General features: G+C 72.5%; 55 protein-coding genes and 1 tRNA gene (1 of these 56 cut by a window edge). 24 read left to right on the top strand and 32 right to left on the bottom strand.

What is annotated here, in order from left to right:
- The 3 genes from AMK29_RS33340 to AMK29_RS33330 form a co-directional block, all read right to left on the bottom strand.
- Positions 1-488, bottom strand: the 5' portion of a protein-coding gene (locus AMK29_RS33340; protein ID WP_073819812.1) for a DsbA family oxidoreductase. The gene continues 214 nt to the left of window position 1, outside the view; the window shows 488 of its 702 coding nt (coding positions 1-488); its start codon is at positions 486-488; its stop codon lies beyond the left edge, outside the window.
- A 34-nt stretch (positions 489-522) separates the two neighbouring features.
- Positions 523-1,323: an MBL fold metallo-hydrolase gene (locus AMK29_RS33335; RefSeq protein ID WP_073819811.1), complete on the bottom strand. Its 801-nt coding sequence runs from the start codon at positions 1,321-1,323 to the stop codon at positions 523-525.
- A 70-nt stretch (positions 1,324-1,393) separates the two neighbouring features.
- Positions 1,394-2,332 (bottom strand): DMT family transporter, encoded by a 939-nt coding sequence (locus AMK29_RS33330; protein WP_073819810.1) that lies wholly within the window; start codon positions 2,330-2,332, stop codon positions 1,394-1,396.
- A 121-nt stretch (positions 2,333-2,453) separates the two neighbouring features.
- Between AMK29_RS33330 and AMK29_RS33325 the strand changes: the two genes are divergently transcribed.
- A complete protein-coding gene (locus tag AMK29_RS33325) occupies positions 2,454-3,116 on the top strand; it encodes a TetR/AcrR family transcriptional regulator (protein WP_073819809.1) in 663 nt (220 codons plus the stop codon).
- A 316-nt stretch (positions 3,117-3,432) separates the two neighbouring features.
- On the opposite strand, the gene AMK29_RS33320 is transcribed toward AMK29_RS33325, so the two are convergent.
- The 4 genes from AMK29_RS33320 to AMK29_RS33305 form a co-directional block, all read right to left on the bottom strand.
- Complete coding sequence (locus tag AMK29_RS33320) at positions 3,433-4,110, bottom strand: TetR/AcrR family transcriptional regulator (RefSeq protein ID WP_073819808.1); 678 nt, start codon at positions 4,108-4,110, stop codon at positions 3,433-3,435.
- Positions 4,111-4,331: 221 nt separating this feature from the next.
- Positions 4,332-5,237 (bottom strand): DMT family transporter, encoded by a 906-nt coding sequence (locus tag AMK29_RS33315; RefSeq protein WP_073819807.1) that lies wholly within the window; start codon positions 5,235-5,237, stop codon positions 4,332-4,334.
- A gap of 100 nt (positions 5,238-5,337) precedes the next feature.
- Entirely contained in the window at positions 5,338-6,033 is a 696-nt protein-coding gene (locus AMK29_RS33310) for an ArsR/SmtB family transcription factor (RefSeq protein ID WP_073819806.1), read from the bottom strand.
- A gap of 18 nt (positions 6,034-6,051) precedes the next feature.
- A complete protein-coding gene (locus tag AMK29_RS33305) occupies positions 6,052-6,735 on the bottom strand; it encodes a TetR/AcrR family transcriptional regulator (RefSeq protein ID WP_073819805.1) in 684 nt (227 codons plus the stop codon).
- Positions 6,736-6,816: 81 nt separating this feature from the next.
- Here AMK29_RS33305 and AMK29_RS33300 point away from each other — a divergent pair, with 81 nt between their 5' ends.
- The 3 genes from AMK29_RS33300 to AMK29_RS33290 all read left to right on the top strand — a co-directional run bounded on the left by AMK29_RS33300 (position 6,817) and on the right by AMK29_RS33290 (position 9,075).
- A complete protein-coding gene (locus tag AMK29_RS33300) occupies positions 6,817-7,968 on the top strand; it encodes an acyl-CoA dehydrogenase family protein (RefSeq protein ID WP_073819804.1) in 1,152 nt (383 codons plus the stop codon).
- A 75-nt stretch (positions 7,969-8,043) separates the two neighbouring features.
- Positions 8,044-8,331 carry a YiaA/YiaB family inner membrane protein gene (locus AMK29_RS33295; protein ID WP_073819912.1) on the top strand — a complete coding sequence of 96 codons (288 nt, stop codon included), beginning with the start codon at positions 8,044-8,046 and terminating at the stop codon, positions 8,329-8,331.
- 111 nt (positions 8,332-8,442) lie between these two features.
- On the top strand, positions 8,443-9,075 hold the full coding sequence (locus AMK29_RS33290) for a TetR/AcrR family transcriptional regulator (protein ID WP_073819803.1): 633 nt from the start codon (positions 8,443-8,445) through the stop codon (positions 9,073-9,075).
- Here AMK29_RS33290 and AMK29_RS33285 read toward each other — a convergent pair.
- Positions 9,066-9,527, bottom strand: coding sequence for a MaoC family dehydratase (locus AMK29_RS33285; protein WP_073819911.1), 462 nt, complete (start codon positions 9,525-9,527; stop codon positions 9,066-9,068). The two genes, AMK29_RS33290 and AMK29_RS33285, sit on opposite strands and share 10 nt — an antisense overlap.
- A 126-nt stretch (positions 9,528-9,653) precedes the next feature.
- Here AMK29_RS33285 and soxR point away from each other — a divergent pair, with 126 nt between their 5' ends.
- The gene (gene soxR, locus AMK29_RS33280; RefSeq protein ID WP_073819802.1) at positions 9,654-10,139 is read left to right on the top strand and encodes a redox-sensitive transcriptional activator SoxR; all 486 of its coding nucleotides are present in this window, start codon (positions 9,654-9,656) and stop codon (positions 10,137-10,139) included.
- 26 nt (positions 10,140-10,165) lie between these two features.
- Here the strand turns inward: soxR and AMK29_RS33275 are convergent, their stop codons facing one another.
- The 3 genes from AMK29_RS33275 to AMK29_RS33265 all read right to left on the bottom strand — a co-directional run bounded on the left by AMK29_RS33275 (position 10,166) and on the right by AMK29_RS33265 (position 13,680).
- Positions 10,166-10,780: a hypothetical protein gene (locus tag AMK29_RS33275; RefSeq protein ID WP_073819801.1), complete on the bottom strand. Its 615-nt coding sequence runs from the start codon at positions 10,778-10,780 to the stop codon at positions 10,166-10,168.
- Between the two features lie 160 nt (positions 10,781-10,940).
- The gene (locus tag AMK29_RS33270) at positions 10,941-12,275 is read right to left on the bottom strand and encodes an erythromycin esterase family protein (RefSeq protein ID WP_073819800.1); all 1,335 of its coding nucleotides are present in this window, start codon (positions 12,273-12,275) and stop codon (positions 10,941-10,943) included.
- Positions 12,276-12,429: 154 nt separating this feature from the next.
- Complete coding sequence (locus AMK29_RS33265) at positions 12,430-13,680, bottom strand: exo-beta-N-acetylmuramidase NamZ family protein (protein ID WP_073819799.1); 1,251 nt, start codon at positions 13,678-13,680, stop codon at positions 12,430-12,432.
- Positions 13,681-13,894: 214 nt separating this feature from the next.
- Here AMK29_RS33265 and AMK29_RS33260 point away from each other — a divergent pair, with 214 nt between their 5' ends.
- Both AMK29_RS33260 and AMK29_RS33255 read left to right on the top strand, forming a co-directional pair.
- Positions 13,895-14,710 carry an SDR family oxidoreductase gene (locus AMK29_RS33260; protein WP_073819910.1) on the top strand — a complete coding sequence of 272 codons (816 nt, stop codon included), beginning with the start codon at positions 13,895-13,897 and terminating at the stop codon, positions 14,708-14,710.
- A gap of 85 nt (positions 14,711-14,795) precedes the next feature.
- The gene (locus tag AMK29_RS33255; RefSeq protein ID WP_073819798.1) at positions 14,796-15,389 is read left to right on the top strand and encodes a TetR/AcrR family transcriptional regulator; all 594 of its coding nucleotides are present in this window, start codon (positions 14,796-14,798) and stop codon (positions 15,387-15,389) included.
- A 57-nt stretch (positions 15,390-15,446) separates the two neighbouring features.
- On the opposite strand, the gene AMK29_RS33250 is transcribed toward AMK29_RS33255, so the two are convergent.
- Positions 15,447-16,679: an acyl-CoA dehydrogenase family protein gene (locus AMK29_RS33250; protein WP_073819797.1), complete on the bottom strand. Its 1,233-nt coding sequence runs from the start codon at positions 16,677-16,679 to the stop codon at positions 15,447-15,449.
- A 6-nt stretch (positions 16,680-16,685) separates the two neighbouring features.
- Positions 16,686-17,708 (bottom strand): phosphotransferase, encoded by a 1,023-nt coding sequence (locus tag AMK29_RS33245; RefSeq protein WP_073819796.1) that lies wholly within the window; start codon positions 17,706-17,708, stop codon positions 16,686-16,688.
- 132 nt (positions 17,709-17,840) lie between these two features.
- Here AMK29_RS33245 and AMK29_RS33240 point away from each other — a divergent pair, with 132 nt between their 5' ends.
- On the top strand, positions 17,841-19,163 hold the full coding sequence (locus tag AMK29_RS33240; protein WP_073819795.1) for an enolase C-terminal domain-like protein: 1,323 nt from the start codon (positions 17,841-17,843) through the stop codon (positions 19,161-19,163).
- A 79-nt stretch (positions 19,164-19,242) separates the two neighbouring features.
- Here AMK29_RS33240 and AMK29_RS33235 read toward each other — a convergent pair whose 3' ends face one another.
- From AMK29_RS33235 to AMK29_RS33220, 4 genes are all read right to left on the bottom strand, one after another.
- Complete coding sequence (locus AMK29_RS33235) at positions 19,243-20,163, bottom strand: MBL fold metallo-hydrolase (RefSeq protein ID WP_073819794.1); 921 nt, start codon at positions 20,161-20,163, stop codon at positions 19,243-19,245.
- 70 nt (positions 20,164-20,233) lie between these two features.
- Complete coding sequence (locus tag AMK29_RS33230; RefSeq protein ID WP_311775894.1) at positions 20,234-20,536, bottom strand: DUF202 domain-containing protein; 303 nt, start codon at positions 20,534-20,536, stop codon at positions 20,234-20,236.
- 35 nt (positions 20,537-20,571) lie between these two features.
- The gene (locus AMK29_RS33225; RefSeq protein ID WP_073819792.1) at positions 20,572-20,967 is read right to left on the bottom strand and encodes a YidH family protein; all 396 of its coding nucleotides are present in this window, start codon (positions 20,965-20,967) and stop codon (positions 20,572-20,574) included.
- 9 nt (positions 20,968-20,976) lie between these two features.
- Positions 20,977-21,525: an NUDIX hydrolase gene (locus AMK29_RS33220; RefSeq protein ID WP_073819791.1), complete on the bottom strand. Its 549-nt coding sequence runs from the start codon at positions 21,523-21,525 to the stop codon at positions 20,977-20,979.
- A gap of 143 nt (positions 21,526-21,668) precedes the next feature.
- Here AMK29_RS33220 and AMK29_RS33215 point away from each other — a divergent pair, with 143 nt between their 5' ends.
- On the top strand, positions 21,669-23,324 hold the full coding sequence (locus AMK29_RS33215) for an FAD-binding dehydrogenase (protein WP_073819790.1): 1,656 nt from the start codon (positions 21,669-21,671) through the stop codon (positions 23,322-23,324).
- A 90-nt stretch (positions 23,325-23,414) separates the two neighbouring features.
- Here AMK29_RS33215 and AMK29_RS33210 read toward each other — a convergent pair whose 3' ends face one another.
- From AMK29_RS33210 to AMK29_RS33200, 3 genes are all read right to left on the bottom strand, one after another.
- Complete coding sequence (locus AMK29_RS33210; RefSeq protein WP_073819909.1) at positions 23,415-23,849, bottom strand: ASCH domain-containing protein; 435 nt, start codon at positions 23,847-23,849, stop codon at positions 23,415-23,417.
- A gap of 238 nt (positions 23,850-24,087) precedes the next feature.
- Positions 24,088-25,485: a GntT/GntP/DsdX family permease gene (locus AMK29_RS33205; RefSeq protein ID WP_073819789.1), complete on the bottom strand. Its 1,398-nt coding sequence runs from the start codon at positions 25,483-25,485 to the stop codon at positions 24,088-24,090.
- A gap of 50 nt (positions 25,486-25,535) precedes the next feature.
- Complete coding sequence (locus AMK29_RS33200) at positions 25,536-26,051, bottom strand: gluconokinase (protein WP_073819788.1); 516 nt, start codon at positions 26,049-26,051, stop codon at positions 25,536-25,538.
- Between the two features lie 189 nt (positions 26,052-26,240).
- Between AMK29_RS33200 and AMK29_RS33195 the strand changes: the two genes are divergently transcribed.
- The 4 genes from AMK29_RS33195 to AMK29_RS33180 all read left to right on the top strand — a co-directional run bounded on the left by AMK29_RS33195 (position 26,241) and on the right by AMK29_RS33180 (position 30,418).
- The gene (locus tag AMK29_RS33195; protein ID WP_073819787.1) at positions 26,241-26,942 is read left to right on the top strand and encodes a FadR/GntR family transcriptional regulator; all 702 of its coding nucleotides are present in this window, start codon (positions 26,241-26,243) and stop codon (positions 26,940-26,942) included.
- Between the two features lie 182 nt (positions 26,943-27,124).
- A complete protein-coding gene (locus tag AMK29_RS33190; RefSeq protein WP_073819786.1) occupies positions 27,125-28,582 on the top strand; it encodes an amino acid permease in 1,458 nt (485 codons plus the stop codon).
- A 121-nt stretch (positions 28,583-28,703) separates the two neighbouring features.
- A complete protein-coding gene (locus AMK29_RS33185) occupies positions 28,704-29,789 on the top strand; it encodes an S-(hydroxymethyl)mycothiol dehydrogenase (protein WP_073819785.1) in 1,086 nt (361 codons plus the stop codon).
- On the top strand, positions 29,789-30,418 hold the full coding sequence (locus tag AMK29_RS33180; protein WP_073819784.1) for an MBL fold metallo-hydrolase: 630 nt from the start codon (positions 29,789-29,791) through the stop codon (positions 30,416-30,418). Before AMK29_RS33185 ends, AMK29_RS33180 begins: the two co-directional genes overlap by 1 nt.
- Here AMK29_RS33180 and AMK29_RS33175 read toward each other — a convergent pair.
- Both AMK29_RS33175 and AMK29_RS33170 read right to left on the bottom strand, forming a co-directional pair.
- Complete coding sequence (locus AMK29_RS33175) at positions 30,402-31,328, bottom strand: RluA family pseudouridine synthase (protein WP_073819783.1); 927 nt, start codon at positions 31,326-31,328, stop codon at positions 30,402-30,404. The two genes, AMK29_RS33180 and AMK29_RS33175, sit on opposite strands and share 17 nt — an antisense overlap.
- A 52-nt stretch (positions 31,329-31,380) precedes the next feature.
- A tRNA-Leu gene (locus AMK29_RS33170) sits at positions 31,381-31,468 on the bottom strand.
- A gap of 208 nt (positions 31,469-31,676) precedes the next feature.
- Between AMK29_RS33170 and AMK29_RS33165 the strand changes: the two genes are divergently transcribed.
- The 3 genes from AMK29_RS33165 to AMK29_RS33155 all read left to right on the top strand — a co-directional run bounded on the left by AMK29_RS33165 (position 31,677) and on the right by AMK29_RS33155 (position 34,394).
- Entirely contained in the window at positions 31,677-33,011 is a 1,335-nt protein-coding gene (locus AMK29_RS33165; protein ID WP_073819782.1) for a M20/M25/M40 family metallo-hydrolase, read from the top strand.
- A 127-nt stretch (positions 33,012-33,138) separates the two neighbouring features.
- On the top strand, positions 33,139-33,372 hold the full coding sequence (gene chpH / locus AMK29_RS33160; protein ID WP_030218232.1) for a chaplin ChpH: 234 nt from the start codon (positions 33,139-33,141) through the stop codon (positions 33,370-33,372).
- A gap of 140 nt (positions 33,373-33,512) precedes the next feature.
- Entirely contained in the window at positions 33,513-34,394 is an 882-nt protein-coding gene (locus AMK29_RS33155) for a chaplin (protein WP_073819781.1), read from the top strand.
- 64 nt (positions 34,395-34,458) lie between these two features.
- Here AMK29_RS33155 and AMK29_RS33150 read toward each other — a convergent pair whose 3' ends face one another.
- Positions 34,459-34,647 carry a DUF5703 family protein gene (locus tag AMK29_RS33150; protein ID WP_015032473.1) on the bottom strand — a complete coding sequence of 63 codons (189 nt, stop codon included), beginning with the start codon at positions 34,645-34,647 and terminating at the stop codon, positions 34,459-34,461.
- A gap of 47 nt (positions 34,648-34,694) precedes the next feature.
- Between AMK29_RS33150 and AMK29_RS33145 the strand changes: the two genes are divergently transcribed.
- Positions 34,695-35,363 (top strand): hypothetical protein, encoded by a 669-nt coding sequence (locus tag AMK29_RS33145; protein WP_073819780.1) that lies wholly within the window; start codon positions 34,695-34,697, stop codon positions 35,361-35,363.
- 67 nt (positions 35,364-35,430) lie between these two features.
- Here the strand turns inward: AMK29_RS33145 and AMK29_RS33140 are convergent, their stop codons facing one another.
- Together AMK29_RS33140 and AMK29_RS33135 are read right to left on the bottom strand one after the other, a co-directional pair.
- Positions 35,431-37,818, bottom strand: a complete 2,388-nt coding sequence (locus tag AMK29_RS33140) for a helix-hairpin-helix domain-containing protein (protein WP_079197235.1) — start codon at positions 37,816-37,818, stop codon at positions 35,431-35,433.
- Positions 37,815-38,792: an aldo/keto reductase gene (locus tag AMK29_RS33135; protein WP_073819779.1), complete on the bottom strand. Its 978-nt coding sequence runs from the start codon at positions 38,790-38,792 to the stop codon at positions 37,815-37,817. The genes AMK29_RS33140 and AMK29_RS33135 overlap by 4 nt, the downstream gene beginning before the upstream one ends.
- Positions 38,793-38,922: 130 nt before the next feature.
- Between AMK29_RS33135 and AMK29_RS33130 the strand changes: the two genes are divergently transcribed.
- Together AMK29_RS33130 and AMK29_RS33125 are read left to right on the top strand one after the other, a co-directional pair.
- A complete protein-coding gene (locus AMK29_RS33130) occupies positions 38,923-39,972 on the top strand; it encodes an LLM class F420-dependent oxidoreductase (RefSeq protein ID WP_073819907.1) in 1,050 nt (349 codons plus the stop codon).
- A gap of 215 nt (positions 39,973-40,187) precedes the next feature.
- Positions 40,188-40,973, top strand: coding sequence for a hypothetical protein (locus AMK29_RS33125; protein ID WP_073819778.1), 786 nt, complete (start codon positions 40,188-40,190; stop codon positions 40,971-40,973).
- A gap of 32 nt (positions 40,974-41,005) precedes the next feature.
- Here AMK29_RS33125 and AMK29_RS33120 read toward each other — a convergent pair whose 3' ends face one another.
- The gene (locus AMK29_RS33120; protein ID WP_073819777.1) at positions 41,006-41,998 is read right to left on the bottom strand and encodes a magnesium and cobalt transport protein CorA; all 993 of its coding nucleotides are present in this window, start codon (positions 41,996-41,998) and stop codon (positions 41,006-41,008) included.
- Positions 41,999-42,085: 87 nt separating this feature from the next.
- On the opposite strand from AMK29_RS33120, the gene AMK29_RS33115 reads away from it, so the two are divergent.
- From AMK29_RS33115 to mshC, 4 genes are all read left to right on the top strand, one after another.
- Positions 42,086-42,775 carry a histidine phosphatase family protein gene (locus AMK29_RS33115; RefSeq protein ID WP_073819776.1) on the top strand — a complete coding sequence of 230 codons (690 nt, stop codon included), beginning with the start codon at positions 42,086-42,088 and terminating at the stop codon, positions 42,773-42,775.
- Between the two features lie 68 nt (positions 42,776-42,843).
- Positions 42,844-43,434, top strand: coding sequence for a DUF3090 domain-containing protein (locus tag AMK29_RS33110; RefSeq protein WP_073819775.1), 591 nt, complete (start codon positions 42,844-42,846; stop codon positions 43,432-43,434).
- Complete coding sequence (locus AMK29_RS33105) at positions 43,431-44,237, top strand: SCO1664 family protein (protein WP_073819774.1); 807 nt, start codon at positions 43,431-43,433, stop codon at positions 44,235-44,237. Before AMK29_RS33110 ends, AMK29_RS33105 begins: the two co-directional genes overlap by 4 nt.
- A gap of 148 nt (positions 44,238-44,385) precedes the next feature.
- Entirely contained in the window at positions 44,386-45,615 is a 1,230-nt protein-coding gene (mshC, locus tag AMK29_RS33100) for a cysteine--1-D-myo-inosityl 2-amino-2-deoxy-alpha-D-glucopyranoside ligase (protein WP_073819773.1), read from the top strand.
- A gap of 150 nt (positions 45,616-45,765) precedes the next feature.
- Here the strand turns inward: mshC and AMK29_RS33095 are convergent, their stop codons facing one another.
- From AMK29_RS33095 to AMK29_RS33070, 6 genes are all read right to left on the bottom strand, one after another.
- Positions 45,766-46,872 carry a PAC2 family protein gene (locus AMK29_RS33095; RefSeq protein ID WP_073819772.1) on the bottom strand — a complete coding sequence of 369 codons (1,107 nt, stop codon included), beginning with the start codon at positions 46,870-46,872 and terminating at the stop codon, positions 45,766-45,768.
- A 141-nt stretch (positions 46,873-47,013) separates the two neighbouring features.
- Positions 47,014-48,075: an LLM class flavin-dependent oxidoreductase gene (locus AMK29_RS33090; protein WP_073819771.1), complete on the bottom strand. Its 1,062-nt coding sequence runs from the start codon at positions 48,073-48,075 to the stop codon at positions 47,014-47,016.
- 121 nt (positions 48,076-48,196) lie between these two features.
- The gene (locus AMK29_RS33085) at positions 48,197-49,801 is read right to left on the bottom strand and encodes a glycerol-3-phosphate dehydrogenase/oxidase (RefSeq protein WP_073819770.1); all 1,605 of its coding nucleotides are present in this window, start codon (positions 49,799-49,801) and stop codon (positions 48,197-48,199) included.
- A 5-nt stretch (positions 49,802-49,806) separates the two neighbouring features.
- On the bottom strand, positions 49,807-51,333 hold the full coding sequence (gene glpK, locus AMK29_RS33080; RefSeq protein WP_073819769.1) for a glycerol kinase GlpK: 1,527 nt from the start codon (positions 51,331-51,333) through the stop codon (positions 49,807-49,809).
- A gap of 35 nt (positions 51,334-51,368) precedes the next feature.
- Positions 51,369-52,127, bottom strand: a complete 759-nt coding sequence (locus tag AMK29_RS33075; protein ID WP_073819768.1) for an MIP/aquaporin family protein — start codon at positions 52,125-52,127, stop codon at positions 51,369-51,371.
- A gap of 252 nt (positions 52,128-52,379) precedes the next feature.
- Positions 52,380-53,144 (bottom strand): IclR family transcriptional regulator, encoded by a 765-nt coding sequence (locus AMK29_RS33070; RefSeq protein ID WP_073819767.1) that lies wholly within the window; start codon positions 53,142-53,144, stop codon positions 52,380-52,382.
- 242 nt (positions 53,145-53,386) lie between these two features.
- On the opposite strand from AMK29_RS33070, the gene AMK29_RS33065 reads away from it, so the two are divergent.
- Positions 53,387-54,649: homocysteine S-methyltransferase family protein (locus AMK29_RS33065; RefSeq protein ID WP_158071375.1), on the top strand; the 1,263-nt coding region annotated here is incomplete at its 3' end.

Here is a 54,649-nt window from a genome sequence, read left to right as displayed (position 1 = left end):
CCGTCGTCCAGCGCCTCCGTGAGGGCGTCCACGTCGACGACGCCGGTGGCGGCGGCCACGTCCAGGATGACCTTGCGGTGGCTGATGCAGCGCGACTCGGCCCAGAAGGCCCGGCGAAGCCCGAGGTCGAGCTGCTCGGAGGCGTTCAGGCTCTGTTCCTTGGCGGCGAGTACGGCCTCCAGGGCGGGCAGGGTCGTGGAGGGGTAGAGCCAGTCCTTGGCCTGCCACAGCTGCCAGCCGGCGGACGGCTCCAGGCTGGCCATCCGGGCGACCTCGCTGTCCGTGCCCGGGCGCGGGCTCGGGGCGTCGTTGAGCAGTTCGAGGGGGAAGGCGCGCAGGTCGAAGGAGACCTGCTCCTCCAGGCCCAGACGGGCCCGGGTGGCGTGCAGCCGGTGGATCGCGATGTGCGCGAAGGAACACCAGATGTCGGAGAAGACGGTGACGACTCCGCGCGGCGGGGTCAGGTCGGCGGTGGTCGGGTCGAGCATGGTTCTCCTCGGTTCTGACGCGGGCGGAGCGGACTCAGCCCGCGGGGGACTCGATGGCGTCGAGCGCCGCCTCGAGGTCGAGGTCGGCGTCCGGCAGCCAGGCGGGCAGGGTGGGGATGCGGGCCATCGCCCCGAAGAGCCGCGGTACGGCCTCCTCGCGGACGGTCGGACCGTGGGCGCTGAGCAGCCGCGCGGGACGCAGGGCGGCCAGTTCACGTACCGGTCGGAGGAATTTCGCCTCGTCGACCAGGGCGGTCCACGGGGCTATCGCCCGGTTCAGGACGTCGAATCCGTGGAAGAATTCCTCCTCGGAAAGTTCGGTGAAGTCCTGGCGTATTTCCTCCACGACGGTGCCGAAACTGTCCGAGCTGTAGAGCGTTCCGTCGGAGTGGTCGAACACGGCGAGGGTTCCGGGTGAATCGAACGTGGGCGGACGGTGAAAACTCAGCTCACGGTCACCGATTTTCACCCGGCTTCCCGGGTTCGCGGTCACCACCCGGTCCTGCGGAATGCCGAACTCTTCCGATATTCGCGTCACCGATATCGCGTTGGCGAGCACCTTCGCCTGCGGCGCGGCCGCCAGGACGGCCGCGAGGGCTCCGGTGTGGTCGCGGTCGTCGTGCGTGACGACGATCCAGCGCAGATCGGCGGGCTCGATCAGCGACCAGAGGGACTCCAGGAAGCCCTCCCGGTCCACGGGCATGCCGGTGTCCACGAGGAGCGGCTGGCCGGACCGTACGAGGAAGGCGTTCACCGGCTGGTCGCCGAGGCCCGGTATGGGCAGCGCCGAGGGGAGGACGTGGATGTCCGGCCCGGCGGTGTAGGACGCTTTCATGACACACCTTTCATGACGCACCGAGCGGGCCGTGCCCCCGGGCGTGACCCGGGGGCGGGACGGCCCCGGGTCAGACGAGCTGGATGGTCAGGGAGCCGGCGATCAGCAGGACGAGACCCAGGGCGCGCGGCTTCGTCAGGGAGCGCTGGGGGAGCTTGAACAGGCCCTTGTGGTCGATCAGCGCCGAGGTGAGCTGCTGGCCCGTCACGGTGAGCGCGATGGTCACGGCCGCCCCGATCGACGGGATGAGCAGGAAGGTCCCGGTGACGTAGGCGGCGGCGCAGGCGCCACCGAGCCAGCCCCACCAGGGCATCTTCTTCAGCGGCGCGATCTTCGGCTTGGGGGTGCGACGGGTCGCGTAGAGCACGAGCAGGACGACGGCGATGGTGAAGGTCGCCACGGCGAAGCTGATCACGGCGACGGTGATGGGCTCCTTGAGCTGGGCGCGCAGCTGGGCGTTGACCGCGCCCTGCACGGGCAGCACGGCGCCGGCGAGGACACCGAGGGCGAGCCAGCCGACGCGGCCGGCGCTCGACATCTTGGGGGCGCCGGGAGGGGCGGCGGCCTTCATGCCGCGGATGATCACGACGATGCCGGCGAGCACGGCGACGGCGCCGATGACGATCCCGGCGCTGAGGTCCTGCTTCTCGAGGCCGAGGAGGCCGAAGAGGTCGAGCGCGAGCGAGGCGAACATCTGGCCGGTGACGAAGAGTCCGACGGCGGCGAGGGCTCCGAGCCGGGGGAAGAGCAGGATGCCGCTGGTGATGTAGAGCGGACTGGCGAGGCCGCCCAGGAGCTGCCAGGCCTCGACGTCGGGCAGTTTGCCGAGTGCGCCGAGGGCTCCGGCCGCCACCGCGAGCACGGTCAGCAGACCGGTGGCGACGCCGAGCTGGATGGTCGAGGCGCCGTACGGGGTGCCGACGGCCGAGTTGAGCTGGAGGTTCACCGAGGCCTGGACGGCCAGGAGGCAGCCGACCAGCAGGGCCGCGGCGAGGAGCGCGGTGTGCATCTTGATCTCCCTGGGACGGGATGGCGAGCGGGTAAGTGGACACTGAGTCCGTTTAGCATGCCATGGCAGCCATCAAGCGGACAAGGTGTCCACTTAGCTCCGAGGGAAGTAAGGTCGGTCCATGAGCGACGACGAGCAGCGCGGTCGTGGAGCCGCCTCCGTGCACCGGGTCGGCGGGCTCCTCGGTGATCTGCAGGCGGCCGACGAACAGCCGGTCGCCCCCCGCCGGCGCGCGGACGCGGAACGCAACCGCGCCCAGATCCTGTCCGCGGCCGAGCAGCTCTTCGCCGAGCAGGACCCGCGGTCGGTCACCATGGACCGGATCGCCAAGGCCGCGGGGGTGGGCCGCGCCACGCTGTACCGGAGCTTCCCCGATCCGTCGTCGGTCGCCGTCGCGCTGCTCGACGAGCACGAGCGCCGGCTCCAGGGGCAGCTCATCTACGGTCCGCCGCCGCTCGGCCCCGGCGCCCCCGCGGGGGAACGGCTCGCGGCGTTCTATCTGGCGATGCTCGACCTGCTCGAACGGCATCTGCCGCTGGCGCTGGGGGCGGAGACCGGCCCCGCGCGCTTCCGGACGGGCGCCTACGGCTTCTGGCGCGTCCATGTCCGCACGCTGCTCGTCGACCACGGTGTCCAGGACCCGGACCCGCTGATCGACATCGCGCTGGGCCCGCTGTCACCCGAGCTCTTCCAGTTCCAGCGGCACGAACTCGGTCTGTCGACCGAGCGCATCGGCCGGTCCCTCGCGCTCTTCGCCCGCCAGCTGCTGCGGTCCGGGGAGTGAGCCGCGCCCGTCCCGGCCCCTCGGGCCGCCCGGGCCCGGCCGGCGTCGAGGGCGGCGGGGGGCCGGTCTCCGGAGCGGCTGCGGAACGGACGCGCGGAGCGACCGCGGGCGGGCCTCGGGGCTGGCTGCGAGCGGGCTTCCGGAGCGGTGGCTTCGGTTCGGCCTCCGGGGTGGCGGCCTCGGCTCTGCCTCCGGGGCGGCGACTTCGGCTCTGCCTCCACAGCGACGGCCTCGGCTCTGCCTCCGGGGCGGCTGCTTCGGCTCGGCCTCCACAGCGGCTGCTCGGCTCTGCCTCCGGGGCGGCCGGGGCCGGCCTCTAGGGCGACTGCGACCCGGCGGCCGGGTGGACCAGGCCGGGGAGGATCAACTGCCAGATGCGGCTGAGCCGTTGCTCGGCCGGGCCGTGCAGGGCGCCGCTCTCGGCCGCCCTGGGGCCCTCGTCGGAGGGCCAGCTCTCGTGCGCCGGAGCGCTCGGCGAGCGCATCTCCAGCTCGACCCCGGTGATCACGTAGCCGATCAGCGCCGCGACGGCCGTCGCGTCCACGCCGGGCCGCAGGGCCTTCTCGGCCGCGGCGAAGCGGGCCAGGCGTGCCACCTCGCACCGCCAGGGACAGTCGCCGGATAAGCCGGGGTCGGTCAACTGCAGCTCCCGGGCGAGGCGTTCGCCGGCCCGTGCCGTGGGGTCGGTCTCGAAGAGCCGGATCAGCGCGTGCGTGGTGATCACCAGCTTGTCGATCGCGGTGCCGCCCACGCCCTCGGTGGACAGGCAGGCCGACTCGACCGTGATCCGTGTGACCGCGCGGGCCCGCCCGCGGACCGCCGTCGCCAGGTCCGCCTTCGTCGCGAAGTGGAAGACCAGCGCCCCGGTGGTGACCCGCGCCTCGGCGGCGATCCTCGCCAGGGAGGCCCGCTCGTAGCCGACTTCGTCGAACACCCGTGCGGCTGCCGACAGGACTTCCTGTCTCGTACGTTCCGCTCGCTGCTGAATCGCCATAGCTCCCCCGTCGGCTTGCAGAAAGGGCCGGACCGTTATGTTCCGGCCCATGCCTGTGACCGACTCGAAACTATCCGGCCGGGAGGCGGCGAAACGTGCCCTGCCGTCCCATGGGCCGAATCTGGGGCTTGACGGGCATCTCCCCTCCAGGTCGCGGACACCGACCCCTCGCCTCCGGTCCCCGAAGTGACCGGAACCGGAGGTATCCCCTGTCAGGTGGATCAAGCCGTTCCGGCGGCGGTCGAAGCACGGGACCGCGAGCGGGAAACAGCCACACCGGCCAGACACAGCGCGCCCCCGGCGAGGGTGAGCAATCCCGGGAGCTCACCCAGGAACACCCACGCCATCACCACGACCAGAGCGGGCACGGCGTAGGTCGTCGCCCCCATCCGTCCGGCGGTCGTACGCGCCAGTGCGTAGGCCCAGGTCGTGAACGCGAGCGCGGTCGGGAACACGCCCAGATAGACCATGTTCAGGGTCGCCGAGAGCGGGGCGCGGCCCGCCTCCTCGACCAGCTGCCCGGCGAACGGCAGGCAGGCAACCGCCCCCACCAGACACCCGAAGGTCGTCACCTGGAGCGCGCTGCCGTGTGCGAGGGCCGGCTTCTGGGCCACGACCCCGCCCGCGTACGCCATCGCCGCCAGGACGCAGAGCAGGACCCCCAGGACCGAGGCGTGTCCGCCGGAGGACGAGGCGGACATCGACAGGCCCACGGTCACCGCCCCCGCGAAGGACACCGCCATGCCCGCGAGCAGCCGGGGCGGCAGCGACTCCTTGAGGAACCGGGCGCCGAGCAGCGCGATCAGGATCGGTCCGATGTTCACCACCATCGCGGCCGTGCCCGCGTCGACCTCCTGCTCGCCCCAGTTGAGGACCACCATGTACACCCCGAACCAGAGCAGGCCCGAGACCACGATCCCCGGCCAGGCCGCCCGCGGCGGCAGCCCCTCGCGCCGGACCAGGAGGACGGCCCCGAGGACCAGGACCCCCGCGAGCAGCCGCCCGAGCGCGAGGGCGCCGGGGGAGTAGGCCGCCCCCGCGCTGCGGATGGAGACGAAGGCGGAGGCCCAGAGGACCACGGTGACACCGGCGGCGGCGAAGGCGAGCCGCGAGGATTGCTTCTGCATGGCCCGACCGTAGGGCGCGGACCCTTCGGCGCTCACCGCAATATCGCCGACCACGGTGTCAGCGTCGTTCCGTTCCGCCGGGCCGATGCTCCGACTCCGGTCAGCGCAGCTCCGCCGGAGCGATGCCCAGGCGCTCGTACAGCGCGCTCTCGCCCTCAGCGGTCACCTTCACGGCCCGCTCCGAACCGATCCGTACGCACCACCCGGCGTCCAGCGCGTGCCGGCACAGCGCGGCGCCCGCGACGCCCGCGAGGTGCGGCCTCCGCTCGGTCCAGTCGAGGCAGCCGCGCGCGACGGGCCGCCGGCCCCGGCGTACGAGAGGAGCGCCCAGCTCCTCGAACCAGGCCAGGCCCCGGTCCGTGAGCGCGAAACCGGTGTCCTGGCGCAGCAGCCCGCGCACGGTCATCGCCTCGGTGACGACGATGCCGAGCCGTCCGGCGAGGTGGTCGTAGCAGGTCCGCCCCCGCGCCATCGCCCGCCCGGCGCTCGCGGCACCCAGCGAGCGGGGCGGTGCGGCCACCGCCGGTTCGGACCGGGCGGCCAGGTCCTCGACGAGGTGCGCGATCCCCGGATCGGCGAGCCGTACGTACCGGTGGCGCCCCTGCCGTTCCTCCGCGAGCACCCCGCCGGAGACGAGCTTCCCGAGGTGCTCGCTCGTGGTGGACGGCGCCACGCCCGCGTGCCGGGCGAGTTCCCCGGCGGTCCAGGCGCGTCCGTCGAGCAGGGCGAGCAGGAAAGCGGCGCGGGTCTCGTCCGCGAGGAGTGCCGCGAGCGCGGCGAGGTCACTGGCTGCCATGCGTCCAGGCTCCCGCACTCACGCTTCGGTGGTGGCCGAACGGTCGGAGGAGCCCACGGGCCGCCGGTCCAGGGCCTCGTACTGGAGTCGCAGCCCGTCGAGCAGGGCCCGCAGGCCCGTGTCGAAGGCGCCCTCGTCGACCTTCTGCCGGTGCTCCGCGAGGAGGTGGGCCCGGCCGAGGTGGGGGTAGTCCGCCGGGTCGTAGGCCGAGGCGTCGTCGACGAAGCCGCGGGCGAAGGAGCCCAGCGCGGAGCCGGTGATGAAGTACCGCATGAGCGCGCCGATGGAGGTGGCCTGGGCCGGTGGCCAGCCCGCGCGGACCATCGCGCCGAAGACGGCGTCGGCGACGCGCAGACCGGCCGGGCGGCGGCCGGGGCCCTGGGCGAGGACCGGCACGATGTGCGGGTGGTCGGTCAGGGCGGCGCGGTAGGACACCGCCCAGTCCCGCAGCGCCGTCACCCAGTCGCGGCCGTCCGTCTCCGCGAACATCGACAGGTCGATCTTCGCGCTCACCGCGTCGGCGACGGCGTCGAGGATCTCGTCCTTGGTGCGGAAGTGGTTGTAGAGCGAGGGCCCGCTCACTCCGAGTTCGGCCGCGAGCCGGCGCGTGGAGAGCGCGCCGAGGCCCTCCGCGTCCACGAGGGCGCCCGCCGTCTCCACGATGCGGTCTCGGCTGAGCAGGGGCTTGCGCGGTCGGGCCATGGCGCACATAGTAGGCCCGCGGAGAAAAAACTAGCAGTGGTAATTAATGAGCCGGGCGGCGGCCCGAGTGAGGGGTGCACGGTGGATCTGGCGCTGAGCGAGGAGCAGGAGGCCGTACGGCGGCTCGCCGAGGACTTCGTCGCGCGCGAGGTGACCCCGCACGCCGTGGCGTGGGACCGCGCCGAGGAGGTCGACCGGGCGATCGTGAAGAAGCTCGGGGCCGTCGGCTTCCTCGGGCTCACGCTCCCGGAGGAGTACGGCGGTTCGGGCGGCGACCACCTCGCGTACTGCCTCGTCACCGAGGAGCTCGGACGCGGCGACTCCTCCGTGCGCGGCATCGTCTCGGTCTCCCTCGGCCTCGTCGCCAAGACGATCGCCTCCTGGGGCAGCGAGGAGCAGAAGCGGGCGTGGCTGCCCCGGCTCGCCTCCGGCGAGGCGCTCGGCTGCTTCGGCCTCACCGAGCCCGGCACCGGCTCCGACGCCGGGAACCTCGCCACCCGGGCCGTGCGGGACGGGGACGACTACGTCCTCGACGGCACCAAGATGTTCATCACCAACGGGACCTGGGCCGACGTCGTGCTGCTCTTCGCCCGCACCGGAGAGGCCCCCGGCCACAAGGGCGTCTCCGCCTTCCTCGTCCCCGCCGACACCCCCGGCCTCACCCGCCGCCCCGTCCACGGCAAGCTCGGTCTGCGCGGCCAGGCGACCGCCGAACTCGTCCTCGACGGCGTCCGCGTCCCGGCCGCCGCCCTGCTCGGCCCCGAGGGCAAGGGCTTCACCGTGGCCATGTCCGCCCTCGCCAAGGGGCGCATGTCGGTCGCCGCGGGCTGCGTCGGCATCGCGCAGGCCGCCCTCGACGCCGCCGTGCGCTACGCGGGGGAGCGCGAGCAGTTCGGCAAGCCCATCGCCTCCTACCAGCTCGTGCAGGAGCTGATCAGCGACATCGCCGTCGACGTGGACGCCGCCCGGCTGCTCACCTGGCGGGTCGCCGACCTCGTCGACCGCGGCCAGGACTTCGCGACCGCCGCCTCCAAGGCGAAGCTGTACGCCTCCGAGGCCGCCGTCCGCGCCGCGAACAACGCCCTCCAGGTCTTCGGCGGCTACGGCTACATCGACGAGTACCCGGTGGGCAAGCTGCTCCGCGACGCGCGCGTGATGACCCTGTACGAGGGCACGACCCAGATCCAGAAGCTCATCATCGGCCGGGCGCTGACGGGGGTGTCGGCCTTCTGACCGACGCACTCTGAGTACCTCGCTGAGTACGCGGACGGATGTGGCACCCGCCACATCCGTCCGATGCTGTCCGGCATGAGCGACACACCCGTCAAGCAGCAGAACACCGCCGCCTACTACGCGCAGGCCGTCCTCTCCTTCGGGATCGCCCTCGCGGCCGTGGCCATCGGGGTCTTCCAGTTGGAGGCGAGCGCCTGGGTGCGCGCCTTCCTCGCCGTCTCGGTCCTCTACCTCACGACCTCGGCCTTCACGCTCGCCAAGGTCGTCCGTGACCGCCAGGAGGCCGGGCAGATCGTCAGCCGGGTCGACCAGGCCCGGCTGGAGAAGCTCCTCGCCGAGCACGACCCCTTCCAGAAGCTCTGAGCCGCAGGGCCCTCGAGGCCCGGGCGATGATCTCCGCCCCGCCGCGCTCTAAGCGCTTGCTCACCCTCGTTGTATGGTGTTCGTCCTGACGGGGTCGAGAAGGAGTACGGGATGAGCGCGGCGGAGGAGACGCCCGGGGCCGAGGACATGCCCTGGGGCGAGGTCACGCCCGAGGCTGCCCGGCGGCTGCTGGTGGCCGCCGTCGAGGCGTTCGCCGAGCGGGGCTACCACGCCACCACGACCCGGGACATCGCGGGCCGCGCCGGGATGAGCCCGGCCGCGCTCTACATCCACTACAAGACCAAGGAAGAGCTGCTCCACCGGATCAGCCGGATCGGGCACGACAGGGCCCTGGAGATCCTGACGGCCGCGGCCGCGGCCGACGCCGACGGCACGGCCGCCGACCGCCTCGCCGACTCCGTCCGCTCCTTCGTCCGCTGGCACGCCGAGCGCCACACGACGGCCAGGGTCGTCCAGTACGAACTCGACGCCCTCGGCCCCGAGCACCGCGCCGAGATCGTGGAACTGCGCCGCCGGTCCGACGCGGTGGTGCGCCGCATCATCAACGAGGGCGTGGCGGCGGGCGAGTTCGACGTGCCCGACGTGGCCGGCACGACGGTCGCCGTGCTCTCCCTCTGCATCGACGTCTCGCGCTGGTTCAACACCCAGGGCCGCCGGACGCCCGACGAGGTCGGCGCGCTCTACGCCGACCTCGTGCTCAGGATGGTCGGCGCTCAGAAGTAGTAGCGGGAGACCGACTCGGCCACGCAGACCGGCTTGTCCGAGCCCTCGCGCTCCACCGTCACCGCCGCCGTCACCTGCACGCCGCCGCCCGCCTCCTCGACCTTCGTCAGGACGGCGGTGGCGCGCAGCCGCGAGCCGACCGGCACGGGAGCGGGGAAACGCACCTTCTCGGTGCCGTAGTTGATGCCCATCTTCATGCCCTCGACCTGCAGGACCTGCGGGACGAAGACCGGCAGCAGCGACAGGGTCAGATAGCCGTGGGCGATCGTCGTGCCGAACGGGCCGGCGGCGGCGCGCTCCGGGTCCACGTGGATCCACTGGTGGTCCCCGGTCGCCTCCGCGAAGAGGTCGATCCGCTTCTGGTCGACCTCCAGCCAGTCGCTGTGTCCCAGCTGCTCGCCGACCCCCGCGCGCAGCTCCTCGGCGGAGGTGAAGATCCTCGGCTCGGCCATGTTCTGTCCCTTCTGGTACGGCATACCCAACGGTCGGTATCTAAGCGCTTGCTCAGCATGTGGGGGTGAGGGGTGCGCTGTCAACGGCCGGAAGGTGCACGCGCCACGGACCAGTAGGGTCGCCTGGTGCCGCAGATTCCAGAGAAGATCCACGAACTCACCGTCGGCCAGCTCTCCGCCCGGAGCGGGGCGGCCGTCTCCGCCCTCCACTTCTACGAGGCGAAGGGGCTCATCAGCAGCCGCCGCACCGCCGGGAACCAGCGCCGCTACAGCCGTGACGCCCTGCGCCGGGTCGCCTTCGTCCGCGCCGCGCAGCGGGTCGGGATCCCCTTGGCGACCATCCGCGAGGCGCTCGCCCAGCTCCCCGAGGAGCGCACCCCCACCAACGACGACTGGGCGAAGCTCTCGGCCGCGTGGCGCACCGAGCTCGACGAGCGCATCACACAGCTGGGCCGGCTCCGCGACCACCTGACGGACTGCATCGGCTGCGGCTGTCTCTCGCTCGAGACCTGCGTCCTGTCCAACCCCGACGACGTCGTGGGTCAACGCATGGCCGGCTCCCGCCTGCTGCCGGTCCGCCGACCCGCCTCGGACGGCACCCCCGGCCCCTGAGGGCCGCCGTCACGAGGCCCGCCCGCTCACGCCGCCGAGGCCAGCGACCGGCTCCGCTCCCCGCGGGCACGGGCCAGCGCCCCCGAGGTGAGCACCGCGCGCGGCACGCCCACCCCGCAGTCCCCGCAGACCGGTCCGACTCCCGGCTCGTACGCGTCCCCCGGACCGGTCCACTCGATGCGCGGTCCCGCGCACACCGGGCACCTCTCGCCCGGCCCGCGCTCCAGCGCCCCGATCAGCCGCCGCAGCACCTCCGGCAGCGGGTCCGACGGATGCACCGCGGGATCGCCGCACCGGACCACTCCGTTGCCGCCCCAGACCCGGCGGTGCCAGTCGTCGAGCGCCCCGAGGCGGCGCAGGCCCTCCTGCTTCTCGCGCCGCCGCCGGGCGGCGAACTCCTCCTCGTACGCGAGCCATACGGCCCGCGCCTCCTCCAGCTCGTCGAGCGCGGCGATCAGCCGCCCGGGGTCCAGCTCCCGGTCCTCGGGTCCGAACCTGTGCCGACGGCACAGATGGTCCCACGTCGCCCGGTGCCCGTACGGCGCGAACCGCTCCAAGCACTTGCGCAGCGAGTACCTGCGCAGTGCCGTGTCGCACCCCGGATCGCGCACCTGTCTCGCGAGACTCCGGAAACCGGCCATCTCCCGCCACCTCCGTCGCTGGTCCTTCCGCGGTATCAGAGGGACGAACGAGCGCGCCGCGGTGTTCCATCGAAATGACGATGGCAGCCATCAGCGGGGCGGAAGAGGCCCCCGGTGCCCGGCGGAGTCCCTCCGTCCGCCGGGCCGGGCACGCCTCTGATCAGCGCAGTCGTGCCGCGGTGACCCGGGGGAAGTGGATGAGGAGGTCGTACGCCGTGGAGAGGCGGACCGGGGCGACATCGCCGGGCCACGGGTACGCGGTCCCGATGGCGCGGCTCGGCCGGTGCGTGCCCAGCCAGGCGCGCGCCGCCGGTGCCGTGTGCCGCAGATCCAGGTAGAAGGCGCCGGGCGCGACCCGGTCGAGGGTGTGGGCGTTGCTGTCCGGGCCGAGCGGTCCGACGGTGAAGGCCCGCAGCGGCTCGCCGGGGGCCTCGGTGTCGTGGGCGTTGAACGAGCCCTGCCCGAAGGAGGTGCCGACGCTCACGTAGTCCCGGCCGAGGGCGTCGCGGAGGAAGGCGCCCTGGAGCCGCGGGTACTGCTCCGGCCTCGTGGTCTCGTAGCCGACGTGCCCGTTGTGCGCGGAGAGCAGGATCCGGTCGCCGGTCTGCCGCTGCCACCACACGGTGTTCTCCGCCATGACCCGGTCCCGGTGGAGCATCGCCGCGGCGACCCCCTCCTCCGACAGGAAGTCGTGCGCGTACTCGGTGCCGACCTGGGCGATGGCCCGCGCGTGCTGCACGGCCCACGCGGCGGCCTCACGCGCGCGTGCGTCATCGCCGGGGCGCTGGCGCTCGAGCAGGGCGAGGGCGGCGTTCACCTCGGCGGCCATCCGCTGCCGTTCGGGCCGCGGCCTGGTCAGGTACCCCCTCATCCACGCCTCCACAGGGCCCGTGGGGCGCGAGGCCCGGTACAGCTCACGGAAGCGGGGGAGGAGCGCCGGGTGGACGCGGGCCACGTACGAGGTGACCTCGTCGAAGACGTTCCCGCCCGCGTAGCCGAGGTCGTTGCCCATGAAGCGGACCTGGTGCCCGGGGTGGAGCTGGTTGTGCCGCCGCATCCAGCGGAAGAGGTCGAGGTACTCCTCGGTGTTCCAGAGGCGGTACGACTCCTGGAACTCGTCCCGCATGATCTTCCGGATGTCGCCGCGGCCGGTACGGACCCACTCGTCGACGAGCAGTCCGGTGGACCAGTTGGCCTCCAGGGCGAAGGTGGTGAAGCCCCGCCGCTCCACCAGGTGCTCGAAGATCCGGTGCTTGGCGGTGAAGAAATCGGCCGAGCTGTGGGTGGCCTCGCCGATCCCGACGACCTTGGCCGGGCCGATCATCCGGTCGAGCGGGCGCAGGTCGGTCAGGGGCTGTGCCGTGCGGGCGAGTTCGCGTGCCGGGTCGGGCGTGGCCGGGCCGGTGGCGGCACCGGCGGCGGGCGCGAGGCTGCCGAGGCAGGCGGCGAGCAGAAGTCCGACGAGGGGCCAACGGCGGCGTAACGAGAGGTTCATGGGACCAGCGTGGTCGGCGGGACGCTGGCGGAACATCCCGCCCGCACCCGTGCCGACCGGGGGACAGCCCCAGGCGCCTCGCCGCACCCCGCGGTCCGGAGGCGGCCCGTGGTGGCCCCCGGCACCCGGGGACAGCCCCGTCCGGCCCGCCGCCTCAGCGGTAGAGCAGGTACTCCTTCCGCACCGCCCGGAACGCCGTCAGGTCCGTCTGCCACGCCCCCACGGTCTCGTCGACGCCCGCGCCGGCGTCGATCAGCGTCCGTACGCGGGTCGAACCGGTCAGCTTGTCGATCCAGTGGTCCGCCCGCCAGGCGAAGCCGGACCAGGAGTTCCGGGCGGTGACCAGGAGTCCGATCCCGGTCCGTACCGGGTCGAAGGACTCCCGGTCGTGGACGTGCACCTGCACCCCGCCCACCGTCTTCCCCTGGAACTTGGAGAACGTCGGCGCGAAGTACGCCTCCCGGAACCGGACCCCGGGCAGGCCGAGCGCGTTGGCCGCCTCCGCCCACCGCCGGTCGATCCCCTCGGCGCCGAGGAGCTCGAACGGGCGGGTGGTGCCCCTGCCCTCGGACAGGTTGGTGCCCTCGAAGAGACAGGTGCCGGAGTACACGAGCGCGGTGTCCGGCGTCGGCATGTTCGGGCTGGGCGGCACCCAGGGCAGCCCGGTCGCGTCGAAGAAGTCCGTCCGCCGCCACCCCGTCATCCGCACCGTCTCCAGGGCGACGGGCGAGGTCAGGAACTCGCCGTTGAAGAGCCGGGCCAGCTCGGCCACCGTCATGCCGTGCGCCTGCGCGATCGGCTCACGTCCGACGAACGTGGCGAACGCCCGGTCCAGGACGGGACCGAGCGCCGCCCGCCCGGTGACCGGGTTCGGCCGGTCCAGGACCACGAACCGCTTGCCGGCGAGCGCCGCGGCCGCCATGCAGTCGTACAGCGTCCAGATGTAGGTGTAGAAGCGGGCGCCCACGTCCTGGATGTCGAAGACGACGGTGTCCACGCCGGAGGCGGTGAAGACGTCCGCGAGCGGCTGTCCGCTCTTCAGGTACGTGTCGTAGACGGGCAGCCCGGTCGCCGGGTCGTCGTACCGCCCCTCGGAGCCCCCCGCCTGGGCCGTACCGCGGAAACCGTGCTCGGGGCCGAAGACGGCGGCCAGATCCACGCGCGCGTCGGCGTGCATCACGTCCACGATGTGCCGGGCGTCTCGGGTGACGCCCGTCGGATTGGTGACGACGCCGACCCGTTCGCCGGCGAGGAGGGCGTAGCCGTCGGCCGCGAGCCGCTCGAACCCGGTCCGGACCCGGCGCCGCTCCGACTCCTCCCCGGCCGCCGAGGCGGGGGGCGCGGCGGCCGCCACCGCCCCGAGCGCGCCTCCGGCGGCCAGCAGACTCCGTCGCGACAGGCTCATGCGGAAACCTCCTCGATCGCCGTCCCCGGGCCGGGGCACGTGACATGGGCACGCACGCTAGCGCTCCCGACCTCCCCGGGGAACGAGGCGTGCGGGACGCGTCCGCCACGGCTGCTCCGTCACCCCCGCCCGGTCCCTTCCCTCCCGACATACCGACCGGTTAGTCTGCCGATCGGCAGTGACAGGTCGTCGTCGCGGAGAGGTGGACCACGCCATGGGAGCGGGTACGAGCGGGAGCACGGGCGCGGACGTCGTCCGGGGCGCCGGGGTCGTCGTCACGGGAGCGGGCGGGGGCATCGGCGCCGCCCTCGCCCGCCGGTTCGCCGCCGAGGGGGCCCGGGTCGTCGTCAACGACCTCGACCCCGTCCGCACGAAGGCCGTCGCCGAGGAGATCGGCGCCCTCGCCGTCCCCGGTGACGCCTCCGCCGTCGTCGACGAGGCCCGCGAGGCCCTCGGCGGGACCGTCGACATCTGGTGCGCCAACGCCGGTCTGTCCTCGCCCGGCGACGCCTTCGCCGACGAGGACGTGTGGGCCGCCGCCTGGGACGTCAACGTCATGGCGCACGTCCGCGCGGCCCGTGCTCTCCTCCCGGAGTGGCTGGAGCGCGGAAGCGGCCGGTTCGTCTCCACCGTCTCCGCCGCCGGACTGCTCACCATGATCGGCGCCGCGCCCTACAGCGTCTCCAAGCACGGCGCGTACGCCTTCGCCGAATGGCTCTCCCTGACCTACCGGCACCGCGGCCTCAAGGTGCACGCCATCTGCCCGCAGGGCGTCCGTACGGACATGCTCACCTCCGCCGGATCGGCCGGCGAGCTCGTCCTCGCCCCCACCGCCATCGAGCCCGAGGCCGTCGCCGACGCGCTGCTCGACGCCGTCGCGGCGGACCGCTTCCTCGTCCTGCCGCACCCCGAGGTCGCCGGCTACTACCGCAACCGGGCCACCGACCCCGAGCGCTGGCTCTCCACCATGAACCACCTCCAGCAGGCCTGGGAGACGGGCACCCGGCAGCCGGTGGACGGGCACCCGTAGGCGCCGGCCCCGGCGGATGGGAAGATCTACCGGCGGGAACACGTTCCGCATGACTGAAAACGATCACCACGGAAGGCGGCGGAGCATGGCCAGGACGACGGACGGGAGCGGCACCCCCGTCCCCCAGAGGCTCCTCGCCGCCGCCACCCGGCTCTTCGCCGAGCAGGGGTACGACCGGACCTCGGTCCAGGAGATCGTCGAGGCCGCCGGGGTCACCAAGGGCGCCCTCTACCACTACTTCGGCTCCAAGGAGGACCTCCTCCAGGAGGTCTACTCCCGTGTCCTGCGCCTCCAGCAGGAGCGCCTGGACGCGTTCGCGGACGCCGACGCGCCCATCGAGGACCGGCTGCGCGACGCGGCGGCCGACGTCGTCGTCACCACCATCGAGAACCTCGACGACGCCGCCATCTTCTTCCGCTCCATGCACCACCTGAGCCCCGAGAAGAACAAGCAGGTCCGCTCCGAGCGGCGCCGCTACCACGAGCGGTTCCGGGCCCTGATCGAGGAGGGTCAGCAGGCCGGGGTGTTCTCGGCGGCGACCCCCGCCGACCTGGTCGTCGACTACCACTTCGGCTCCGTCCACCACCTCTCCACCTGGTACCGCCCGGACGGCCCGCTCACCCCCGAGCAGGTCGCCGGCCACCTCGCCGACCTCCTGCTCCGGGCGCTCCGCCCCTGAGCCCGTACGACGGAGGGGCCCACGACCGACCGGTCGTGGGCCCCTCCGCCGTGACGGCTACAGGTACTGCTTCAGCTCCCGCCGCGCCAGCGACCGCTGGTGCACCTCGTCCGGCCCGTCCGCGAGCTTCAGCGTCCGCGCCGCCGCCCACAGTTCGGCCAGCGGGAAGTCCTGCGACACCCCGCCCGCCCCGTGCGCCTGCACGGCCTTGTCGATGATGTCGACCACCGCGCGCGGGGTCGCGATCTTGATGGCCTGGATCTCGGTGTGCGCGCCGCGGTTGCCGACGGTGTCCATCAGCCAGGCCGTCTTGAGGACGAGGAGCCGCAGCTGCTCGATCGTCACCCGGGCGTCCGCGATCCAGTTCTGCACCACGCCCTGCTGGGCGAGCGTCTTGCCGAACGCGGTACGGGAGACCGCCCGGCGGCACATCAGCTCGACGGCCCGCTCGGCCATCCCGATGAGCCGCATGCAGTGGTGGATGCGGCCGGGGCCGAGCCGGGCCTGCGCGATGGCGAAGCCGCCGCCCTCCTCACCGATCAGGTTCGCGGCCGGCACCCGCGCCCCGTCGAAGATCACCTCGGCGTGGCCGCCGTGGGAGTGGTCCTCGTACCCGTACACCTGCATCGCGCGCCGCACCTCGACGCCCGGGGTGTCGCGCGGTACGAGGATCATCGACTGCTGGCGGCGGAGGTCCGGCCCGTCGGGGTCGGTCTTGCCCATGACGATGAAGATCTTGCAGTCGGGGTTCATGGCCCCGGAGATGTACCACTTGCGGCCGTCGACGACGTACGAGTCGCCGTCGCGCCGGATCCGGGTCTCGATGTTCGTCGCGTCGGACGAGGCCACCTCGGGCTCGGTCATCGCGAACGCCGAGCGGATCTCGCCCGCGAGGAGCGGCTCCAGCCACTGCTTCTTCTGCGCCTCGTCGCCGAACTGGGCGAGCAGTTCCATGTTCCCGGTGTCCGGGGCGGCGCAGTTGAGGGCGGTCGGCGCCAGGTGCGGGCTGCGGCCGGTGATCTCGGCGAGCGGCGCGTACTGGAGGTTGGTCAGCCCCGCCCCGTACCCGGCGCCGGTGGAGCCGTGCTGGTCCACGAAGAAGAGGTTCCAGAGGCCCTGCCGCCTGGCCTCGGCCTTCAGCTCCTCGACGACGGCCGGGGTGTCCCAGGGCGAGGCGAGCGCGGCGCGCTGAGCCTCCGCGGTCTCCTCGGTCGGGTACACATGCGCGTCCATGAAGGCGAGGAGCCTGGCGCGGAGCTCCTCGGTGCGGGCGTCGTAGGCGAAGTCCATGGTGGTTCAGCCCTCCTGAAGGGTGGTCAGGCCGTGCTCGATGAAGACGGGGACGAGGTCGCCGATGCGGTCGAAGCCCGCGCCGACGGTCTGCCCGAGGGTCCAGCGGTAGTGGATGCCCTCCAGGATCACGGCGAGCTTGAACCAGGCGAAGGCGGTGTACCAGGCGAGCGCGGAGGTGTCGCGGCCCGAGCGGGCCGCGTACCGCTCGACCAGCTCGGCGGCGCTCGGGTGGCCGGGGGCCGTGGCGGTCGTGGACACGGGGGAGTCCGGCAGGTCGAGCGGCGTGCTGTACATGACGAGCAGGCCGAGGTCGGTGAGCGGGTCGCCGAGCGTCGACATCTCCCAGTCGAGGACGGCCCGGATGCGGTCGTCACCGTCGATGAGCACGTTGTCGAGCCGGTAGTCGCCGTGGATCACCGTGGGCGCGGGAGACGCCGGGAGCGAGCGGCCGAGGGCGGCGTGCAGCTCGTCGATCCCGTCCAGTTCGCGGCCGCGCGAGGCGTCGAGCTGCTTGCCCCAGCGGCGCAGCTGCCGGTCCAGGAAGCCCTCGGGGCGCCCGAAGTCGCCGAGCCCGACGGCGGCCGGGTCCACGGCGTGCAGGTCGACGAGGGTGTCGACCAGGCCGAGGACGGCCGCGCGGGTGCGCTCGGGACCGAGCGGGGCGAGTTCACGGGCCGAGCGGTAGGGCGTGCCCTCGACGAACTCCATGACGTAGAAGGGCGCCCCGAGCACGGAGTCGTCCTCGCAGAGCAGCAGTGTCTCCGGGACGGGGACGGCCGTGGTGTGCAGGGCGCTGATGACGCGGTGCTCGCGCCGCATGTCATGGGCGGTGGCGAGGACGTGGCCGAGCGGCGGCCGGCGGACGACCCAGCGCCCGGTGCCGTCGGTCACCACGTACGTCAGGTTCGACCGGCCGCCCTCGATCAGCCGGGCTTCGAGGGGGCCGGACACCAGGCCGGGGCGCTCGCGGTCGAGGAAGCGGCGCAGCTGCTCGGGGTCGAGGCCAGGCGGCGGGGCGGAACTCATGCGTACGTACCTCCGGATCGGCTTCGGTCGGCGTTCATGATGACCGACCAGTCGGTATGTCGTCCAGAGGGGCGCGGGGAAAGCGTCTCCGTGCTCTGGCCTCCAGGTCGTGTCCATGAATAGAGTTCACATATGGATGCGAAGCTGATCGTCGACGAAGTCCGGCTGACCCCGATCCTCATCTCCGACCCGCCTCTCCTCAACGTCCAGGGAGTCCACCAGCCCTCCACCCCCCGGCTGGTGGTCGAGGTGATCACCCGCGGAGGCGTCAGCGGCCTGGGGGAGACCTACGGCGACGGCGTCTACCTGGACCTCGCCCGGCCGCTGGCCGAAGCGCTGCCCGGACACCCGGTCACGGACGTGAACGCACTCTTCACCCTGGCCACGGCGACCGACCCGACGCCCGCGACCGGCGCCACCTCGGCGACCGCCCCGGCCCTCGGCGCTGAGGAGCCGGACGCCGGCGTCTCCGCCGCCGGGCTGCGCGGGGTCAGGACCGCGGAGAAGCTCCGCCTCTCCGTCGTCTCCGCCTTCGAGACCGCCTGCCTCGACGCGCTCGGCAAGACCCTTGGCCTGCCCGTCCACGCCCTCCTCGGCGGCAAGGTCCGCGACACCGTCGAGTACAGCGCCTATCTCTTCTACCGCTGGGCCGCGCACCCGGGCGCGGAGGCGGCGGACGACTGGGGCCCCGCCCTCGACCCCGCCGGGATCGTCGCGCAGGCCCGCCGCTTCGACCGCCTCCACGGGTTCCGGTCCTTCAAGCTCAAGGGCGGTGTGTTCGAGCCCGAGCGGGAGATCGCCGCGATCCGCGCGCTGGCCGAGGCGTTCCCCGGCCGGCCCCTCCGGCTCGACCCCAACGGCGCCTGGTCCGTGGAGACCTCACTGGCCGTGGCACGCGAACTCGACGGCGTCCTCGAATACCTGGAGGACCCCGCGAGCGGCACCGGCGCCATGGCCGAGATCGCCGCCCGCACCGACGTGCCGCTCGCGACCAACATGTGCGTGACCACCTTCGAGGAGGTCCCGGAGGCCTTCGCGAAGGGGGCGGTACGGATCGTCCTCTGCGACCACCACTACTGGGGCGGCCTCGGGCGCACCCGCGAACTGGCCGCGCTCTGTCGGACGTACGGCGTCGGGCTCTCCATGCACTCCAACACCCACCTGGGCATCAGCCTCGCCGCCATGACCCAGGTCGCCGCGACCCTGCCCGAACTCCACCACGCCTGCGACACCCACTACCCGTGGCAGACCGAGGACGTCGTCACCACCCGCCCCGTCTTCCGGGACGGACGGCTCGCCGTCTCCGACGCCCCCGGCCTCGGCGTCGACCTCGACCGCCCCGCGCTCGCCTCCCTGCACCGCCGGTGGCTCGACGACGACGGCACCCTGCGGGACCGGGACGACGCGGCGGCGATGCGGCGCGCGGATCCCGCCTGGCGACCGAGCACCTGGTAGCCCCCCTCCGGCGGGACGGGACGGGGGCACCGGGGACGGCGCCCCCACACCCCACACCCCGCACCCGCGCGTCCGAGCGCTACGCGTGGCAGGCCACCGGCACCCCGCCGTTCATCGCCGCCATGTCGCCGAACACCACCGCCGGGTCCAGCGCGTGGCCCTCCGGCAGGCCCTCCAGCTCCGCGTACGCCCGGTGCAGGTTCGCCACGAGCCGCTCGTTCTCCCGCCACGCGGCGAACTCGCCGAGCTCCGCCCGCCGCGCCGTCTCCAGCGGCGTCGCCCCCCTCGCGTACCCCTCGGCGGCCAGCTCCCGCACCCACAGCAGGTACCGCTCCGTGGCGTCGTACGCCGAGGGGTCGGTCACCCGCCCGTGCCCGGGGACCACCGTCGGCGCGTCGAGGGACCGCAGCAGCTCCAGCGCACGCAGCGAGCCGGTGAGCGACCCCATCGGCAGGAAGGGCGTCCCGCCGTGGAAGACGAGGTCACCGGTGAAGACCACACCCTGGTCGGGGAGGTGCACGATCGTGTCGCCGGTGGTGTGCGCGGGACCCGGGTGGAGCAGCCGCACCTCGACGTCCCCCACGTACAGCGTCAGCCGCTCGTGGTAGGTGACGGACGGCGGCAGGATGTCGACCTTCCCGAAGTCGGTACGCGGCCACAGCAGATGGAGCTGGTGCCCGGCCGCGAGCTGCTCCCGCCGGCAGTTCTCGTGCCCCACGATCCGCGCCTCCGGCAGGAACACGCCGTTGCCGTAGGTGTGGTCGCCGTGGTGGTGGGTGGAGACGACGGTCCCCGGCACCGGGAGTCCGTGGGCGAGCACCGCCTCGCGCAGCAGCCGCGCCCGCCGCTCGGTGGCGGCGGTGTCGACGAGCAGCGACTCGCGCGCGTCGCCGAGGAAACCGGCGTTGTTCAGGCACCAGCCGCCGTCGGGCTGGACGAAGGCATGGACCTTCGGAGCGAGCGCGACGACGTAGGGATCGGTGGGATCGGTGGCAGACACAGGAATTCCCCCGGTGGAGAGCCCGACTGGACAGGGGGAAGACTGCCAGTCGGCCCGCGCCGGGGGAAAGTCACGACCAGATCATCGCCGCCCCGAGGGCGGCGAGCGCGAGCGTGCACACCGCCGCGAGCAGCGCGCCCCGGTGCGAGAGGGACCGCGGCCTGGCCGCGCTCAGGGACCGGATCCGCCGGTGGGCCACGGCCAGGAAACCGATCCACACCAGCGCCGACAGCGCGAGCCCGGTCAGCCCCACCGCCGTGACGCCGTCGTGGACGGCCAGTTTGACGGCGAGGACGGCCACCACCGTGCACGACAGCGTCGTACGCCGCCACGCGAGCCGCGTCCGCTCGGGCTGGAGCCCGGGATCACGCACCTCACCCGCTCCGGCCCCCGGATCGCGGCCCTCCGTCACCGCCCCGCCCAGCCGAAGAGCACGACCAGCACCATCGCGAGCGCCACCAGCGCCACCACGAGGCTCAGCACCGCGGGGAACCGCGACCCGGGCAGGTCCTCACCGCGCCGCATCGCCCGCTCGCAGCGCACCCAGTGGTTCACCGCCCGCAGCGCGCACAGCACACCGGCCGCGAGCAGGGCGAGCGCGAGCCCGACCCGTACGCCCCAGCGCAGGTCCGGCAGGAACTGGTCCACGGCGAAGCCGCCGCCGACCAGGGCGAGCGCGGTCCGGATCCAGGCCAGGAAGGTCCGCTCGTTGGCGAGGGAGAAGCGGTAGTCGGGGGTCTCTCCCTCGTCCCGGATCCGCTGCGGGGCGAACCACAGCCGCAGGCTCTGTACGAAGTCGCTCACATGCGCACCCTAGCGGTCACCCGCTCGGCCGGTCCGGGGCCCGCCGCCCGCCTCCAGGGCCCGCAGCCGCTCGTACGCGGCGAGCCCGTCGGGCACCCACTCCCAGGTACCGAGCCGCTCGGCCAGCTCCCCGTCGCTGAGGAAGCCGTGCCAGGCGACCTCCTCCACCTGCGGGCGCACCGGGAGGTCGCAGCGGACCTCGTACACGGCCGACCACCACTTCCCGGCCACGCCCTCGGAGTCGTACAGGAAACGCAGCACCGGTTCGGGGCGGGGCAGGCCGGAGACCCCGAGCTCCTCCTCCGCCTCCCGCAGCGCGGCCTCGTCGTAGGACTCGCCCGCGCCGACGACCCCGCCGACGAACATGTCGTAGAGGGAGGGGAAGACGAGCTTGGTCGGGGTCCTGCGATGGACGAAGACCCGCCCCTCGGCGTCCCGGACCCGGATGAAGACACAGCGATGGATCAGCCCTCGCGCGTACACCTCACCGCGCGGGGCCTGCCCGATCACCCGGTCGTGCTCGTCGACGACGTCGAGAATCTCTTCAGCGGCGCTCATGGCCACATCCAAGCAAACGCGCCCGCGCATCCGGCCCGCCGGGACGCGACCGACCCCCGGACCGGCGGGCGCGGGAGAACCGGAGCGCGGTCGGAGCGGCGAAAAGGTTGACTCGATACATCCGTGTATCCAAGATGCGGTCCATGTCCTACGACGCTGATGTGATCGTGATCGGGGCCGGCCTCGCCGGCCTCGTCGCCACCGCCGAGCTGGTCGACGCCGGCCGCACCGTGATCCTGCTCGACCAGGAACCCGAACAGTCCCTCGGCGGCCAGGCCCACTGGTCCTTCGGCGGCCTCTTCCTCGTCGACTCGCCCGAGCAGCGCAGGATGCGCGTCAAGGACAGTCACGCCCTCGCCCTCCAGGACTGGTACGGCACCGCCGGCTTCGACCGGACCGAGGACCACTGGCCGAGGAAGTGGGCCGAGGCGTACGTCGACTTCGCCGCCGGCGAGAAGCGCTCCTGGCTCCACGCGCGCGGGGTGCGCTTCTTCCCCGTCGTCGGCTGGGCCGAGCGCGGCGGCTACGACGCCAACGGCCACGGCAACTCCGTACCCCGCTTCCACATCACCTGGGGTACGGGCCCCGGCCTCGTCGCCCCCTTCGAGCGCACGGTCCGCGAGGGCGTCGCCCGGGGCCTCGTCCAGCTCCGCTTCCGTCACCGGGTCACCGCCCTCGGCCGCACCGGGGGAGCCGTCGACACCGTCACCGGCGAGGTCCTGGAACCCTCCACCGCCGCCCGGGGCACCGCCAGCACCCGCACGCCCACCGGCACCTTCGAACTGCGCGCCCAGGCCGTCATCGTCACCTCCGGCGGCATCGGCGGCAACCACGACCTGGTCCGGGCGCAGTGGCCCGAGCGGCTCGGCACCCCGCCGGCCCGGATGCTCTCCGGAGTGCCCGCCCATGTCGACGGGCTGATGCTCGGCATCGCCGAGAAGGCGGGCGCCCGCCACATCAACCGCGACCGCATGTGGCACTACACCGAGGGCATCGAGAACTGGAACCCCATCTGGGCCCGGCACGGCATCCGCATCCTGCCCGGACCGTCCTCGCTCTGGCTGGACGCGACGGGCAGGCGACTGCCCGTCCCGCTGTTCCCCGGCTTCGACACCCTCGGCACCCTCGAACACATCACGCGGACCGGCCACGACCACACCTGGTTCGTCCTGGACCAGCGGATCATCGGCAAGGAGTTCGCCCTCTCGGGCTCGGAGCAGAACCCCGACCTGACCGGCAGGTCGGTCCGTGACGTCATCGGGCGGGCGCGGGCGGACGTGCCCGGCCCCGTGAAGGCCTTCATGGACAAGGGCGCCGACTTCGTCGTCGAGAACGACCTCTCGGCCCTGGTCCGGGGCATGAACCGGATCACCGGCGAGGACCTGATCGACGAGGCCGCCCTGCGCCGCGAGATCACCGCCCGCGACCGCGAGATCGCCAACCCCTTCACCAAGGACCTCCAGATCACGGCCATCCGGGGCGCCCGCAAGTACCTCGGCGACCGACTCATCCGCACGGCCGCCCCGCACCGCATCCTCGACCCCGCGGCGGGCCCGCTCATCGCCGTGCGGCTCAGCATCCTCACCCGCAAATCCCTCGGCGGGCTGGAGACCGACCTGGACTCCCGCGTCTTGACGGAGGGCGGCGAGCCGCTGGAGGGCGTGTACGCGGCGGGCGAGGCGGCGGGCTTCGGCGGCGGCGGAGTCCACGGCTACCGCTCCCTCGAAGGCACCTTCCTCGGCGGCTGCGTCTTCTCGGGCCGCGCGGCGGGCAGGGCGGCGGCCCGAGCGGTGGGCTGAGGGGGGCGGGGCGCCCGGGGCCCGGGCCGGGCCGCGGGTCCTGGCTTCGGACGCAGGGACGCAGCCGTACGGTCCGGGCCGCCTGGGGCGTCAGGGCAGCAGCCGCACGACCCGGAAGCGTTCCGCGACCGCCATCGTCGCGTCGGTCACCGTGAACTCCGGGTCGCCCAGGAACTCCCGCATCTCGGCCCCGTGCCAGAACCTGTCATGGCTGCTGCGCCACTCCTCGACCGTCTCGTACCCCTCGCCCTCGTCGATCGCGAACCGCAGGTCGATCTCCCCGACCGGCAGCACGCGCACCTCCGTCGTCTCCACCACGGCGACCGGCCGCTCGCCGGAGTCGACCAGGGCCCAGCGCTCGCCGACGCGTGGCAGCTCCTCGCCCTCCGCCTCGAACTCCACCACGAGCCCGGTCGTCGACGTCTTCGCGCCGGACAGCACCGCGGCCACCAGTTCGTCGCGCAGCGGTCCCGGGAAGGCGAGCGCGAGGGGCTTGAGGGAGGCGGGGTCGTCGACCCGCCGCATGTCGTCCACGCCCGGAGTGTGCCACGACACCCGCACCCGGCTCCCGGCATTTCCGGCCCCACCGGAGCACGGGCGGTCGACGACCCCAGCCCCTTACGCGCGTCAGACTCGGCCTGCTCGGCTCCGCCGTCCCCCGACCTGCTCCGAACGGCCGCCCGGGACGTCTCGGCCGACGTCAGGGACCTGGCCGCGCGGCTCCTCGCGATCCTGGACCGGCCGTCCGGCCCCTGAAGCGTCGCTACAGAACCAGCGACAGCAGCAGCACGAACACGATGCCGACGACCGAGATGATCGTCTCCATCACCGACCAGGTCTTGATCGTCTGGCCGACGGTCATGCCGAAGTACTCCTTCACCAGCCAGAACCCGGCGTCGTTCACATGGCTGAAGAACAGCGAACCCGCGCCGATCGCCAGCACCAGCAGCGCCGTCTCGCTCGTGGACATGCCCGCCGCGAGCGGGGCGACGAGCCCGGCGGCCGAGATCGTCGCCACGGTCGCGGAGCCCGTCGCCAGCCGGATGGCGACCGCGATCAGCCAGGCGAGGAGCAGCGCCGGGATGGACCAGTTCTCGGAGAAGTCCAGGATCATCTGGCCGACGCCGATGTCGATGAGGGTCTGCTTGAAGCCGCCGCCCGCGCCCACGATCAGCAGCACGCCCGCGATGGGGGCGAGGGACTTCTCGACGGTCGAGGACAGCCGGTCCTTGGTGAAGCCGGCCGCCCGGCCCAGCGTGAACAGGGCCACTATGACCGCGGCGAGCAGCGCGATCAGCGGGGAGCCGATGACGTCGGTGACCTTCTGGACACCGTTCTCCGGGTCGTCGACCACGATGTCGACGAGCGCCTTCACCAGCATCAGGACGACGGGCAGCATCACGGTCGCGACGGTGACGCCGAAGCCGGGGCGCTTCTCCAGGTCCTCGGAGGGCCGGACCGGGATCATGTTCTCGGGGGCCGGGATGTCCACCCAGCGGGCCGCGTACCGGGAGAACACCGGACCGGCGATGATCACGGTCGGGACGGCGACGACGAGACCGAGGGCGAGGGTGACGCCCAGGTTGGCGCCGACCGCGTCGATGGCGACGAGCGGGCCGGGGTGCGGCGGGATCAGCCCGTGCATGACGGACAGGCCGGCCAGGGCCGGGATGCCGATCCGCATCAGGGAGTAGTTGCCGCGCTTGGCGACGAGGAGGACCACCGGGATCAGCAGCACGATGCCGACCTCGAAGAAGAGCGGCAGGCCGATCACGGAGGCGATGAGGACCATCGCCCAGGGCATGGCCCGGCCACTGGCCCGGGCCAGGATCGTGTCGACGATCTGGTCGGCGCCGCCCGAGTCGGCGAGCAGCTTGCCGAGGATCGCGCCGAGGGCGATGAGAACGCCCACGCCGGCGACGGTGTTGCCGAGGCCGGTGGTGAAGGACTTGATGGTGGCGTCGAGCGGCGCCCCGGCGAACGCCCCGAGCGCGAGCGAGCCGATGGTCAGCGCCAGGAACGCGTGCAGCTTGAACTTGGTGATGAGCAGGACGATGACGGCGATGCCGGCGAGCACGGCGATCCCGAGCTGGGCGTTGCCGGCCGAGGTGATCGGTTCGGCGGCGTCCGCTGCCAGGATCTCGACGCTGAGACGGGGCACGGTGGAGTCCTTCGTACGAGCGGGGGAGAGGGGGGAGAGGGGGACGGGGCTCAGCGGGCCGCGCCGCGCAGCGCGGCCACGGCCCGGGCGGTGATCTCTTCCGGGGTGCCGGAGACGTCGACGGCGACGCCGGCCTCGTCGTCCTGCAGCGGCTGCAGGGTGGCGAACTGGGAGTCGAGGAGCGCCGTCGGCATGAAGTGCCCCTTGCGCGCGGCCATCCGGCCCTCGATGAGCTCCCGGTCGCCGGTCAGATGGAGGAAGACGATGCCGGGCGCGGCCGCGCGCAGCCGGTCCCGGTAGGCGCGCTTCAGCGCGGAGCTGCTCACCACCCCGCCGCGCCCGGCCCGGTCGTGGGCCCAGGCGCCGATCGCGTCGAGCCAGGGCCCCCGGTCGGTGTCGTCCAGGGGGGTGCCGGCCGACATCTTGGCCACGTTCGCCGCCGGGTGGAAGTCGTCGCCCTCCGCGTACGGGAGGCCCAGCGCTTCCGCGACCAGCGGGCCGATCGTGGTCTTGCCGGTCCCGGCGACGCCCATCACGACGACGACCGGGGGGTGGGTGGTGCTCATGGGTGGTGCCTCGCTGTCTTCTTCGACATCGATCCGTCGCGCTCATGAAACCCATTGAGTACGACGTATTCAAGAGCCTGTGATGTAAAAGTCATACTTGTTATCCACCCGAAGCCCTCTCCCGTACCCCTCCCCTCGTCCCCCTCCCCGAGGGTGATCGCGGACGCGTCCGCGCATAGGCTTGCCACCATGACGACACCGGTCCAGGGGCTCCACTCGCACGTCCTCGCCACCCTGGGTCTCGCGATCACCGCCGGGGAGTACCCGCCGGGCACCGTGCTGCGCACCGACGAGGTCGCCCAGCGCTTCGACGTCTCCCGGACCGTGGTCCGCGAGGTCGTCCGCGTCCTGGAGTCCATGCACCTCGTCGAGTCCCGCCGCCGCGTCGGCGTGACCGTCCTCCCCACCGCGCGCTGGAACGTCTACGACCCCCAGGTCATCCGCTGGCGCCTCGCAGGCGCCGACCGCCCCCGTCAGCTCCGCTCGCTCACCGTCCTGCGCTCGGCCGTCGAACCCGTCGCCGCAGGACTGGCCGCCGAGAACGCCACCCCCGACCAGTGCCGCCGGCTCACCGAGCACGCCCTCGGGCTGGTCGCCACCTCGCGTGGCCGGCGCCTGGAGGAGTACCTCGTCCACGACATCGCCTTCCACCGGGTGGTGCTCGACGCCTCGGGCAACGAGATGTTCGCCCGCCTCGGCGACGTCGTCGCCGAGGTCCTCACCGGCCGCACCCACCACCATGTGATGTTCGAGGACCCCGACCCGGCGGCCGTCACCCTCCACGTCCAGGTCGCCGAGGCCGTACGGGAGCGGGACGCGGCCCGCGCCGAGGAGCTCACCCGGCAGATCGCGGTCGGCGCCCTCCAGGAGCTCGACGTCCTGGCCCCCTGAGTCCCGTCGGCGCGCCAGAGGCCCCGACAAGCTCTGAACTAGCTCAAATATGGGCGTTCAGTGACATGCACCACAGTCAGTGGGCGCCCCTTGCCGTGAGGATGTCCGCTGGCCGTGCCGGGAGACCCCCACCGAGGCACGGCCGGGTACCGCACAGATCCCTCACGAAGGCGAACAACTCCATGAGTGACCGCGTCACCGCGGCCGACCCGCTGTCCGCCGCACCGGCGAACCCGGCCGCCCCCCACGTCGACGCCGGCGACGCCGGATACCGCAAGGACCTCAAGTCCCGGCACGTCAACATGATCGCCATCGGCGGCGCCATCGGCACCGGCCTCTTCCTGGGCGCCGGCGGCCGGATGTCCCAGGCCGGACCCTCCCTCTTCATCGCCTACGCCGTCTGCGGCGTCTTCGCCTTCCTCGTCGTGCGGGCCCTCGGCGAGCTGGTGCTCTACCGCCCGTCCTCCGGCGCCTTCGTCTCGTACGCCCGTGAGTTCATGGGCGAGAAGGGCGCCTACACGGCCGGCTGGCTGTACTTCGTCAACTGGTCGACCACCGCCGTCGCCGACATCACGGCGGCCGCCACCTACGCCCACTTCTGGGCCATGTTCAGCGACGTCCCGCAGTGGATCCTCGCCCTGATCGCCCTCGCGGTGGTCCTCGCCGCCAACCTCATCTCCGTGAAGTACTTCGGCGAGATGGAGTTCTGGTTCGCGATCATCAAGGTCGGCGCCCTCGTCCTCTTCATGCTCGTCGGCATCTTCCTCGTCGTGACCTCGCACGACATCGGCGGCCACACGCCCGGCCTGGCCACCATCACCGACAACGGCGGCATCTTCCCCAGCGGCGTCATGCCGATGCTGCTGCTCATCCAGGGCGTCGTCTTCGCCTACGCCTCCGTCGAGCTGTGCGGCGTCGCCGCCGGTGAGACCGAGAACCCCGAGAAGATCATGCCGAAGGCGATCAACTCGATCATGTGGCGCGTCGGCCTCTTCTACGTCGGCTCGGTGATCCTGCTCGCCCTGCTGCTGCCGTACACGGCCTACTCCGGCGACCAGAGCCCCTTCGTCACCGTCTTCGACAAGCTGGGCATCCCCGGCGCCGCCGGCGTGATGAACCTCGTCGTCCTCACCGCCGCCCTCTCCAGCCTCAACTCGGGCCTGTACTCCACCGGCCGCATCCTGCGCTCCATGTCGCTCGCCGGTTCCGCGCCCAAGTTCACCGGCGTCATGAACAGGGGCGGCGTACCCTACGGCGGCATTCTCCTCACCGCCGGCTTCGGCGTCCTCGGCGTCGGCCTGAACTACGTCATGCCCGACGACGCCTTCGAGCTGGTGCTGAACTTCGCCTCGATCGGCATCATCGGCACCTGGGCCATGATCATGGTCTGCTCGCTGCTGTTCTGGCGCCGTGCCCAGGAGGGCAGGGTCACCCGCCCCGGCTACAACCTGCCCTGGGCCCCGTACACCCAGATCGTGACCCTCGGCTTCCTCGGCTCCGTCCTCGTCCTCATGTGGATGGACGGCGGCGTCGGCCGCACCACCGTCGCCTGCCTGCCGCTCATCGCCGCGGCGCTCGTCGGCGGCTGGTTCCTGGTCCGCGGCCGGGTCCGGTCGACCGCCGCGACCACCCAGGACTGACCTCCCCCGCGGGATACGGCGAGACCCCCGCAGGCACGGCCTGCGGGGGTCTCGCCTTTTGTCAGGAGATAGTGGTACGCAAGAGCCTTACAAGATCCGCCCGGAGGAAGGGAAGTTCGCGATGCCGCAGCACGTCCAGGGGGTCATCGCCCCCGGCAGGAACGAACCCGTACGGGTCGAGACCATCGTCGTCCCCGACCCCGGCCCCGGCGAGGCCGTCGTGAAGATCCAGGCCTGCGGCGTCTGCCACACCGATCTCCACTACAAGCAGGGCGCCATCAACGACGAGTTCCCCTTCCTCCTCGGCCACGAGGCCGCCGGAGTCGTCGAGTCGGTCGGCGAGGGCGTCACCGACGTGACCCCCGGCGACTTCGTGATCCTCAACTGGCGCGCCGTGTGCGGCACCTGCCGCGCCTGCCTGCGCGGCCGCCCCTGGTACTGCTTCGACACCCACAACGCGAAGCAGCGCATGACCCTGCTCGACGGTACGGAACTCTCCCCGGCCCTCGGCATCGGCGCCTTCGCCGAGAAGACCCTCGTCGCCGCCGGCCAGTGCACCAAGGTCGACCCGGCCGTCGCGCCCGAGATCGCGGGCCTCCTCGGCTGCGGCGTCATGGCCGGCATCGGCGCCGCCATCAACACCGGGAACGTCGGCCGCGGCGACACCGTCGCCGTCATCGGCTGCGGCGGCGTCGGCGACGCGGCGATCGTCGGCTCCCGGCTCGCCGGCGCCGCGAAGATCATCGCCGTCGACATCGACGACCGGAAGCTGGAGACCGCCAGGACGATGGGCGCCACGCACACCGTCAACTCCCGGTCCACCGACGCGGTCGAGGCCGTCCGCGAGCTCACCGGCGGCTTCGGCGCCGACGTCGTCATCGAGGCCGTCGGCCGCCCCGAGACGTACGAACAGGCCTTCTACGCCCGCGATCTCGCCGGCACCGTCGTCCTCGTCGGCGTCCCCACGCCCGAGATGAAGCTGGAACTCCCGCTCCTCGACGTCTTCGGCCGCGGCGGCGCGCTCAAGTCCTCCTGGTACGGCGACTGCCTGCCGTCCCGCGACTTCCCCATGCTCGTCGACCTGCACCAGCAGGGCCGCATCGACCTGGGCGCCTTCGTCACCGAGACCATCGGCCTCGGCGACGTCGAGAAGGCCTTCGCCCGCATGCACGAGGGCGACGTCCTCCGATCGGTGGTGGTGCTGTGATGGCCGCCCGCATCGACCACCTCGTCACCTCCGGCACCTTCAGCCTCGACGGCGGCACCTGGGACGTCGACAACAACGTCTGGATCGTCGGCGACGACACCGAGGCCATCGTCATCGACGCCGCCCACGACGCCGAGGCCATCCTCGCCGCCCTGGACGGCCGCACCCTGCGCGCCATCGTCTGCACCCACGCCCACGACGACCACATCGACGCGGCCCCGGCGCTCGCGGCCGCCACCGGCGCCCGCATCCTGCTCCACCCGGCCGACCAGCCGCTGTGGAAACTGACCCACCCCGACCACAGTCCCGACGGCGACCTCGCCGACGGCCAGGTCCTCACCATCGCCGGCATCGACCTCACGGTCCTCCACACCCCGGGGCACGCCCCCGGAGCGGTCTGCCTGTACGCCCCCGACCTGGGCACGGTCTTCACCGGCGACACCCTGTTCCAGGGCGGCCCCGGTGCCACCGGCCGGTCCTTCTCCGACTTCCCCACGATCGTCGAGTCGATCCGCGGGAAGCTCCTCACCCTGCCGCCGGGGACGGCGGTCCGCACCGGCCACGGCGACACCACCTCCATCGGCGCCGAGGCCCCGCACCTGGAGGAGTGGATCAGGCGAGGCCACTGAGCCGCAGCCGGCTCTCCAGACGCAGCTCGGAACCCGTGACCGGGTCGGTGAACTCCACCGTCCGCGCCAGCAGTTGCAGCGGACGCGAGAAGTCCTCCGGCCCGTCCTCACGGACCTCCGGATAGATGGGGTCGTGCAGGATCGGCAGTCCCAGCGCGTTCATGTGCACCCGCAGCTGATGCGTCCGCCCGGTCTCCGGCACCAGCCGGTACCGGCCGAGCCCGCCGCGCCGCTCCACCAGCGCGATCCGGCTCTCGCTGTTCGGCTCGCCCGGCACCTCCCGGGCGGCCATCACCCCGCGCTCCTTCTCGATCCGGCTCCGCACGGTCACCGGCAGCCCGACCGCCGGGTCGTACGGCGCCACCGCCTCGTACTCCTTGCGTACCAGCCGGTCCCGGAACAGCGTCTGGTACGCCCCCCGGTCCTCCGGCCGTACGACGCAGAGCACCAGGCCCGCGGTCAGCCGGTCGAGCCGGTGCGCGGGCTGGAGGTGCGGCAGGCCCAGCTCCCGCCGCAGCCGCGCGAGCGCGGTCTCCGTCACGTGCCGCCCGCGGGGCATCGTCGCGAGGAAGTGCGGCTTGTCCGCCACCACGATCCGCTCGTCACGGTGCACCACCCCGATCGGGAAGGGCACCGGCGTCTCGGCCGGAAAGTCCCGGTGGAACCAGAGGTACCGCCCCACGGTGTACGGCTCGTCCCCGCCGACGGGACCGTCCGCGCCCACGAAGCGGCCGCCCAGCAGCATCTCCTCGACCTGCCCGGCACCGATGGCGTCCGCGTACCGGGAGAGCAGATGCTCCCGCACGGTCCCCCAGACCCCCTCGGGATCCTCCGGCAACCGCACCCGCACCGGATCGATCCCCTCCCGCTGGGGGAGGGGCGAAGTGGGGGCCTTCGATCTGCGTCGCACCGGGTCCTACCGCCGTAACGAGAAAGACCCCACATGATGTGGGGTCTTTCGCTGGTGTCCGAGGGGGGACTTGAACCCCCACGCCCGATAAAGGGCACTAGCACCTCAAGCTAGCGCGTCTGCCATTCCGCCACCCGGACAAGGTGTCTGTCTTCCCGGCCGCTGGGCCCTTCCGACGAGGAAAACCATAGCAAACATTCGGGGTGGTCGATCACCACCCCGGTCGGCCCCCGTCATGTGACAGGCGCATGTCGGCCGAGGGCCGCCCTTGGGCGGGGAGGGGGGCGCGCGCGAGGATGGGGCGAGCACCGAAGCAAGCACGTGGGGCACGTAGTGGGAGGAAGCAGCGTGAGCGAGTCGAACACCGGCCGAAGCGGCACCGCGAAGACCGCCGAGAGCGAGGTCGTGGACCTCTGTCGCGACCTCATCCGCATCGACACCAGCAACTACGGCGACCACTCGGGACCGGGCGAGCGCGCGGCGGCCGAGTACATCGCCGAGAAACTCGCCGAGGTCGGCCTCGAACCGGAGATCATCGAGTCGCACCGGGGCCGGGCCTCCACCGTCGCCCGGATCGAGGGCGAGGACCCGTCGCGGCCGGCCCTCCTCATCCACGGTCACACCGACGTCGTCCCGGCCAACGCCGAGGACTGGACCCACCACCCCTTCTCCGGGGAGATCGCCGACGGCTGCGTCTGGGGCCGCGGCGCCGTCGACATGAAGGACATGGACGCGATGACCCTCGCGGTCGTACGCGACCGGCTGCGCAGCGGCCGCAAGCCCCCGCGCGACATCGTCCTCGCCTTCCTCGCCGACGAGGAGGCCGGTGGCACCTACGGAGCCCGGCACCTGGTCGACAACCACCGGGGCCTCTTCGACGGGGTCACCGAGGCCATCGGCGAGGTCGGCGGCTTCTCCTTCACCGTCAACGAGAACCTGCGGCTCTACCTGGTCGAGACGGCCCAGAAGGGCATGCACTGGATGCGGCTCACCGTCGAGGGCACGGCCGGCCACGGCTCGATGACCAACGACGACAACGCCATCACCGAGCTCTGCGAGGCCGTGGGCCGCCTCGGCCGCCATCAGTGGCCGGTCAGGGTCACCAAGACCGTGCGCTCCTTCCTCGACGAGCTCTCGGACGCGCTCGGCACCCCCCTCGACCCCGAGGACATGGACGGCACCCTCGCCAAGCTCGGCGGCATCGCCAAGATGGTGGGCGCCACCCTGCGCAACTCGGCCGCGCCGACCATGCTCGGCGCCGGGTACAAGGTGAACGTGATCCCGGGCCAGGCCACCGCGCACGTCGACGGGCGCTTCCTGCCCGGGTACGAGCAGGAGTTCCTCGCCGACCTCGACCGGATCCTCGGGCCGAAGGTGAAGCGCGAGGACGTGCACGGGGACAAGGCGCTGGAGACCAGCTTCGACGGCGCCCTGGTGGACGCCATGCAGCTGGCCCTGCGCGCCGAGGACCCGATCGCCCGCGCCGTGCCGTACATGCTCTCCGGCGGCACCGACGCCAAGTCCTTCGACGACCTCGGCATCCGCTGCTTCGGATTCGCCCCGCTCCAGCTGCCGCCGGAGCTCGACTTCGCCGGCATGTTCCACGGCGTGGACGAGCGGGTGCCGGTGGACGGCCTGAAGTTCGGCGCCCGGGTCCTGGACCGCTTCATCGACGCCTGCTGAATTCGAGCGTGCGTTTGCGTATGACCGGAAAGAGTGAATGAACTCGGGGGCTCGTAGCCCCCTCCTTTCCCCCTCGTTACAGGTGTGCGGTCCGCGGCTGGGGCCGCATTTCCAACTAGGAGGAATAATGATCAAGAAGGTCGTCGCTGCTGCGGCTGCCACGGGCGGTCTCGTTCTCGCGGGTGCGGGCATGGCCGTTGCCGACGCGGGTGCCCAGGGTGCCGCCATCGGTTCCCCCGGTGTCCTCTCGGGCAACGTCGTCCAGGTGCCGGTCCACGTCCCGGTGAACCTGTGCGGCAACACGGTCTCCGTGATCGGCCTGCTGAACCCCGCCTTCGGCAACACCTGCGTCAACGCCTGACGTCGTACCTCGCCCCGTGAGGGTGTGAGCCGGTCCGGCCCCGGAGTGCGTGCCATGCACTCCGGGGCCGGTGGCCATTTCCGCCCCGGGCGTTCCGCCCGGTGGCACTCTTTCGAAGCTGAGCAGGCAGGGAACAAGCTATGCGACAGGTCACGCGCAAGGGCCTTATCACCGTTGCCGCCGCGGGAGGCGTTTTCGCCGCTGTCGGCGGCGGTTATGCGCACGCCGACTCCGGTGCGAACGGTGCGGCCACGAATTCTCCGGGCGTCGCGTCCGGAAACTCCGTCCAGGCCCCGGTCCACGTGCCGGTGAACGCCTGCGGGAACACCGTCAGTGTCGTCGGACTGCTGAATCCGGCGATGGGCAACAAGTGCGCCAACGTCTCGAAGCCGGCCAAGCCCGGCAAGCCCGGCGGCGGTTCCCACGCCGGCGGGCACACCAGCGACTCCCCGGGAGTGGGCTCCGGTAACAACGTCCAGGCGCCCGTCCACGTCCCGGTGAACGTGTGCGGGAACAGCGTCTCGGTCGTCGGCCTGCTGAACCCGGCGACGGGCAACGACTGCGCCAACGGCATCGAGCCGACCCACCCGGGGAACCCCGGCAACCCGGGTAACCCTGGCAACCCGGGTAACCCTGGCAACCCCGGGAATCCGGGTAACCCTGGCAACCCCGGTAACCCTGGCAACCCCGGGAACCCCGGTAACCCCGGCAACCCGGGCAACCCCGGCAACCCGGGCAACCCCGGGAATCCTGGGAACCCCGGCACCCCCGGTAACCCCGGCACCCCCGGTAACCCGGGCACCCCCGGTAACCCGGGCACCCCCGGTAACCCGGGCACGCCCGGTCTCCCCGGGGACGACGGCGGCTCGAACACTCCCAGTGAGCACGGAGTCACCCCGCCGCGTGCCGTAGAGGAGCTCGCCGAGACCGGTTCCGGTCCGCTCGGCGTGATCGTCCCCGCCGGTGCCGGTCTGCTGCTCGCCGGCTCGCTGATCTACCGCCGCGCCCGCAGCGCCGCCTGAGCCCGCCGCACCACGCACAGGGGCCCCGCACACCGCGGGGCCCCTTCTCGTTGTCCTGTTCCTGCTACCAGGTCGCCCGGACCTGGCGGATGATCCGCCGCTTCAACCGCACTCTGCGGCTCCCGTCCCGGTGCAGGCTCAGACGGTCCAACTCCCAGTGTCCGTACTCGGCATGGTCGGTCAGCAGCCGCGTCGCCTCCTTGCGGGAGACACCGCGCGGCACGTACACGTCGACAAATTCGTATTCCGGCATCGCATCTATTGTGCGGGCACGGCCCCGGTACGGATAGCGTCTGTCCCATGTCTGATGCTGCGCAGCCCACCGCTGCCGAGGTACGTGCCGCCGCCGAGGCGGTCAAAGCCGCACTGGACCGTCACCTCGCGGCGGTCGAACGCCGCACGGGGGACGACGACACGGCCGTCTACGAGGCCTTCAACGCCCTCGCGACGGCGGCCGAGGCGTACGACGAGATCCTCTACGACCGCTACGACGAGGTCACTCCCTTCGAGATCCCCGGAGCGGACGGCGCCCTGCCGCCGTACACCGGACCTGACGAACCCCACGCCCTCAGCCTGCTGATCCGCCGCGACTACGCCGTGGCGGAACCGAACCGACTGCTCGCCCAGGCCCGCCGCCTCGCCGAGATCGACGGCGACCCGGACGCCCCCGGGCCGGCCGCGCGGGCCGGCGTCTCGCCGCTCGCCGCGCTCGGCGTGCTCTTCGGCGAGTACGAACCGGACGAGATCGCCTCCCGGCACAAGGAGTTCGGCCTGGAGGAGGGCGACTCCACGCTCTGGGTCACCGCCGCCGACGAGCTCCCGGAACCGGGGGAGTGGCTCAACGCCCCCTTCGAGCACGCCGATCCGGAGCGGATCATCTGCCGCTTCGACGTCAGCGCCGTCTTCGACGAGGAAGACGACGCCGACATCGAGGACGCCCGAGAGGAAGCCGTCGGCCCCGGCGCCTGAGGACACGACGCAGGAGGGCCGGGACACCGCCGTCGGGTGTCCCGGCCCTCCTCCGTACCGTCCGGTGCTACTCCTCGGGCACGGCGAGCAGCGTCTCCAGGAGCGGCCGCAGCCGCGTCGTTCGCTCCGGAGCCACCCCCTCGGCGACCGCGCGGGGGAGCGCCTGGTCCACGCCGTGCACCACCGACAGGTGGCGCTCCGCCCGACCGAAGGCCGTGTACACCCACGGCCTGCTCAGACCCCCGGCGGCGTCCCCCGGCAGCACCACGACCACCGCGGGCCAACGCGTCCCGGCCGCCTGGTGCGCGGTGAGCGCCCAGCCGTGCCGCAGCTCCGACTCCACCCGCTCCCTCGGTACGAGGACCGCCTCGTCGCCGCAGCGCAGCCGCAGCCCCTCGGCGTCGGCCGACAGCACCGTGCCCGTCACCGTCCGCCCCGGCGCCGGCGCGTACGCCACCCGGTCCCCGACGTCGTAGCCGCCGAAGCGGCCGGGGCCCGGGTTCAGCCGCTGCTTGAGGGCCGTGTTCAGCGCGCGCGTACCGGCCGAGCCGCCGTGGCCGACCGTCACGACCTGCGTCTGCTCGGACGGCACCCCGATCGCCCGCGGCACCGAGTCGGCCACGAGCTGGACCGTACGGTGCACGGCCTCGCCCGCGTCCCGCACCGGGACGATCACGATCTCCTTGCCCGGGGCCTCGACCTGGTTCAGCTCGCCGGCGCCGATGCCCGAGACCAGCTCGCCGAGCGGCCCCGGGTCGGGCAGCCGCGAGGCGATCCGCGGGCAGACCCGGGCCGCGAGCACATCGGTGAAGACCTGGCCCGCGCCCGGCGCGCCGAGCACCCCGGGGTCGCCGCTCAGCACCAGCCGGCAGCCGTCGGGCAGCGACTCCACGAGCATCGCGGCGCTCTCCACGTCCAGTTGCGGGGCGTCGAGGACCACGAGGAGGTCCAGGGCGAGGGCACCCTCCTCGTCACGGCCGGGGCCCGCCGTCCCGGACAGCAGGGCGGCGACCGTCACCGCGTCCTCTCCGGCGGCTCCGAGCGCACGCCGGCCGTCCTCGGCGTGGACCGCGACCAGGGTGCGCAGGCCGCGCGCGCGAGCCGCTGCGGCGAGCGCCACCGGCTCCGCGCGGGACGCCTCTCCGCCCGTGTGCAGGACGAGGCCGTGCGCACCGGCGGCGCGCTCCAGTTCCGTGCCGTCCCACTCGGCGGCCGTCACCGTCCTGGCCAGCCGGGCGAGCGCGTCCGCGAGGCTCTCCTCGGCCATCGCGTACCGGTCGAGCCCGAGCAGCACGGGTGAGGCGGGCTCCTCGGGGGCGCTCTCCTCCGGGGCTTCGCCGTCCTCGGGGTGCTCCTCCGGCTCCGGGCTCTCCTCCTGGAAGACGAGGACCGCGCCCGCGGCGACCGCCTCCTCGACCGCGGACTCCGGATCGGGCACGGCGTGTCCGGCGAGTCCGGCGCGCACGGCCTGGATCTCCAGCGCCGTGTGTCCCTGGAGCGCGGCCCGGTCCAGGATCCACACGGTCAGGGCGACCGTCCGGCGCGGGTCGTCGGGGCCGCAGGCGGGGCCGAGCAGCGCCCGCGCGAAGCCGTCGGCCTGCTCCGGGCGCACGCCGGGCACCGCGAGCAGCTGCCACGGGTCGTCGAGCAGGGCCGCGGCGGCGCCCTCGCCGAGCGTGGCGGCGACCTGCCCGGCCAGCGCCTCGGGGGCGCCGCCCTTGGCCAGGACCTCCCGGACGGCGGCCGTGGTGCCGGGCGCGGGCGCGGGTGCCCGCACCGGTGCGGGCGGCCGGACGGTCACGGCCGGGGCCGCCTCGGGCGCGGGACGCCGGGGCGCGGGCTCGGGCGCCTCGTAGAGCGTGCTGCCCGATGCCGCGCCGCCCTCCACGGCACGGACGGCCGCGAGCAGGTCGGCGGCGGTGCCGCTCAGCTTGGCGCCGGCCGCCACCGGCCCGCCCTTCTCGGCCTTGCGCGCCTCGATCCGGGCCCGCAGCTCCCGCTGCGCGGCAAGCTCGGCCTGTGCCTCACTCAACGCGGCCGCGGCCGCGGCCGCGGCCGCGGCCGCGGCCGCGGCATCGGCCTCGCCCTCGGCGGCGGTCCGACCCTCGGCACCGACCTCAGCCGCGCCGGCAGGCTCGGCCGCCTCGACAGCCTGGTCGTCGGCGGCGGCTTCAGCCCCACCCGCGGCCTCGCCGTCGCCGGCGGTCTCGCCCTCGGCGCCGACCTCAGCGCCGCCTTCGGCTTCGTCCTCGGCGTCGACCTCGGCCGGGCCGGCCGCGTCGGCGGCCTGGCCCTCGGCGGCGGCCTCAGCCACGTCGGCGGACCGAGGCTCCTCGGCCGTGCCCGGCTCCTCGGTCGCGTCGGGGGCCGGGGCGGGGGCCCCGGTGGTTCCCTCCTGCAGGTCCTCGGCGGGTTCCGCGGCCTCGGGCGCGGTCTCCCCGGAAGGCTCGGTCACAAGGTGCTCCAGTCGTGATCCGGATAGCGGTGCACGGGCGCCGACACATCGTCCAGCGCCCGACAGATCTCGTCAGGAAGACTAAGGGTCTCCACCGACAACGCGGCCGTGAGCTGCCGCGCCGTGCGCGCGCCGACGATCGGCGCGGTCACCCCGGGCCGGTCCCGGACCCAGGCGAGCGCCACGTGCAGCGGGGTCGTGGCGAGGCCCTCGGCCGCCGTCGCGACCGCGTCCACGATCCGGCTCGCCGGCTCGTCCAGGTACGGCTCCACGAACGGGGCCATCGTCTCCGACGCGCCCCGCGAGTCCCCGGGAGTCCCGCTGCGGTACTTGCCCGTCAGGACCCCGCGTCCCAGGGGTGAGGAGGGCAGCAGGCCTATCCCGAGGTCCCGCGCGGCCGGCAGCACCTCGCGCTCCACGCCCCGCTGGAGCAGCGAGTACTCCAGCTGCGTCCCCGCGAGCCGGGTCCGGTCGCCGCCGAGCTGCCAGGTGCCCGCCTTGGCGAGCTGCCAGCCGCAGAAGTTCGCCACACCCGCGTACCGGGCCCGCCCGCTGCGTACCGCGATGTCCAGGGCCTGGAGGGACTCCTCCAGCGGCGTGTGCGGATCGAAGGCGTGCAGCTGCCACAGGTCGACGTAGTCGGTCCCGAGCCGGTCCAGGGAGGCGTCGAGCGCGGCGAGCAGATGGCCGCGCGAGCCGTCCGTACGCCGGTGGGGATCGGGCACGCTGCCCGCCTTGGTCGACAGGACGAGGTCCTGGCGGGACACGAGGCCCTCCATGAGACGCCCGAGCAGATACTCCGCCTCGCCGCCGCCGTACACGTCGGCGGTGTCCACGAGCGTGCCGCCCGCGTCCCAGAACATCTTCAACTGCTCGGCGGCGTCGTGCTCGTCGGTGTCCCGGCCCCAGGTGAGGGTGCCGAGTCCGATGCGCGACACACGCAGGCCGGTACGTCCGAGATGCCTCTGCTCCATGGGCGCGAGATTACTGGCCAGGGCACCACGCGGAGAGAGCCTGTGGACAACCGCGTCCTGACGGATGCCCCGGCCGCGCGCTAGAGTCCGGCCCACAGGGACGTTACCGATGGGTAAGGGGTGCGTGGACATGCGGCTCGGCATCAACCTCGGCTACTGGGGCGCCGGTATGGACGGCGACAACCTCGCCGTCGCCCAGGAGGCGGACCGCCTCGGCTACGACGTCTGCTGGGCTGCCGAGGCCTACGGCTCCGACGCCCCCACGGTCCTCGCCTGGGTCGCGGCGAAGACGGAGCGCATCGACGTCGGCTCCGCGATCATGCAGATCCCCGCCCGCCAGCCGGCCATGACGGCGATGACCGCCGCCACCCTCGACTCGCTCACCGGCGGCCGCTTCCGCCTCGGCCTCGGCGTCTCCGGTCCCCAGGTCTCCGAGGGCTGGTACGGCGTGAAGTTCGACAAGCCGCTCGCCCGGACCCGCGAGTACGTCGAGATCGTCCGCAAGGCCATGTCCCGCGAGCGCCTCACCCACGACGGCGAGCACTGGACGCTGCCGCTCCCCGACGGCCCCGGCAAGCCCCTCAAGCTCACCGTCCACCCGGAGCGCGAGCACATCCCGCTGTACATCGCCGCGATCGGCCCCAAGAACCTGGAGCAGACCGGCGAGATCGCCGACGGCGCCCTGCTGATCTTCCCGTCCGCCGCGCACCTGGAGGAGACCGCCCTCCGGCCGTTGCGCGCGGGGCGCGAGAAGGCCGGTCTGACGATGGACGGCTTCGACGTCTGCCCGACCGTTCCGCTCGCCCTCGGCGACGACGTCGAGGCCCTCGCGGACGTGTTCCGCCCGTACACCGCGCTCTACGTCGGCGGCATGGGCAGCCGCAAGCAGAACTTCTACAACCAGCTCGCGCGGCGCATGGGCTACGAGAAGGAGGCCGCCGAGATCCAGGACAAGTACCTGGCCGGCGACAAGACGGGCGCCGCGGCCGCCGTGCCGCACAGCCTCATCGACCAGACCGCGCTGCTCGGCTCCGTCGAGCGGATCGCCGAGCGGATGACGGCCTACGCGGAGGCCGGGGTCACCACCCTCACCCTCGCCCCGGCCGGCTTCACCCTGGACGAGCGGGTGGCGGCCCTGCGGGCGGGCGTCGAGGCCATGGAGCGTGCCGGCCTCGCGTGACGCGGGGGGAAAGTCCGCGGCCGTGGTGGGGGCTCGGGGGTCTTCCCCGCCACGGCCGTCACCCAGCACAACGGCTTCACGGGGCCCCCGGTTACGGCCGGGGGCTCACTCTTTCGGCCGAGCCGTACGGCCCTCCTGTTGCCCGCCGCCCCCCACCGCACTTGACTCGCCCCGGGGGCGTACGGAGTGCGGACACGCGCACGGAGGTGACGGCGATGCTCACGGCCAAGGGTCTGTTCCAGGAAATCATCGACAACGACGAGTCGTTCCGGCTCTTCTGCTCCATCGCGGCGAGCGGAGAGACCCAGGGCGGTTGGGAGAACGCCCGGATCGCCGCCCTCGTCGCGCCCGGCATGAGGGACCTCACGCCGAAGATCACCCGGCACGGCGCCGACGAGGACAAGCACGGCCGGATCTTCCAGGCACTGATGAAGAAGCGCGGCCTCACCCCCGTGCCCGTGCCGCCCGACACCGACTACACGATGCTGCTCGAACAGCGCGGCATCGGCCTCGCGCACGACAAGCTCCGCCGCGACGAGCCGCTGACCGAGCGGGACATCGTCGTCTACCTCGCCCACAGCCGGGTCACCGAGCAGCGGGCCGCCGACCAGATGGACATGCTGGTCACGTACTTCGGCGACCACCCCGAACTCGGCAAGGCCATCCACATGATCGACCACGACGAGGCGAACCACCTCGCCTACTGCCACGAGGAACTGCTGCGCCTCGCGCGCGAGGGTCACGGCCGGCTCATCCAGCGGACCCTGCGCGAGTCCGCCCTCGTCGAGATCCAGGTCTACCGCGACGTCAGCCTCGCCGTGATGCGCCACATGGGGCGGATCCTGCGCTGGCCCCGGCCCAAGGCCCTCGCCCTCGCCGCCGGCATCCGCGGCATGTACGTGTACGAGCGCGCGGCGGGGTGGCACCGGATGGTCGACCTGCGGATGCCCGAGCGGCTCGACGCCCTCGGCGGACCCGCGACCCCCGCCCCCGCCTTCTGAGCCCCGTGAGCCCTGCCCGCCGGGGGCAGGGCTCACATCCAGCCGCGCCGCTTGAACAGCCGGTACAGCATGAAGACGATCCCCGACATCACGGCGATCACCACCGGGTACGAGCCCACCCAGCGCAGCTCCGGCATGTGGTCGAAGTTCATGCCGTAGATCCCCGCCACCATCGTGGGGACCGCCGCCATGGCGGCCCACGCCGAGATCTTCCGCATGTCGTCGTTCTGCCGCACCCCCATCTGCGCGAGGTGGGCCGACAGCACGTCGGACAGCAGCCGGTCGAGCCCCTCCACCTGCTCGTTGGAGCGCAGCAGATGGTCGTTGACGTCCCGGAAGAACGGCTGCGAGCGCTCGTTCACGAAGGGCACCGACCCGGCCGTCAGCCGGGCCAGCGGCCCCGCGAGCGGGCCGCTGGCCCGCCGGAACTCCAGCACCTGGCGCTTCGCCGTGTAGATCCGCTCCGCGGTGTTCGCCGGATTGCCGCCGGTCGGCGCGAAGACGTCCGCCTCCAGCTCCTCCAGGTCCACCTGGAGCTCGCCCGCCACGTCGAGGTAGTGGTCCACGATCGCGTCGCCCACCGCGTACAGCACCGCCGTCGGCCCGTGCTTCAGCAGCTCCGGGTCCGCTTCGAGACGGCGGCGCACCTCGGCGAGCGGCGCGCCCTCGCCGTGCCGGACCGTCACCACGAACGAGTCGCCCACGAACAGCATCAGCTCGCCCGAGGACACCCGGTCGCTCTCCGGCTCGTACACGATCGGCTTCAGCACGGCGAAGAGGCTGTCGTCGTAGACCTCCAGCTTGGGCCGCTGGTGCGCCTTCAGGGCGTCCTCCACGGCCAGCGGGTGCAGCGCGAACTCGGAGGTGACATGGTCGAACTCCGCCTCCGTCGGCTCGTGCAGCCCCACCCAGAGGAAGGCGTCTCCCGTGGCCCGCGCCTCGTCGAGCGCGTCGGAGAGGTCGGCGGGGCCGTCCGTACGGCGCCCGTCCCGGTAGATGGCAGAGTCGACAATCACGGGCCGCATTCTCCCCCCGAACACCCCGGGCATGCACGCGGTGTCCTGGCGATCGGGCCGGGCCCGATCGCCAGGACACCCCCTAGGCTGGCCGTCATGGCCACGCTGATCCTCGTCCGGCACGGACGCTCCACCGCCAACACCTCCGGGGTCCTCGCCGGGCGCACGCCCGGGATCGCGCTCGACGAGCGGGGGGCCGCGCAGGCCGCCGCGCTCCCCGGGCGCCTCGCGGACGTCCCGCTCGCCGCCGTCGTCTCCAGCCCCCTCCAGCGCTGCCGGGAGACCGTACGGCCGCTCCTCGGCGCCCGCCCGGACCTGCCGCTGCACGTCGAGGACCGGATCAACGAGTGCGACTACGGCGACTGGTCGGGCCGCAAGCTGGCCGAGCTGAGCGACGAACCCCTCATGGAGGTCGTCCAGGCACACGCCTCCGCCGCGGCCTTCCCCGGCGGCGAGTCCATGCGTGCGATGCAGGCCCGCGCCGTCGACGCCGTCCACGCCTGGAACGCCCGGATCGAGGCCGAGTACGGCGAGGACGCCTGCTATCTCATGTGCTCGCACGGCGACATCGTCAAGTCGATCGTGGCGGACGCGCTCGGCCTCCACCTCGACCTCTTCCAGCGCCTCCACGTCGACCCCTGCTCGGTCACCGTCATCCGCTACACGCGCCTGCGTCCCTTCCTCCTGCGCCTCGGCGACACCGGGGACTTCGCGGGCATCGCGCCCCGGGACCACCCCGACAGCAGCGGGACGGCCGCGGTCGGGGGCGGTGCGGGCGCACCGTGATCGCTTCGCGCAGTAGGGTGGACGCGCCGCTGTAGTACGACCGTCGAGACGCAAGGGAGCCGGGAAACGTGTCCCGTCAGGTGTTCCTCTACGACCCACCGGAGCGTTTCGTGGCCGGTACGGTCGGGCTGCCTGGCCGCCGTACGTTCTTCCTCCAGGCGTCCGCAGGCGGCCGGGTCACCAGCGTGGCCCTGGAGAAGACACAGGTCGCCGCCCTCGCCGAGCGCATGGACGAACTCCTCGACGAGGTCGTGCGCCGCACCGGGGGCAACGCGCCCGTCCCCGCGGTCGCCCCCGCCGAGGTCGCCGACACCGCCCCCCTCGACGTACCCGTCGAGGAGGAGTTCCGGGTCGGCACCATGGCGCTCGCCTGGGACGGCGAGGAGCAGCGCATGATCGTCGAGGCGCAGGCGCTCGTCGAGCTCGACGTGGACTCCGAGGAGGACCTGGCCGAGGCCGAGGAACGGCTCCTCCAGGACGAGGAGAACGGCCCGCCGATGCTCCGGGTCCGTCTCAGCGGCGCACAGGCACGCGCCTTCGCCAAGCGGGCCCTGGACGTCGTCAACGCGGGCCGGCCGCCGTGCCCGCTGTGCAGCCTGCCGCTCGACCCCGAGGGGCACGTCTGCCCGCGTCAGAACGGATACCGTCGCGGAGCATGAGCAGCAGCCCCTCGACGCCGCCGGACGCCGAGCTGCTCGCCCACGGTGAGCTGACCGTCCGCGGCCAGGTCCGCGAGGCCTCCAACGCCGTCCTCTACTGCTCCGTCGCCCACGAGGGGCGGGAGGCGGCCTGCGTCTACAAGCCGGTCGCGGGCGAACGGCCGCTGTGGGACTTCCCCGACGGCACCCTCGCCCAGCGTGAGGTCGCCGCGTACGAGATCTCCGAGGCCACCGGCTGGGGCCTGGTCCCGCCGACGGTGCTCCGCGACGGCCCGTATGGCGAAGGCATGGTCCAGCTGTGGATCGAGGCCGACCCGGGGGCGCGCCTGCTCGCGCTCACCGAGGACGAGGAGGCGGGCGAGGGCTGGAAGGCCGTGGGGCCCGCCCAGCTCGACGAGGAACGCACCGCGCTCCTCGTCCACGCCGACACCCCCGAACTGCGCCGGCTCGCGGTCCTGGACGCCGTCATCAACAACGGCGACCGCAAGGGCGGCCATCTGCTGCCGTCACCCGACGGACGCCTCTACGGCATCGACCACGGGGTCACCTTCCACGTCGACGACAAGCTGCGCACCCTGCTCTGGGGGTGGGCCGGCGAGGAACTGCCCGCCGAGGCGACCGCCGTCCTCGACGCGCTCGACCGCTCCCTGGCGCCGGGAGCGCCCCTCGCCGCCCGTCTGGCGCAACTGCTCACCGGCGCTGAGGTCGCGGCGGTACGCGCGCGCGTGGCGTCCCTCCGGGCCAGCGGACGGCATCCGGTGCCCTCGGGGGAGTGGCCCGCGATCCCCTGGCCCCCGGTCTGAGCGGGCCGAAAGGTTTCAGCCAAGGTCGATGAGGCGGTTGCACCCCTGGGGGGTATGCACGCACGCCTCCGACCCGCAAGACCGCCTAATCGGTCAAGATCCCGGATCCGGTTCGTATCCGGAACACCTGTCCGGTTACGCTCGGGTCATGCATGCCTGGCCCGCTTCTGAGGTCCCCGCCCTTCCCGGTAAGGGCCGCGACCTCCGGATCCACGACACCGCGACCGGCGGGCGAGTGACCCTCGCCCCCGGCCCCGTCGCCCGTATCTACGTCTGCGGCATCACGCCGTACGACGCGACCCATATGGGTCACGCGGCGACCTACAACGCGTTCGACCTCGTTCAGCGCGTGTGGCTCGACACCAAGCGGCAGGTGCACTACGTCCAGAACGTCACGGACGTGGACGACCCGCTCCTGGAGCGCGCGATCCGCGACGGCATCGACTGGGTCGGCCTCGCCGAGCGCGAGACCGCCCTCTTCCGCGAGGACATGACCGCCCTGCGGATGCTGCCCCCGCAGCACTACATCGGCGCCGTCGAAGCCATACCCGGCATCGTCCCGCTCGTCGAGCGCCTCCGGGACTCCGGCGCCGCCTACGAGCTCGACGGCGACATCTACTTCTCCGTCGACGCCGACCCCCACTTCGGGCAGGTCTCGAACTACAGCACCGAGCTGATGCGCCACCTCTCCGCCGAGCGCGGCGGCGACCCGGAGCGCCCCGGCAAGAAGAACCCGCTCGACCCCATGCTCTGGATGGCCGCCCGCGAGGGCGAGCCGAGCTGGGACGGCGGAAGCCTCGGCGCCGGCCGGCCCGGCTGGCACATCGAGTGCGTCGCCATCGCCCTCGACCACCTCGGCATGGGCTTCGACGTGCAGGGCGGCGGCTCCGACCTGATCTTCCCGCACCACGAGATGGGCGCCTCCCACGCCCAGACGCTCACCGGCGAGTTCCCCATGGCCAAGGCGTACGTCCACGCCGGCATGGTCGCCCTCGACGGCGAGAAGATGTCCAAGTCCCGCGGCAACCTGGTCTTCGTCTCCGCGCTCCGCCGCGACGGCGTCGACCCCGCCGCCATCCGGCTCGCGCTGCTCTCGCACCGCTACCGCGACGACTGGGAGTGGACCGACCAGGTCCTCCAGGACGCCGTGGAGCGCCTCGGCCGTTGGCGCGCCGCCGTGTCCCGCCCCGACGGCCCGTCCGCCGACGCGCTCGTCGAGGAGCTGCGCGAGGCCCTCTCCGACGACCTCGACACGCCCACGGCTCTCGCCGCGGTCGACCGCTGGGCCGCGCTCCAGACGGCCGATGGCGGCACGGACGACTCCGCTCCGGGTCTCGTCTCCCGCGCCGTCGACGCCCTCCTCGGCGTCGCCCTGTAGCGAGGGCGCCCAGCCCTGGCCGGCTCGTACGCCACCGCCCCCGGACTCCGACGAGTCCGGGGGCGGTGGCTTTCGACCGGGTGCGCGGTGCGGGTCGCGACCGGCTCCACGCGGTACGGGAGGGGCGGCCGCGCCACCCCTCCCGTACGGTCACTTCTCGGTGTCGTCGCCCGCGCCCTCGGCGGGGGGCTCGGGCCCGTCGGCCCCGCGCGAGCCGTCGTCGCCCTGCTCGGACGCCGCGGCTTCCGGACCCGCGCCTTCCGAGTCCGTCGCGTCCGGCGTCGGAGGCGTCTCCGTGCCCGGTACCGCCTCCGGTCCCGGCTGCTCCGGCTTCGGGGGCCTCGTACGGCCGCCGGCCTCCCGCAGGAACGGTGAGTCGCCGCCGTCCGTCGCCACACCCGGCCCCGGACCGCTGCCCGGCTCACGGCGCCGCAGATACCGCTCGAACTCGCGCGCGATGGCCTCGCCCGAGGCCTCCGGCAGCTCCGCCGTGTCGCGGGCCTCCTCCAGGGTCTGCACGTACTCGGCCACCTCGCTGTCCTCGGCGGCCAGCTGGTCCACGCCCACCTGCCAGGCCCGCGCGTCCTCGGGCAGCTCGCCGAGCGGGATGCGCAGACCGATCAGGTCCTCCAGCCGGTTGAGGAGCGCCAGCGTCGCCTTCGGGTTCGGCGGCTGCGACACGTAGTGCGGCACCGCGGCCCACAGGCTCACCGCCGGCACGCCCGCGTGGGTGCACGCCTCCTGGAGGATGCCCACGATGCCCGTCGGGCCCTCGTACCGGGTCTCCTCCAGGTCCATCGTGCGCGCGAGGTCCGGGTCGGAGGTCACCCCGCTGACGGGGACCGGCCGGGTGTGCGGGGTGTCCCCGAGCAGCGCGCCCAGGATCACGACCATCTCCACGCCCAGTTCGTGGGCGAAGGCGAGGATCTCGTTGCAGAAGGAGCGCCAGCGCATCGACGGCTCGATCCCGCGCACCAGCACCAGGTCACGGGGCTTGTCGCCGCCGACCCTGACCACGGAGAGCCGTGTCGTCGGCCAGGTGATCTTCCGCACGCCGTTCTCCAGGAAGACCGTGGGCCGGTTGACCTGGAAGTCGTAGTAGTCCTCGGCGTCGAGCGCCGCGAACACCTCGCCCTTCCATTCCCGGTCCAGGTGGGCGACCGCGGTGGAGGCGGCGTCGCCGGCGTCGTTCCAGCCTTCGAACGCGGCCACCATGACCGGGTCGATCAGCTCGGGTACCCCCTCGAGCTCGATCACCCAGCGCCTCCTTTTCGAAGTTCCTGTCGTACGGACCAACCTTAAGGCTTTCCGGAGGTCCGCCCGCAGCCCCCGGACTTCCCCGAAAACCCGTGCGGCCTTGATCGACTACCCAGGAACTCGCCTCCGCACACGGCGGTCTCACTCCTCCCAGAGCGTGCTCGGCGCCTCCCTGCGGACCACGGGCGCGATCTCATCGGCGAAGCGCTGGAGCGTCTCGATCTGCTCGGCCGTCGACTGCCCGAAGGTGTCGACCGTGACGGACTGCAGGTCGTGACCGTAATGCGCGTGGTAGCCGAGGAGCTTGTCGATGATCTGCTGCGGCGAGCCGATCAGCTGGGGGCCGTCGGCGATCGCGTCCTCGATCGTGCGGAACGGGGTGTTGTAGCCCGCCTTGCCCTCCAGCGCGGGCCTGAAGCTCTGCCGCACCTTCGCCTCGTACAGGTCCTTGTAACGGGCCACCGCCCGCTCGGGGGTGTCGGCGATGAGCAGTCCGCCGGAACCGGCCGCCACGCGCGCGTGGGCCGGGTCGTGGCCGTACTCCTCGAACTTCTCGCGGTAGTGGGCGATGAGCCGCGCGTACGCCTCACGGGGCTGGATCGCGTTGGCGGTGAAGAGCGGGTCGCCGTGTCTCGCCGCGAGCTCGGGGGAGTTGAGGCTGGTGGCCGAGCCGTGCCAGATCCGGGGCGGACCGGCGTAGGGGCGCGGCACCGTGGTGACGTTCTTCAGCGGCGGCCGGAACTCGCCCTCCCAGTCGACGCCCTCCTCCGTCCAGAGGCGGCGCAGCAGCTCGTACTTCTCCTTCTGGAGGTCCCACTGGCGCTCCTCGTCGAGGCCGAAGAGGTCGAAGTGACCGGCCTCCGCGCCCTTGCCGACGACGAGTTCGAGCCGCCCCCGGGAGAGCTGGTCGAGCGTCGCGTAGTCCTCGGCGACCCGGACCGGATCGAGGATCGCGACCACGGTGACGCCGGTGAGCAGCCGGATGCGGGTCGTGCGGGCGGCGAGCGCGGCGAGCAGCACGGTCGGAGCGGAGGAGAGGAACGGGCCCGCGTGCCGTTCCCCGACGGCGTACGCGTCGAAGCCCAGCCGTTCGGCGTGCTCGCCGAGCGTGACGACCTGCTCCAACCGGTCGGCGGCGGAGAGGAGTTCACCGGAGAGCGGGTGCGGGGAGTGGTGGACGATCGAGAGCACCTGAAACTTCATGCGTCCCACTCTGCGCGCCGAGTGTTGCGGCGGCGTGGACGGCGTGTGGCACGCCGCGGGGGCGGCCCTCCGAGGAGGAACCGCCCCTGCGCGCAGCGGACTTCACGCGTACGCGTGCGTCCTACTTGCCGAGCATCTTCTCGACGTCGGCGCGGATCTCGTCCGTCGCCAGACCGCGGATGGTCAGCGTCGTACGGCGGCGCAGCACGTCGTCCGCCGTCTCGGCCCACTCGTGGTCACGGGCGTAGGCGACCTGCGCCCAGATCTCCGGCGCGTCCGGGTGGATGCGGCGGGCCAGGTCAGGGTTGTCGTTCGCCATGCGCGCGATGTCGAAGGAGAGCGAACCGTAGTGCGTCGCCAGGTGCTTGGCGGTGTCGGCGGCCATCCGGGGGCCGGGGGCGGGACCGTCGACGAGCAGCCGGTGCGCGACCGCGTTCGGGTTGGCGATGCCGGGCAGCGGCAGCCGCTTCGGCAGCGTCGACACCGACTCGTAGTCCTCGCCCAGCGGGTGCCCGGGAAGCTGCTCCAGCTTCCTCATCACCGTACGGCCGATGTGGCGGAAGGTCGTCCACTTGCCGCCGGCCACCGACAGCATGCCGCCGCGGCCCTCGGTGACGACCGTCTCGCGCTTGGCCTTGGAGGTGTCCCCGGGACCGCCCGGCAGCACCCGCAGGCCGGCGAAGGCGTAGGTGATCAGGTCGCGCGACAGCTGCTGGTCGCGGATGGAGAAGGCGGCCTCGTCCAGTATCTGGGCGGTGTCCTTCTCGGTGACCTCGACCTGGCCGGGGTCGCCCTCGTACTCCTCGTCGGTGGTACCGAGCAGCAGCATGTCCTCCCAGGGGAGCGCGAACGTGATGCGGTACTTGTCGATCGGGGTGGCCAGGGCGGCCTTCCACGGCGAGGTCCGCTTGAGGACCAGGTGCGCGCCCTTGGAGAGGCGGATGGAGGGGGCCGCGTTCGGGTCCTCCATCTTCCGCAGGTGGTCGACCCACGGGCCGGTCGCGTTGAGCACCAGACGGGCGCTCACGCCGAACTCGTCGCCGCTGGTGCGGTCCTTGAGCTCGGCGCCGGTGACCCGGCCGCGGGTGAAGCGCAGTCCGGTGACCTCGGCGTGGTTGAGGACGGTGGCACCGGCGTCCACCGCCGCGCGGACCGTCATCAGGGCCATGCGGGCGTCGTTCATCTGGTCGTCGCCGTAGACGGCCACGGCCTTCAGGTTGTCGGTCCGCAGCTCCGGCACGTCCTGCGCGGCCTTGGCGGGGGAGAGCAGGTGTCCGACGCCGTCGCCGAACGCCGACAGGGCGCTGTACGCGAAGACGCCGGCGCCGAGCTTGGCCGCGCCGTGCGGGCCGCCCTTGTAGACGGGCAGGTAGAAGGTGAGGGGGTTGGCGAGGTGCGGTGCCACCTGGCGGGAGACCGCACGCCGCTCGAAGTGGTTCTCCGCCACCAGCTTCACCGCGCCGGTCTGCAGGTAGCGCAGACCGCCGTGGAGGAGCTTCGAGGAGGCGGAGGAGGTGGCGCCGGCGAAGTCGCCGGCGTCCACCAGGGCCACCCGCAGGCCCGACTGCGCGGCGTGCCAGGCGGTGGAGATGCCCAGGATGCCGCCGCCGATCACCAGGAGGTCGTACGTCGCCTTGGAAAGCCGGTCCCGGGTCTCGGCGCGGCTCGGGAGGGAGCCGGACGCCGGGTGCGTCCCGAGGGCAGGGACGCTCTGCAGGGTGGTCATGTGTCTTACTCCTCGTCCTCGATCCAGCCCATGGTCCGCTCCACGGCCTTGAGCCAGCTCTTGTACTCGCTGTCACGCCTGTCGGCGTCCATGCGAGGGGTCCATTCCGCGGCGCGGCGCCAGTTGGCGCGCAGCGCGTCGGTGTCCGGCCAGAAGCCGACGGCCAGGCCGGCGGCGTAGGCGGCACCGAGGCAGGTGGTCTCGGCGACCATCGGGCGCACGACGGGCGCGTCCAGGAAGTCCGAGAGGGTCTGCATCAGCAGGTTGTTGGAGGTCATGCCGCCGTCGACCTTGAGCGCGGTCAGTTCGACGCCGGAGTCCTTCGTCATGGCGTCGGTGATCTCGCGGGTCTGCCAGGCGGTGGCCTCCAGCACGGCACGGGCGATGTGCGCCTTGGTGACGTACCGGGTGAGGCCGGCGATCACGCCGCGGGCGTCGGAGCGCCAGTACGGGGCGAACAGGCCGGAGAAGGCCGGCACGAAGTAGGCGCCGCCGTTGTCCTCGACCGAGGACGCGAGGGTCTCGATCTCGGCCGCGGACTTGATCAGGCCCATCTGGTCGCGCATCCACTGCACCAGCGAACCGGTGACGGCGATCGAGCCCTCCAGGGCGTAGACCGGCTTGGAGTCGCCGATCTGGTAGCCGACCGTGGTCAGCAGGCCGCTATAGGAGTTGATGATCTTGTCACCGGTGTTCATCAGCATGAAGGTGCCGGTGCCGTACGTGGACTTGGCCTCGCCCTCGGCGAAACAGGTCTGCCCGAAGAGGGCGGCCTGCTGGTCACCGAGCGCGGAGGCGACCGGGACGCCGGCGAGGGCCCCGTCCTTGACGTGGCCGTAGATCTCGGCGGAGGAGCGGATCTCGGGGAGGACGTTGAGGGGGACCCCCATCGACTCCGCGATCTTCTCGTCCCAGGCCAGCGTGTGCAGGTTCATCAGCATGGTGCGCGAGGCGTTGGTGACGTCGGTGACGTGCACGCCGCCGTCGGCGCCGCCGGTCAGGTTCCAGATGACCCAGGAGTCCATGGTGCCGAAGAGGATGTCGCCGGCCTCGGCGCGCTCGCGCAGGCCCTCGACGTTGTCGAGCATCCAGCGGATCTTCGGGCCGGCGAAGTAGCTCGCCAGCGGCAGGCCGGTCTCGCGGCGGAAGCGGTCCTGGCCGACGTTGCGGCCGAGCTCCTTGCAGAGGGCGTCGGTGCGGGTGTCCTGCCAGACGAGGGCGTTGTGGACGGGCTCACCGGTGTTCTTGTCCCAGAGCAGGGTGGTCTCGCGCTGGTTGGTGATGCCGATGGCCTTGACGTCGGCGGCGGCGATGCCGCCCTTCTCCAGGGCTCCGGCCACCACCTCCTGGACGTTGGTCCAGATCTCGGCGGCGTCGTGCTCGACCCAGCCGGGCTTCGGGAAGATCTGCTCGTGCTCCTTCTGGTCGACCGAGACGATCCGGCCGTCCTTGTCGAAGACGATGCAGCGGGAGGAGGTGGTGCCCTGGTCGATGGCCGCGATGAAGGGGCCGGAGGTGTGGGCGTCGGTCACGGTGTGCTCCTGGGGAAGTCTGGAGGAAGGACGGCTCAGGCGAACGCGAGGGTGTAGATACCCGCGGCGAGGGCTCCACCGATCAGTGGACCTGCGACCGGGATCCAGGCGTAGCTCCAGTCGGAGCCGCCCTTGTGCTTCAGGGGAAGCAGCGCGTGCACGATGCGCGGGCCGAGGTCACGGGCCGGGTTGATCGCGTAGCCGGTCGGGCCACCGAGCGAGAGGCCGATGGAGACGACGACGAACGCGGTGATCAGGGCGCCTATGACGCCGAGGCCCTTGCCGCTGTCGTTCAGGCCCTGGGTGAGCACGGCCAGGACGAGCACGACGGTGCCGATGATCTCGGTGGCCAGGTTCTGCCAGGTGTTCCGGATCTCGGGGCCGGTGGAGAAGACGCCGAGCACCGGGCCGGGGCCCTCGATCGGCTTCTGGCCCGAGGCCTCGGGGTCGTCGAGGTGCGCCTGGAACTGGCCGTAGTAGGCCACCCAGACCAACGCCGCGCCGATCATGGCGCCGAGCATCTGGCCCGCGAAGTAGACGGGGACGTTGCCCCACTCCCCGTCCTTGATCGCGATGCCGACCGTGACGGCGGGGTTCAGATGGGCGCCCGAGAGGGAAGCCGTCATGTAGACGGCCGTCATGACGGCGAAGCCCCACCCGAAGGTGATCGCGAGCCAGCCCGCGTTGCGGGCCTTGGAGCCCTTGAGCGTGACGGCGGCGCACACACCGCCGCCGAGCAGAATGAGAACGGCGGTACCGATGGTCTCGCCGAGGAAGATGTCGGAGCTGGACACCCGCGACTCCTTTGTCCTTCGTCCAGGGGAAGGCGAACCCCGGGTCCCTCCGGTGGTTCGCGCCCTCGTGTGAGGGCGTCACCGGCCCTTGGCACTGCCACACTCTAGCGCGTATTGCCGTTAGGTGTTCGGCAATGCCGACCGGTGAACGGAAGTTTTGCCCTCAGGTCAACAGCGCGTCAAGGGTCCGGGATGCGAAAAACCCGCCGATGGCAGGATCGTTACCGGCGGGTTCAGGCGTACGGGGAGGACTCAGAAGCGTCCGGCCCCCAGATCCCGGGACACCGCGCGGGCGCAGTCCCGTACCGCCGCCACCAGCTCCGCGCGCAGCTCCCCACCGGGGCAGAGCCGCTCCACGGCGCCCGTGACCGCCACCGCGCCCACCGGCATCCGGCGCCGGTCGTGGATCGGCGCCGCCACCGAGGCCACGCCCTCCCAGGTCTCCTCCACGTCCGCGGCCCAGCCCCGGGCCCGCGTCATGTCGAGCAGCGACTCGAAGGCCACCGGCTCCGTGGTCGTCCGGGGGGTGAACGCCTCCCGCTCGACCTCCAGCACCTCGCTGTGCGCCACCGGGTCGTACGCCGAGAGGACCTTGCCCAGCGCCGTGGAGTGCAGCGGCTGCATGGCCCCCACCTCCAGGACCTGGCGGCTGTCGTCCGGCCGGAAGACGTGGTGGACGATCAGCACGCCCTTCAGGTGCAGCACCCCCAGGTGCACGCTCTCGCCGCTGGACCGGGCCAGGTCGTCCGTCCAGACCAGGGCCCGCGCCCGCAGCTCGTGCACGTCCAGATAGCTGTTGCCGAGGCGCAGGAGCTCCGCGCCGAGCTGATAGCGGCCCGAGGCCGCCTCCTGCTCGACGAAGCCCTCGGCCTGGAGGGTGCGGAGGATGCCGTGGGCGGTGCCCTTGGCGAGCCCGAGCGTGGACGCGATGTCCGACAGGCCGAGCCGGCGCTCGCCGCCCGCGAGCAGTCGCAGCATGGCCGCCGCCCGTTCAAGCGACTGGATGTTCTTCGCCATCGCCCGGCCTTCTCCCTCTCACGTTGTTCGACAATGCTGAACACTATCGGTCGATGCCGACCTTGTGTCACACATGACAGTGTCGGACAAGAACGGGCCGGACCGGGAGTCCCCGCACACAGGATGCCGTCCGCCCCGTGGGACGCCTTGTCCACCCCGGCCCGAGCGCGGTTACGCTGGGCCCGTGCGCCCTCCACCGGGGGTGCAAAGCCGACAGCCGTCGCATCCCAGGGAGCTCATCCATGGCCTCGTTGCCGACCCCTTCCGCAGACAGCCGGAACCGCGCCGCAGCCCTTCGCGAGGCACTCGCCAGCCGAGTGGTCGTCGCCGACGGCGCCATGGGCACCATGCTCCAGGCACAGGACCCCACCCTCGAGGACTTCCAGAACCTCGAAGGATGCAACGAGATCCTGAACATCACCCGGCCCGACATCGTCCGTTCGGTCCATCAGGAGTACTTCTCCGCCGGCGTCGACTGCGTCGAGACCAACACCTTCGGCGCCAACCACGCCGCCCTGGGGGAGTACGACATCCCCGAGCGCGTCCACGAACTCTCCGAGGCCGGTGCGCGCATCGCCCGCGAGGTCGCCGACGAGTTCACCGCCGCCACCGGCCGCCAGCGCTGGGTCCTCGGCTCCATCGGCCCCGGCACCAAGCTCCCCACCCTCGGCCACGCCCCCTACACCCTGCTGCGCGACGCCTACCAGCAGAACGCCGAGGGCCTCCTCGCCGGCGGCGCCGACGCCCTGCTCGTCGAGACCACCCAGGACCTGCTCCAGACCAAGTCCTCCGTCATCGGCGCCCGCCGCGCCCTCGACGCCCTCGGCGCCGACGTGCCGCTGATCGTCTCCGTCACCGTCGAGACGACCGGCACCATGCTCCTCGGCTCCGAGATCGGCGCCGCGCTCACCGCGCTGGAGCCGCTCGGCATCGACATGATCGGACTGAACTGCGCCACCGGCCCCGCCGAGATGAGCGAGCACCTCCGCTACCTCGCCCGCCACTCGCGCATTCCGCTCTCCTGCATGCCCAACGCCGGCCTGCCCGTCCTCACCTCCGACGGCGCCCACTACCCGCTCAGCCCCGCCGAGCTCGCCGACGCCCAGGAGACCTTCGTCCGCGAGTACGGCCTCTCCCTCATCGGCGGCTGCTGCGGTACGACCCCGGAGCACCTGCGCCAGGTCGTCGAGCGGGTCCAGGGCCTCACCCCCGGCGCGCGCGACCCCCGCCCGGAGCCCGGCGCCGCCTCGCTCTACCAGACCGTGCCGTTCCGCCAGGACACCGCGTACATGGCGATCGGCGAGCGCACCAACGCCAACGGCTCGAAAAAGTTCCGCGAGGCGATGCTCGAAGCGCGCTGGGACGACTGCGTCGAGATGGCCCGCGACCAGATCCGCGAGGGCGCGCACATGCTCGACCTGTGCGTGGACTACGTGGGCCGCGACGGCGTCGCCGACATGGAGGAGCTGGCCGGCCGTTTCGCGACCGCCTCCACCCTCCCGATC

Source organism: Streptomyces sp. CB02261, assembly GCF_001905665.1.
Classification (GTDB): Bacteria; Actinomycetota; Actinomycetes; order Streptomycetales; family Streptomycetaceae; genus Streptomyces.
This window is presented reverse-complemented; position numbering and strand designations above follow the sequence as displayed.

Bases quoted from the DNA above. Each gene is read 5' to 3' on its own strand.
- AMK29_RS33135 (WP_073819779.1), bottom strand. From the start codon at position 38,792: ATGGAGCAGAGGCATCTCGGACGTACCGGCCTGCGTGTGTCGCGCATC.
- AMK29_RS33185 (WP_073819785.1), top strand. From the start codon at position 28,704: ATGCCGCAGCACGTCCAGGGGGTCATCGCCCCCGGCAGGAACGAACCC.
- AMK29_RS33210 (WP_073819909.1), bottom strand. From the start codon at position 23,849: ATGCGGCGGGTCGACGACCCCGCCTCCCTCAAGCCCCTCGCGCTCGCC.
- AMK29_RS33310 (WP_073819806.1), bottom strand. From the start codon at position 6,033: ATGGCAGCCAGTGACCTCGCCGCGCTCGCGGCACTCCTCGCGGACGAG.
- AMK29_RS33190 (WP_073819786.1), top strand. From the start codon at position 27,125: ATGAGTGACCGCGTCACCGCGGCCGACCCGCTGTCCGCCGCACCGGCG.
- AMK29_RS33265 (WP_073819799.1), bottom strand. From the start codon at position 13,680: ATGAGCCTGTCGCGACGGAGTCTGCTGGCCGCCGGAGGCGCGCTCGGG.
- mshC (WP_073819773.1), top strand. From the start codon at position 44,386: ATGCATGCCTGGCCCGCTTCTGAGGTCCCCGCCCTTCCCGGTAAGGGC.
- AMK29_RS33320 (WP_073819808.1), bottom strand. From the start codon at position 4,110: ATGGCGATTCAGCAGCGAGCGGAACGTACGAGACAGGAAGTCCTGTCG.
- AMK29_RS33260 (WP_073819910.1), top strand. From the start codon at position 13,895: ATGGGAGCGGGTACGAGCGGGAGCACGGGCGCGGACGTCGTCCGGGGC.
- AMK29_RS33070 (WP_073819767.1), bottom strand. From the start codon at position 53,144: ATGGCGAAGAACATCCAGTCGCTTGAACGGGCGGCGGCCATGCTGCGA.
- AMK29_RS33255 (WP_073819798.1), top strand. From the start codon at position 14,796: ATGGCCAGGACGACGGACGGGAGCGGCACCCCCGTCCCCCAGAGGCTC.
- AMK29_RS33335 (WP_073819811.1), bottom strand. From the start codon at position 1,323: ATGAAAGCGTCCTACACCGCCGGGCCGGACATCCACGTCCTCCCCTCG.
- AMK29_RS33270 (WP_073819800.1), bottom strand. From the start codon at position 12,275: ATGAACCTCTCGTTACGCCGCCGTTGGCCCCTCGTCGGACTTCTGCTC.
- AMK29_RS33115 (WP_073819776.1), top strand. From the start codon at position 42,086: ATGGCCACGCTGATCCTCGTCCGGCACGGACGCTCCACCGCCAACACC.
- AMK29_RS33285 (WP_073819911.1), bottom strand. From the start codon at position 9,527: ATGGCCGAGCCGAGGATCTTCACCTCCGCCGAGGAGCTGCGCGCGGGG.
- AMK29_RS33290 (WP_073819803.1), top strand. From the start codon at position 8,443: ATGAGCGCGGCGGAGGAGACGCCCGGGGCCGAGGACATGCCCTGGGGC.
- AMK29_RS33155 (WP_073819781.1), top strand. From the start codon at position 33,513: ATGCGACAGGTCACGCGCAAGGGCCTTATCACCGTTGCCGCCGCGGGA.
- AMK29_RS33195 (WP_073819787.1), top strand. From the start codon at position 26,241: ATGACGACACCGGTCCAGGGGCTCCACTCGCACGTCCTCGCCACCCTG.
- chpH (WP_030218232.1), top strand. From the start codon at position 33,139: ATGATCAAGAAGGTCGTCGCTGCTGCGGCTGCCACGGGCGGTCTCGTT.
- AMK29_RS33180 (WP_073819784.1), top strand. From the start codon at position 29,789: ATGGCCGCCCGCATCGACCACCTCGTCACCTCCGGCACCTTCAGCCTC.
- AMK29_RS33200 (WP_073819788.1), bottom strand. From the start codon at position 26,051: ATGAGCACCACCCACCCCCCGGTCGTCGTCGTGATGGGCGTCGCCGGG.
- AMK29_RS33215 (WP_073819790.1), top strand. From the start codon at position 21,669: ATGTCCTACGACGCTGATGTGATCGTGATCGGGGCCGGCCTCGCCGGC.
- AMK29_RS33085 (WP_073819770.1), bottom strand. From the start codon at position 49,801: ATGACCACCCTGCAGAGCGTCCCTGCCCTCGGGACGCACCCGGCGTCC.
- AMK29_RS33315 (WP_073819807.1), bottom strand. From the start codon at position 5,237: ATGCAGAAGCAATCCTCGCGGCTCGCCTTCGCCGCCGCCGGTGTCACC.
- AMK29_RS33220 (WP_073819791.1), bottom strand. From the start codon at position 21,525: ATGAGCGCCGCTGAAGAGATTCTCGACGTCGTCGACGAGCACGACCGG.
- AMK29_RS33295 (WP_073819912.1), top strand. From the start codon at position 8,044: ATGAGCGACACACCCGTCAAGCAGCAGAACACCGCCGCCTACTACGCG.
- AMK29_RS33275 (WP_073819801.1), bottom strand. From the start codon at position 10,780: ATGGCCGGTTTCCGGAGTCTCGCGAGACAGGTGCGCGATCCGGGGTGC.
- AMK29_RS33305 (WP_073819805.1), bottom strand. From the start codon at position 6,735: ATGGCCCGACCGCGCAAGCCCCTGCTCAGCCGAGACCGCATCGTGGAG.
- AMK29_RS33250 (WP_073819797.1), bottom strand. From the start codon at position 16,679: ATGGACTTCGCCTACGACGCCCGCACCGAGGAGCTCCGCGCCAGGCTC.
- AMK29_RS33125 (WP_073819778.1), top strand. From the start codon at position 40,188: ATGCTCACGGCCAAGGGTCTGTTCCAGGAAATCATCGACAACGACGAG.
- AMK29_RS33240 (WP_073819795.1), top strand. From the start codon at position 17,841: ATGGATGCGAAGCTGATCGTCGACGAAGTCCGGCTGACCCCGATCCTC.
- AMK29_RS33245 (WP_073819796.1), bottom strand. From the start codon at position 17,708: ATGAGTTCCGCCCCGCCGCCTGGCCTCGACCCCGAGCAGCTGCGCCGC.
- AMK29_RS33090 (WP_073819771.1), bottom strand. From the start codon at position 48,075: ATGAAGTTTCAGGTGCTCTCGATCGTCCACCACTCCCCGCACCCGCTC.
- AMK29_RS33330 (WP_073819810.1), bottom strand. From the start codon at position 2,332: ATGCACACCGCGCTCCTCGCCGCGGCCCTGCTGGTCGGCTGCCTCCTG.
- AMK29_RS33325 (WP_073819809.1), top strand. From the start codon at position 2,454: ATGAGCGACGACGAGCAGCGCGGTCGTGGAGCCGCCTCCGTGCACCGG.
- AMK29_RS33105 (WP_073819774.1), top strand. From the start codon at position 43,431: ATGAGCAGCAGCCCCTCGACGCCGCCGGACGCCGAGCTGCTCGCCCAC.
- AMK29_RS33145 (WP_073819780.1), top strand. From the start codon at position 34,695: ATGTCTGATGCTGCGCAGCCCACCGCTGCCGAGGTACGTGCCGCCGCC.
- AMK29_RS33120 (WP_073819777.1), bottom strand. From the start codon at position 41,998: ATGCGGCCCGTGATTGTCGACTCTGCCATCTACCGGGACGGGCGCCGT.
- AMK29_RS33150 (WP_015032473.1), bottom strand. From the start codon at position 34,647: ATGCCGGAATACGAATTTGTCGACGTGTACGTGCCGCGCGGTGTCTCC.
- AMK29_RS33130 (WP_073819907.1), top strand. From the start codon at position 38,923: ATGCGGCTCGGCATCAACCTCGGCTACTGGGGCGCCGGTATGGACGGC.